At 59.6% G+C, this 57671-nt stretch carries 50 protein-coding genes and 1 pseudogene (2 of these 51 running past the window's edge); 16 read left to right on the plus strand and 35 right to left on the minus strand.

The features are described 5' to 3' along the window. The 18 genes and pseudogenes from tssM to tssA form a co-directional block, all read right to left on the minus strand. Positions 1 to 3001 carry the 5' portion of a type VI secretion system membrane subunit TssM gene (gene tssM, locus ACYZTW_RS00275; RefSeq protein ID WP_462003285.1) on the minus strand. 524 nt of this gene lie to the left of the window's left edge, so 3001 of the gene's 3525 nt are visible here — the first part of the coding sequence; its start codon is at positions 2999 to 3001; the stop codon falls past the left edge of the window. A gap of 13 nt (positions 3002 to 3014) precedes the next feature. After that, a complete protein-coding gene (gene icmH / locus ACYZTW_RS00280; protein WP_462003286.1) occupies positions 3015 to 3890 on the minus strand; it encodes a type IVB secretion system protein IcmH/DotU in 876 nt (291 codons plus the stop codon). A gap of 5 nt (positions 3891 to 3895) precedes the next feature. Beyond that, entirely contained in the window at positions 3896 to 5227 is a 1332-nt protein-coding gene (gene tssK / locus ACYZTW_RS00285) for a type VI secretion system baseplate subunit TssK (RefSeq protein WP_462003287.1), read from the minus strand. 2 nt (positions 5228 to 5229) lie between these two features. Continuing rightward, positions 5230 to 5730: a type VI secretion system lipoprotein TssJ gene (tssJ, locus tag ACYZTW_RS00290; RefSeq protein WP_462003288.1), complete on the minus strand. Its 501-nt coding sequence runs from the start codon at positions 5728 to 5730 to the stop codon at positions 5230 to 5232. A 5-nt stretch (positions 5731 to 5735) separates the two neighbouring features. After that, entirely contained in the window at positions 5736 to 6932 is a 1197-nt protein-coding gene (gene tagH, locus ACYZTW_RS00295) for a type VI secretion system-associated FHA domain protein TagH (RefSeq protein WP_462003289.1), read from the minus strand. A 17-nt stretch (positions 6933 to 6949) separates the two neighbouring features. Then, positions 6950 to 7090 carry a hypothetical protein gene (locus ACYZTW_RS00300; RefSeq protein WP_008150087.1) on the minus strand — a complete coding sequence of 47 codons (141 nt, stop codon included), beginning with the start codon at positions 7088 to 7090 and terminating at the stop codon, positions 6950 to 6952. Positions 7091 to 7396: 306 nt separating this feature from the next. Beyond that, positions 7397 to 8917: a sigma-54 interaction domain-containing protein gene (locus tag ACYZTW_RS00305; RefSeq protein ID WP_462003290.1), complete on the minus strand. Its 1521-nt coding sequence runs from the start codon at positions 8915 to 8917 to the stop codon at positions 7397 to 7399. A 10-nt stretch (positions 8918 to 8927) separates the two neighbouring features. Then, on the minus strand, positions 8928 to 11576 hold the full coding sequence (gene tssH / locus ACYZTW_RS00310; RefSeq protein ID WP_462003291.1) for a type VI secretion system ATPase TssH: 2649 nt from the start codon (positions 11574 to 11576) through the stop codon (positions 8928 to 8930). 13 nt (positions 11577 to 11589) lie between these two features. Further along, on the minus strand, positions 11590 to 12597 hold the full coding sequence (gene tssG / locus ACYZTW_RS00315; protein WP_462003292.1) for a type VI secretion system baseplate subunit TssG: 1008 nt from the start codon (positions 12595 to 12597) through the stop codon (positions 11590 to 11592). Continuing rightward, complete coding sequence (tssF, locus tag ACYZTW_RS00320; protein WP_462003293.1) at positions 12561 to 14348, minus strand: type VI secretion system baseplate subunit TssF; 1788 nt, start codon at positions 14346 to 14348, stop codon at positions 12561 to 12563. The genes tssG and tssF overlap by 37 nt, the downstream gene beginning before the upstream one ends. Before the next feature lie 66 nt (positions 14349 to 14414). After that, positions 14415 to 14798 carry a hypothetical protein gene (locus ACYZTW_RS00325; protein ID WP_197281763.1) on the minus strand — a complete coding sequence of 128 codons (384 nt, stop codon included), beginning with the start codon at positions 14796 to 14798 and terminating at the stop codon, positions 14415 to 14417. Positions 14799 to 14818: 20 nt separating this feature from the next. Then, entirely contained in the window at positions 14819 to 15202 is a 384-nt protein-coding gene (locus tag ACYZTW_RS00330; protein WP_462003294.1) for a hypothetical protein, read from the minus strand. Between the two features lie 20 nt (positions 15203 to 15222). Next, entirely contained in the window at positions 15223 to 15606 is a 384-nt protein-coding gene (locus ACYZTW_RS00335) for a hypothetical protein (RefSeq protein WP_462003295.1), read from the minus strand. A 1144-nt stretch (positions 15607 to 16750) separates the two neighbouring features. Beyond that, positions 16751 to 17044: pseudogene (locus tag ACYZTW_RS00340) on the minus strand (PAAR domain-containing protein); the annotation flags it as partial. 10 nt (positions 17045 to 17054) lie between these two features. Next, the gene (gene tssE / locus ACYZTW_RS00345; RefSeq protein ID WP_008150080.1) at positions 17055 to 17462 is read right to left on the minus strand and encodes a type VI secretion system baseplate subunit TssE; all 408 of its coding nucleotides are present in this window, start codon (positions 17460 to 17462) and stop codon (positions 17055 to 17057) included. 14 nt (positions 17463 to 17476) lie between these two features. Continuing rightward, on the minus strand, positions 17477 to 18952 hold the full coding sequence (gene tssC / locus ACYZTW_RS00350; protein ID WP_462003296.1) for a type VI secretion system contractile sheath large subunit: 1476 nt from the start codon (positions 18950 to 18952) through the stop codon (positions 17477 to 17479). Between the two features lie 28 nt (positions 18953 to 18980). After that, complete coding sequence (gene tssB / locus ACYZTW_RS00355) at positions 18981 to 19484, minus strand: type VI secretion system contractile sheath small subunit (RefSeq protein ID WP_008150078.1); 504 nt, start codon at positions 19482 to 19484, stop codon at positions 18981 to 18983. 32 nt (positions 19485 to 19516) lie between these two features. Next, on the minus strand, positions 19517 to 21073 hold the full coding sequence (gene tssA, locus ACYZTW_RS00360; RefSeq protein WP_462003297.1) for a type VI secretion system protein TssA: 1557 nt from the start codon (positions 21071 to 21073) through the stop codon (positions 19517 to 19519). 704 nt (positions 21074 to 21777) lie between these two features. On the opposite strand from tssA, the gene tssI reads away from it, so the two are divergent. The 4 genes from tssI to ACYZTW_RS00380 all read left to right on the plus strand — a co-directional run bounded on the left by tssI (position 21778) and on the right by ACYZTW_RS00380 (position 27320). Then, the gene (gene tssI / locus ACYZTW_RS00365) at positions 21778 to 25218 is read left to right on the plus strand and encodes a type VI secretion system tip protein TssI/VgrG (RefSeq protein WP_462003298.1); all 3441 of its coding nucleotides are present in this window, start codon (positions 21778 to 21780) and stop codon (positions 25216 to 25218) included. Next, positions 25211 to 25879, plus strand: coding sequence for a DUF2931 family protein (locus tag ACYZTW_RS00370; RefSeq protein ID WP_462003299.1), 669 nt, complete (start codon positions 25211 to 25213; stop codon positions 25877 to 25879). Before tssI ends, ACYZTW_RS00370 begins: the two co-directional genes overlap by 8 nt. Positions 25880 to 26264: 385 nt before the next feature. Beyond that, complete coding sequence (locus tag ACYZTW_RS00375) at positions 26265 to 26660, plus strand: DUF6124 family protein (RefSeq protein WP_462003300.1); 396 nt, start codon at positions 26265 to 26267, stop codon at positions 26658 to 26660. 324 nt (positions 26661 to 26984) lie between these two features. Continuing rightward, positions 26985 to 27320, plus strand: a complete 336-nt coding sequence (locus ACYZTW_RS00380; protein WP_462003301.1) for a DUF2388 domain-containing protein — start codon at positions 26985 to 26987, stop codon at positions 27318 to 27320. Positions 27321 to 27476: 156 nt separating this feature from the next. Here the strand turns inward: ACYZTW_RS00380 and ACYZTW_RS00385 are convergent, their stop codons facing one another. The 3 genes from ACYZTW_RS00385 to ACYZTW_RS00395 all read right to left on the minus strand — a co-directional run bounded on the left by ACYZTW_RS00385 (position 27477) and on the right by ACYZTW_RS00395 (position 29281). After that, entirely contained in the window at positions 27477 to 27752 is a 276-nt protein-coding gene (locus tag ACYZTW_RS00385; RefSeq protein ID WP_003213368.1) for an HU family DNA-binding protein, read from the minus strand. A 192-nt stretch (positions 27753 to 27944) separates the two neighbouring features. Beyond that, entirely contained in the window at positions 27945 to 29093 is a 1149-nt protein-coding gene (locus ACYZTW_RS00390) for an NAD(P)/FAD-dependent oxidoreductase (protein WP_462003302.1), read from the minus strand. Positions 29094 to 29113: 20 nt separating this feature from the next. Then, a complete protein-coding gene (locus ACYZTW_RS00395; RefSeq protein ID WP_103398534.1) occupies positions 29114 to 29281 on the minus strand; it encodes a rubredoxin in 168 nt (55 codons plus the stop codon). A 200-nt stretch (positions 29282 to 29481) separates the two neighbouring features. Between ACYZTW_RS00395 and ACYZTW_RS00400 the strand changes: the two genes are divergently transcribed. Both ACYZTW_RS00400 and ubiA read left to right on the plus strand, forming a co-directional pair. Next, positions 29482 to 30045, plus strand: a complete 564-nt coding sequence (locus ACYZTW_RS00400) for a chorismate--pyruvate lyase family protein (RefSeq protein WP_462003303.1) — start codon at positions 29482 to 29484, stop codon at positions 30043 to 30045. Next, positions 30045 to 30935 (plus strand): 4-hydroxybenzoate octaprenyltransferase, encoded by an 891-nt coding sequence (gene ubiA / locus ACYZTW_RS00405; protein WP_462003304.1) that lies wholly within the window; start codon positions 30045 to 30047, stop codon positions 30933 to 30935. The genes ACYZTW_RS00400 and ubiA overlap by 1 nt, the downstream gene beginning before the upstream one ends. Positions 30936 to 31085: 150 nt before the next feature. Here the strand turns inward: ubiA and ACYZTW_RS00410 are convergent, their stop codons facing one another. Beyond that, positions 31086 to 31478 (minus strand): COG4315 family predicted lipoprotein, encoded by a 393-nt coding sequence (locus tag ACYZTW_RS00410; RefSeq protein ID WP_462003305.1) that lies wholly within the window; start codon positions 31476 to 31478, stop codon positions 31086 to 31088. A 153-nt stretch (positions 31479 to 31631) separates the two neighbouring features. On the opposite strand from ACYZTW_RS00410, the gene phoB reads away from it, so the two are divergent. The 3 genes from phoB to ACYZTW_RS00425 all read left to right on the plus strand — a co-directional run bounded on the left by phoB (position 31632) and on the right by ACYZTW_RS00425 (position 35153). Continuing rightward, positions 31632 to 32321 (plus strand): phosphate regulon transcriptional regulator PhoB, encoded by a 690-nt coding sequence (gene phoB, locus ACYZTW_RS00415; protein ID WP_046045002.1) that lies wholly within the window; start codon positions 31632 to 31634, stop codon positions 32319 to 32321. A gap of 45 nt (positions 32322 to 32366) precedes the next feature. Then, the gene (gene phoR / locus ACYZTW_RS00420) at positions 32367 to 33689 is read left to right on the plus strand and encodes a phosphate regulon sensor histidine kinase PhoR (protein ID WP_462003306.1); all 1323 of its coding nucleotides are present in this window, start codon (positions 32367 to 32369) and stop codon (positions 33687 to 33689) included. 123 nt (positions 33690 to 33812) lie between these two features. Next, entirely contained in the window at positions 33813 to 35153 is a 1341-nt protein-coding gene (locus ACYZTW_RS00425) for a hemolysin family protein (RefSeq protein WP_462003307.1), read from the plus strand. A gap of 178 nt (positions 35154 to 35331) precedes the next feature. Here the strand turns inward: ACYZTW_RS00425 and ACYZTW_RS00430 are convergent, their stop codons facing one another. From ACYZTW_RS00430 to ACYZTW_RS00465, 8 genes are all read right to left on the minus strand, one after another. Further along, on the minus strand, positions 35332 to 36228 hold the full coding sequence (locus ACYZTW_RS00430) for a peptidoglycan DD-metalloendopeptidase family protein (RefSeq protein WP_462003308.1): 897 nt from the start codon (positions 36226 to 36228) through the stop codon (positions 35332 to 35334). 237 nt (positions 36229 to 36465) lie between these two features. After that, complete coding sequence (locus tag ACYZTW_RS00435; protein WP_129439905.1) at positions 36466 to 37416, minus strand: response regulator; 951 nt, start codon at positions 37414 to 37416, stop codon at positions 36466 to 36468. Between the two features lie 167 nt (positions 37417 to 37583). Continuing rightward, positions 37584 to 38345 carry a phosphate signaling complex protein PhoU gene (gene phoU / locus ACYZTW_RS00440; protein ID WP_095194608.1) on the minus strand — a complete coding sequence of 254 codons (762 nt, stop codon included), beginning with the start codon at positions 38343 to 38345 and terminating at the stop codon, positions 37584 to 37586. Between the two features lie 71 nt (positions 38346 to 38416). Then, entirely contained in the window at positions 38417 to 39250 is an 834-nt protein-coding gene (gene pstB / locus ACYZTW_RS00445) for a phosphate ABC transporter ATP-binding protein PstB (protein WP_033059285.1), read from the minus strand. A gap of 130 nt (positions 39251 to 39380) precedes the next feature. Beyond that, the gene (pstA, locus tag ACYZTW_RS00450; protein ID WP_462003309.1) at positions 39381 to 41051 is read right to left on the minus strand and encodes a phosphate ABC transporter permease PstA; all 1671 of its coding nucleotides are present in this window, start codon (positions 41049 to 41051) and stop codon (positions 39381 to 39383) included. Between the two features lie 15 nt (positions 41052 to 41066). Beyond that, positions 41067 to 43100 carry an ABC transporter permease subunit gene (locus tag ACYZTW_RS00455; RefSeq protein WP_462005877.1) on the minus strand — a complete coding sequence of 678 codons (2034 nt, stop codon included), beginning with the start codon at positions 43098 to 43100 and terminating at the stop codon, positions 41067 to 41069. A 473-nt stretch (positions 43101 to 43573) separates the two neighbouring features. Then, positions 43574 to 44575: a phosphate ABC transporter substrate-binding protein PstS gene (locus ACYZTW_RS00460; RefSeq protein WP_462003310.1), complete on the minus strand. Its 1002-nt coding sequence runs from the start codon at positions 44573 to 44575 to the stop codon at positions 43574 to 43576. A 243-nt stretch (positions 44576 to 44818) separates the two neighbouring features. Next, positions 44819 to 46117, minus strand: a complete 1299-nt coding sequence (locus ACYZTW_RS00465; RefSeq protein WP_462003311.1) for an MFS transporter — start codon at positions 46115 to 46117, stop codon at positions 44819 to 44821. 506 nt (positions 46118 to 46623) lie between these two features. Here ACYZTW_RS00465 and ACYZTW_RS00470 point away from each other — a divergent pair. Continuing rightward, positions 46624 to 47028, plus strand: coding sequence for an acyl-CoA thioesterase (locus tag ACYZTW_RS00470; RefSeq protein ID WP_003177184.1), 405 nt, complete (start codon positions 46624 to 46626; stop codon positions 47026 to 47028). A 72-nt stretch (positions 47029 to 47100) separates the two neighbouring features. Next, the gene (locus tag ACYZTW_RS00475) at positions 47101 to 48000 is read left to right on the plus strand and encodes a D-hexose-6-phosphate mutarotase (protein WP_462003312.1); all 900 of its coding nucleotides are present in this window, start codon (positions 47101 to 47103) and stop codon (positions 47998 to 48000) included. Between the two features lie 132 nt (positions 48001 to 48132). On the opposite strand, the gene ACYZTW_RS00480 is transcribed toward ACYZTW_RS00475, so the two are convergent. From ACYZTW_RS00480 to purE, 4 genes are all read right to left on the minus strand, one after another. After that, positions 48133 to 48669 (minus strand): DUF3299 domain-containing protein, encoded by a 537-nt coding sequence (locus ACYZTW_RS00480; protein ID WP_462003313.1) that lies wholly within the window; start codon positions 48667 to 48669, stop codon positions 48133 to 48135. A gap of 89 nt (positions 48670 to 48758) precedes the next feature. After that, complete coding sequence (locus ACYZTW_RS00485; protein WP_010465333.1) at positions 48759 to 49004, minus strand: GlsB/YeaQ/YmgE family stress response membrane protein; 246 nt, start codon at positions 49002 to 49004, stop codon at positions 48759 to 48761. A 105-nt stretch (positions 49005 to 49109) separates the two neighbouring features. Further along, positions 49110 to 50192 (minus strand): 5-(carboxyamino)imidazole ribonucleotide synthase, encoded by a 1083-nt coding sequence (locus ACYZTW_RS00490; RefSeq protein ID WP_462003314.1) that lies wholly within the window; start codon positions 50190 to 50192, stop codon positions 49110 to 49112. 11 nt (positions 50193 to 50203) lie between these two features. After that, on the minus strand, positions 50204 to 50695 hold the full coding sequence (gene purE, locus ACYZTW_RS00495; protein WP_462003315.1) for a 5-(carboxyamino)imidazole ribonucleotide mutase: 492 nt from the start codon (positions 50693 to 50695) through the stop codon (positions 50204 to 50206). Between the two features lie 59 nt (positions 50696 to 50754). On the opposite strand from purE, the gene ACYZTW_RS00500 reads away from it, so the two are divergent. Further along, positions 50755 to 51030: a hypothetical protein gene (locus tag ACYZTW_RS00500; protein WP_462003316.1), complete on the plus strand. Its 276-nt coding sequence runs from the start codon at positions 50755 to 50757 to the stop codon at positions 51028 to 51030. Between the two features lie 134 nt (positions 51031 to 51164). On the opposite strand, the gene ACYZTW_RS00505 is transcribed toward ACYZTW_RS00500, so the two are convergent. Then, positions 51165 to 52082, minus strand: coding sequence for a LysR substrate-binding domain-containing protein (locus tag ACYZTW_RS00505; protein WP_462003317.1), 918 nt, complete (start codon positions 52080 to 52082; stop codon positions 51165 to 51167). A 180-nt stretch (positions 52083 to 52262) separates the two neighbouring features. On the opposite strand from ACYZTW_RS00505, the gene aspA reads away from it, so the two are divergent. The 4 genes from aspA to ACYZTW_RS00525 form a co-directional block, all read left to right on the plus strand. Next, positions 52263 to 53687, plus strand: coding sequence for an aspartate ammonia-lyase (aspA, locus tag ACYZTW_RS00510; RefSeq protein ID WP_201184599.1), 1425 nt, complete (start codon positions 52263 to 52265; stop codon positions 53685 to 53687). Positions 53688 to 54214: 527 nt separating this feature from the next. Then, positions 54215 to 55666, plus strand: a complete 1452-nt coding sequence (locus tag ACYZTW_RS00515; RefSeq protein ID WP_462003318.1) for an alanine/glycine:cation symporter family protein — start codon at positions 54215 to 54217, stop codon at positions 55664 to 55666. 141 nt (positions 55667 to 55807) lie between these two features. Then, entirely contained in the window at positions 55808 to 56812 is a 1005-nt protein-coding gene (locus tag ACYZTW_RS00520; protein ID WP_462003319.1) for an asparaginase, read from the plus strand. A gap of 163 nt (positions 56813 to 56975) precedes the next feature. Further along, positions 56976 to 57671 carry the 5' portion of an AraC family transcriptional regulator gene (locus tag ACYZTW_RS00525; RefSeq protein ID WP_462003320.1) on the plus strand. It continues 297 nt past the right edge of the window, so the window shows 696 of its 993 coding nt (coding positions 1-696); the start codon lies at positions 56976 to 56978; the stop codon falls past the right edge of the window.

A 57671-nucleotide genomic window follows, 5' to 3' on the forward strand; every position in this document is an offset into this window, starting at 1 on the left:
TCACGAACGGACGCATGTACGTATCAAAGAAACGATCGGCGATGCCCTGGGCTTTGAAAAACTCGCGGAAGTCGCTGATCGCAACGTCGCTGGTGCTGTGAGCGCTGAACGGGTAACGCTTGTTGATCGCCTTGCCATAGAAGCTGTACAGCTCGCTCTGATAACGCTGGTTCAGGTACTGGTAGGAATCGTTCAGCACCAGACGCCAGGTGTCTTCAGCCAGTACGTTGAACCACACGCTGACCGGACGCGGCAGACGGTTTGAGGCATTGCGCAAGTTGCTCAGCGCATCACGCTGGCCGCTCATGCGGGTCTTGGCCATTTCGAACGCAGCCTGCTCCGGCGCGCTGGCACGGGCCAGGCTCGACAGTTGCAATTGCAGGTCGTTGAGCGCTTGCAGGGCTGGGGTCAAATCAGCGGCCGGGCCGTTGTTGTCATCCAGCAAACGGTGCAGCGGCTCGAAGCGACGTTGCAGGGATTTCTTCGCGGTGTCCGGCAGGTTCTTCGCCATGTCCGACGCTTTGTCCGCTGCAGCAGCGGCCAGTTTGCCGAGCTTGCCGCCCTTCTCGCCCAGTTTGTCCGCCGCCTCGGCAGCTTCATCAGCACTGTCGGCGATCACCGGGAAACGGGTGTTCTCGCGCACTTCCACCAGCAGTTGCAGCACGGGCGAGTTGGCGGACGTCAGGCCCGCCAGTTGCTCGGCACCTTCACCGGCGTCGTTGATCGGGGGTAAGGCAACCTGGCCGACCGCTTCACTCCAGAAGTTGGCGTAGTCGCGGAAGTACAGTTGCTCCAGTTCGACCATCAGGCGACGCAAGTCCATGCCACTGATGCCCGAACCTTCGCCCAGCACCCAGTTGTCACGCAGGATATCGGTGACCAGCGCAGAGCCCTGAACCGAGAAGTACTGCTGATAACCCTGTTGGGTATAGAACCCCGGGATCACGTATTCGGTGCCGACAAACAGCGCACCTTGTGGGCCCAAGTGTTGGCTGAGGCGATATTCCGGCAGGTTACGGGCCTGCTCGCGCAGCATCCGGTAAACCACGTTGGCCAACGACTCGCTACGCAACACCTGACGCGCCTGAGCCACCAGTTGATCGTTCAGTGGATAGATAAACGGCTGCTTCAGCAAACGCTCGAAGTGGGTGTTCAAACCGTTCTGCACGGCGGTGTTGCCGGCGTAACGCTGGGACCATTCAGTGGCCACCCAATCCTTGAGCCACGGGCCGTCGCGGCGATCTTTCATGTTCAACATCAGGTACGCACGCAGGCTGTTGAGCAGGCGTTCGCGGTCCTTCATGTTGGCGCGGATCTGCCCTTCCAGCAGCGTCGCGACCCGTGGCAGCAGTTGCGCTTCAAGCTCACGCTCGTAGGCCTCCTTGACCACCGGATTGACCTCTTCGCCTTGGTACAGACCGCCGCGTTCGTGGTAACTCACGTCGCCTTTTTTCGGGAAGACCTGAGTCGCCGCGTAGCTGGTGTCGAGGGGCTTGAGCACGGCCATGGAATCATCACGCGCGGTCAGGGTCGAGCGCTGTTGAGTCCAGTTTTGAGCCAGGTTCCGCAGGTTTTCCAGACGCTCGTAGTTGGCCGAGAATCCGCCCGCCCACAGCATGCCGAACAGTGCCAGCGCCGCCAATGCGCCTACGTACAACGCGCGTTGACCCCAATGGATGCGGCTGCGTTCGCGCTTGTCCAGACCGGCCAGATCGGCTTCCGGGAAGATAACGCGGCTCAGCAAATGGTGAATGAAGCGCGAACGGCCGCTGCGCAAGGTCGGCAGCACGCCGGCGTTCATGCCCAGATTGGCGCCGATGCCGGCGGTGGTCTGGTCCATCTCTTGAGTCAGGTGCGGAGCGCTGGTCAGGTAGAAACCGCGCAACTGGCTGACACGCTGGTAGCGGTTGCCGGTGAACGCCATGTCGACGAACAGGCACAGACGCTCGCCGATCTGCCCCAGTTGATGCGGGAAGTCGAGAATGCGGCCACGGCGCTGCGTGTCGCGCTCCTGGTGCATGCGCATGATCACTTGGCTGTTCAGGCGACGCAGCAACTCTTCAAACTCGGCGCGCAAGACGGCGACGTCGGTGCCGCTCTGCTCTTTGCGGAAGCTGGTGCCGAGCACCTGATCGCTTTCTTCGCGGGTCAGTTGATCGAAGAACTCGTCGAAACCCAGCAGCTTGTCAGCCTTGCTCAGGACCAGATAAATCGGCACATCAACGTGCAGTTTCTGATGCACATCTTGCAGACGCGCACGCACCTGGCGGGCCAGGGTGTCGAGGTCTTGCTCGGTGTTGCCCAGCAGCATTTCCACCGGAATGGTCACCAGCACGCCGTTCAACGGACGGTTGCGGCGACGCTTGCGCAGCAGGTCGAGCAAGGTGCTCCAGGCGCTGCCATCGACTTCGGCATCCGGCTGGGTCAGGTAACGCCCGGCGGTGTCGATCAGCACACCGTGGTCGGCGAAATACCAGTCGCAATGACGGGTGCCGAGGGTGTCGCGGGTCAGCTTGCGGTCGATCTTGTTGATCGGAAACTCAAGGCCCGAGAAGTCCAGCAGGCTGGTCTTGCCGCTGCCCTGCGGGCCGATCAACAGGTACCACGGCAAATCACTGCGCCAGCGTTCGCTGCGACCGCGATAGAGGCTCGAGGTCTTCAGGGTTTTCAACGCATCCTTGAAGCGCACGCGAAGCTCTTTCTGCTCTTCGTCGATCAACTCTTCACGGCGGATACGGTCTTGGCCGTCTTCGGTGTCTTCGATGGCTTTCTTGCGTACGCCAGCGCGCCAGCTGACGAAGACCATGGTCAGGCCCCAGATCAGGAACAGCACACTGATGGTCAGCAGGCGGGAGGTCGAACCTTCCCAGAACTTGTAGTCGTCGACCGCCAGCAGCGGCCCGACGAACCACACCAGCAGCGCGACGAACAACACCACCAGCAGGGTCCAGACCCAGGTCTTGCGCAAGAATGCGCCGACTTTCTTGAAAAACTTTTTCATCACACGTCCCTGTTTACGGCTGCGACTGCGGCTGAACCGTGGCCGGATCAAGCTGCTGATAAGGTTGCAGAACGGTTTCGCGTTGCTCGCCCAATACCCAGGCGAAGCCCGAATACATCACCACCAGGCACACCACGGTAAACAGCACCACCATCCACGCCGGCACGATGCGCACCAGGCTGCGGCGCTGATCATTCAAGCCTTCCCAATGGGGCGACAGTTCGCGAGGCACGTCGCCGCGCAACTGACGAATCTGACGATACAAGGCGTCGCGGATGCCTTCGAGTTCGAGCATGCCGCGGGCTTGCACGCGGTACTTGCCTTCGAAACCCAGCGACAGGCACAGGTACATCAGCTCCAGCATCGGCAGGTGCTTGACCGGGTTTTTTGACAGGCGATCCAGCAACTGGAAGAACTTCTCGCCGCCGAAGGTTTCGTTGTGGAAGCTGCTGAGCAGGCTCATCTGCGACCACTCGCTTTCGTTGCCCCACGGTGTGGTCACGACAGCTTCGTCGACCACGGTGCAGAGCACGTAACGCGCGGCCATCACCTGGCTGCTTTCGGCGCCGTTGTGCAGCGCCCGCACTTCAAACAGTTTCAGTCCGGCGGTCAGTCGCTCGTTGAGCGCGTACATGTCTTCGCGAGTGTCGCTGTGCTTGAGCCGCACCACTTCCGACAACAGGTCGGACGCGGCGGCTACCAGCGAATTGAGGCTGATGTTGAACGCTTCCGCCGGGCGCAAACGCGCGGCGTAGATCATCCGTTCTTCGAGCTGCTCAAAACGTGGCGGTGCAGCAAAATCTGTTAGCGGACTCTGCGCCGGGCCGTGGCCCTGGCGGTCGAGCAGGACGGTTTTATCGTCCTGGTTGTGTTCCATGTCCTTGATCATGTCGGTCAGTTCCTGATGGCCCAGAATTTCAGTTCAAGCTCGGCAAATTCGCCGGACACGTGGAACGCGAAGCCGCCGGAGCGCTCGAGTTGTGCCAGGTCTTCGGAACTGAGTTCGAGAATGAAATAGGTTTTGTTGGAGTGGAACGCTATCTGCCGCGGGGCCACCGGCAACGGTTTGACCTTGATGCCCGGCAGATGCAGGTTGACCAGTTGGCGAATGCGCTCCACCGGGCCGACCTTGAGGTGCGCCGGCAAGCGATGGCGCAGTTCTTCGGAGTCGCAGTTGGCACTGGCGGCGAGCACGAACGAGGCCGAGCCCAGCAGTTTGTGGTCGTGCAACGGCGAGACGATGATCCCGTACTGGCGCGCTTGCAGGACCAGTTCGATGGCGTGCTGTTCGAGCACCATCGACAGCACCTGACGAATCGCTTCCATCAGTTTGCGGAAACTCGCACCCTGGTCGCTGTGCTGGTAACGGCTGTCCAGACGCGGGCGTTTGCTGTCGCTGGAGAAGGTCGCCAAATCGCCGAGCATGGTCAGCAGCGTGCGGTACAACTCTTCCGGGTGAACCTGCTCCAGGCCGAGGTAGTGGCGCAGCAGCAGTTCGGTGCGGTTGATCAGTTGCAGCATCATGAAGTCGCCGACTTCCGCGCCACCGACTTTGCCGTTGGAGCGGATGCGCTCGGCGATGGTGTCGCCCCGGTGGCCGAGCATGCTGATCACTTCTTTCAAGCACGACAGCAGATAGCTGGAAGAATGCGCCTGAATGTAGGTCGGCACGAAGTCCGGGTCGAGGCTGATCACGCCGTCGGGCGTGGTGTCGAGCACTTCGCAGACCTTCAGTTTCACGTAGGCCTGGTCGCTCTGTTGCTCACCGAGCAACAATTTGAAGTCCGGGCGGCCGCAGCTGACCTGGCTGGTAGAATCGTCGCCAGCGTTGGAGTCGGCGACTTCCGCTTCGTACGCGGTGTAGCGCGCCAGCACGTCGGATTGCTCCGGACGCCGCGACTCGATGTGGTTGCCGGTGACCAGTGGCAGCGCCAGGTAGATCGGCGTATGACCGGTGTTTGGCGGCACGTCGAGCGCCAACGGTTCGGTGTTGCCGCCGAGTTCGAACAGGCTGCCGTCCGGCAGAATCCCCGAGGCCTGGCTGATCACCAGTTTGCCCATGTTGAGGAACTGCAAGTCGATGTCCAGGTTCAGGAAGCCCCAGGTGTAGCTGCCCAGCAACTGCGTGCGGGTCTTCATCTGGTGGTCGTAGTAGCGATCGTTGTGCTGGAAGTGCTGCGGGCGCAGCAACATGCCTTCCTGCCAAATCACTTTATGGGAATTCATGATCAGTCATCCGCCTTGGCGAGCGTTTCGTTGCTATTGCGAATACCGGCCTGGTCGAGGGTCAGATCAGCGTCGGTGACTTCCACCGGGGTGACTTGCACCGTGTAGCGCCATTTGGTTTCCGGCAGATCGCGGTAGGCGGCGAGGATGCCGACGTAGCGACTGCCCTCCTCCACGCTGAGTTTCATCTCTACGGTTTCACCTGGACGCAGTTCAATTTCTTCGCTGGCCACCAGGTCCGGGGCCAGGGATTCCTTGGCGCGCTCGTACAGGCTGAAGAAATCAGCGTTCTCGAACGTTACCGGATGCTTGAGCTCGAACAGACGCACAACGATCGGCGACGGACGCCCGTTGAGGTCCGGGTTCAGCTGATCGCTGGCAGTCAGCTTCAGGTTGAGTTTGGTGACGTTGGAATACGGCGACAGCGACGAGCAGCCGGCCAGCAGCACCAGGGCCGCGAGCGCCGTCAGCGTCTTGAAAAAAGCGGTCGAGCAGCGAGACATGCGCATCATCCTTGGTGGTCGGTGTGAAGGGTGGAAATCAGGCGGATCTGTTCTTCGTAAGCCTGAGCGAAATCGCGGGCCAGCAAGCGCTCGCTCCAGTCATCGTCCTGACGCAGGGCCTGGTGATAACGACCGTAAGCTCTCCAGCGACTGCCGGACGTGGCGAGCAACGGCTTGTTGTCGCGCTCGAATCGCAGGGTCAATTGCTGTGGCGAGAAGTGCTCCAGCGTGCCGCGAACGGCAGCGCGACTGGCGGTCAGCAACGCCACTTGGTGTGCCTGCAAATCGCGGAACGCACGGGAAATTGCTTGCTCGGCCGGCAACTGGCCCGGCTTGTTCGGCTGCAACAAAATGCCCAGCGCTTCGCCGGCATCGACGGCAAATTTCAGCGGGTTTTTGTGAGTGCCTTGCACGGTGGTCTGGGCCAGACGCAGTTCGTTTTTCAGTTCGCTGCGGGTGCGCAGGCTCTGCTGCAAACCGCCGACGCTTTGCTTGAGCAGGCGTGCAGCGTTCAGCGCCAGGGCTTCGCGGGCATCGTGGTCGAGGCCTTTGAGGTCCACGCCCAGTGCCGCACCGAAGTGCTCCCAGAAACCTTCACTCTGACGCTCGACCGCTTTGGGCGGTGGCGCCGGGGCTGGCTCTGCCGGGGCGTTGATCAGCTCCGGCACCATCAGGCTTTCCATGTCGATGCGCGCATAGTCGGCGCGCTGACGGGTGTCCTCGATGGTCGTGCTCGGGGAGATCAGTTCGTCGATTTCCGAGTACACACGCTCTTGCTGATCGAGGGCATTGAGCGGGTCGAGATCGAGAAACGCATCGTCCGGAATAATGCTGCCTGCCGCTTGCGGACGGCCGACTTCAACGTCGAAGGTCGCCGGGTCACGCACCAGCCGCGCACGGATCTCGAAGTCACCCAGCACGTAGACACTGCCGTGCTCGATGCGCATCGCTTCGCCCTTGCGCAGGCGTGCGCCGCTTTCGCTGTCCTGGATACCGTTGCTGCTGGTATCGGTCAGGAAAAACGTGCCTTCGCGATAGCTGATCACAGCGTGATGGTTGGACAGGTGACGCTTGCGGTCCGGGATGATCCAGTCGCAATCCTCGCCCCGACCGATCACGCCTCCGGCCTGTTTGAAGGTCTTCTGGCACAAATCCGTGGGCACGAACTGCTTGGTGTTCAGCATTTCGAAAACCAGTTCCATGGTGATACTCCTTGCGGTCACTTGCCGCGATTGACCGCCTGCGGATCACCCAATGGGCGATAGGTGTTGTCGTTGTATTTGTAATTGCCGCTACAGCCGCCGAGGCCGCATAGAACGACGAGGGTCAGCAGGACGGCTTGCCAGTGACGAACAGACATCAGAGGGTCTCCAGGGGTAGACAAAGTACAAAGCGCCGACCCGTTTGGGTGGCGCTATCGAAAGCGAATGCGGTAGATTTCAAAGCTCTAGTCAGGGACTTTGAGCCGAACTCCTGTGGCGAGGGGACTTGTCCCCGCTGGGTCGCGAAGCGGCCCCAAAACCGGCTACCCCATTTTTTCAGGCAGACCGCGTTTACTGGACTGCGACTGCTGCGCAGCCGAACGGGGATAAATCCCCTCGCCACAGGGAATGCGCTGGCCACAGGGGGCATTCCAACCTGAGAGGTCGGGTTGTAGAAATCCAGATCAACCATCGAAATCACCCAAATTGATATTCAGGCGTCCGAGGCGGTACAGCAGCGTGCGGCGTGGCAGCCCGAGTTCGCGGGCCGCGAGGGTTTGGTTGCCGTCGTTTTTGCGCAGGCAATCGAGCAACAGACTGCGTTCGACCTGTTCCAGGCGTTCGCGCAGGTTCAGGCCGCTGCTGTCTTCCGGCATGGCTTCCATGCGCAGAGAGAAATGCTCGGCCAGTAACTCACCGCCCTCGCACAGCAGCACCGCGCGCTCGACCAGGCCTTTGAGTTCACGCACGTTGCCGGGGAAGGTGTAACCGGACAGGTGATCCAGCGCCGCATCGGACCAGCGCACCGCATCGCGCTGCAAGAACGAGCACGCCTTGTCGGCGAAGTGCCGGGCCAGGTCGAGGATGTCGCCTTCGCGTTGACGCAAGGCCGGTAACTCGATCGGGAATTGCGCGAGGCGGTAGTACAAGTCCTCGCGAAACTTGCCTTCGCTGACCAGTACCGACAAATCCCGGTGAGTCGCGGCAATGATGCGCACGTCGATCTTGTGGGTGTCGTTGGAGCCCAGCGGGCGGATCTCGCCTTCCTGCAGAACCCGCAACAGCTTGGCTTGCAGGGACAACGGCATGTCGCCGATTTCATCCAGCAGCAAGGTGCCGCCGTTGGCTGCGTCGAACAGCCCGGCGCGATCACGGTCGGCGCCGGTGAACGCACCTTTGCGGTAGCCGAACAGTTCGCTTTCCAACAGGTTCTCGGGGAACGCCGCGCAGTTCTGCACGATGAACGCCTGGGAACGGCGCGGCCCGCAGTCGTGAATGGCGCGCGCGACCACTTCCTTGCCGGTGCCGGTTTCGCCACGCAGCAGCACGGTGTACGGGCTGTGCAGGACTTTGCTGATCAGCGAATAGGTCTGGCGCATGGCCGAACTCTTGCCGATCAAACCGTAACCGCTGGCGCTCGGGACGCTGACCTTCATTGGTCGTACATCACCGGTAGGCTGACGCAGACGTTGCAGCAAATGCAGTTGACCGAGGACGAAGGAGCCCAACTGCCCGAGGGAGTCGGCAAAGCCTTGCAGGTCGATGTGCCGGCGACTGGCACACAGCAGCAAGCCTTCGACAGCTTTCTGCTGATTGACCAGCGGCACGCACAACAGCGACTGCCAAGGCGTGGCTTGAGGCGGCAGGAAACCGGTTTCGTGCAGGCTGCCGCTCAGCTCGCTGAGGCACACCACGCGGCTCTGGCACAGGGCGAATTGCAGCAGTTGTTCACCGTTGTAATCCGCCGGCAGGCTCGCCGCTTCCCGAGGTTGCAGGATGCCGTTGAGGCATTCGGCGTTCATCCCCAGGCACGTGTGAGTCGCGTCCAACAGGTACAGCTGAGTCAACTCGCAACCGCTGAGTTCGGCCAACCCGCGCACGAAGTCACCCAGCAGCGCAGAACCGTCCGCCGCCCGCGACAGGCTGGCGAATTGCGCCAGCAAGGCTTCGGCATAGACCAGCGGTTGCGGCACTTGAGTGAACATCACACCCACCTCAGGCGAACTCGCAGGTCACGCTGGCGTTGCCGTCGAGCGTCGCGTGGACACGCTTGAGGCTTTCACCGGTGGCCATCGCATCGAGCAAGCGGTCGGCCACCAGCGGCAGCACGTGCAGGTCCAGCAAATGGTCGATCAGGCGCGCGCCGCTGTCGCTTTGGGTGCAGCGTTCGGCCAGGTGATCGACGAGGTCTTGCGAGTAGGTGAAATCCAGCTGACGACGGTTCAGGCGTTCGCCCAGACGACCGAGTTTGATTTCGATCAGCTCGCGAAGCACCGGGCCGCCCACCGGGTAGTAAGGCACTACGCGCATGCGCGCCAGCAGCGCTGGTTTGAAGTGTTTGCTGAGCACAGGGCGGATGGTTTCTTCGAGCACTTCGGCCGATGGCCGTGCGCCGTTTTCGCAGAGCTCGCTGATGCGGTCGCTGCCCAGGTTCGACGTCATCAGGATCAACGTGTTGCGGAAGTCGATCTCGCGCCCTTCGCCGTCGTTGGCCACGCCTTTGTCGAAGATTTGGTAGAACAGGTTGAGCACGTCCGGGTCGGCTTTCTCGACTTCATCGAGCAGCACCACCGAGTACGGCTTCTGCCGCACGGCTTCGGTGAGCATGCCACCCTCGCCATAACCGACGTAGCCCGGCGGTGCACCGATCAGGCGCGAGACGGTGTGTTTCTCCTGGAACTCGGACATGTTGATGGTGGTGATAAAACGATCACCGCCGTACAGCAAATCCGCCAGGGCCAGCGCGGTTTCGGTTTTGCCGACGCCGCTCGGGCCGACCAGCAGGAACACACCGACTGGCGCATCAGGTTTGTTCAGGCCGGCAGCGGTGGCGCGCATCGAGCGGTCCAGTGCGTGAACGGCTTGTTCCTGACCACGGATGCGAGTACGCAAGTCGGCGGCGAAGCTCGCGATCTTGGCGTTGTGCTCACGGGCCAGTTGCGCCAGCGGCACGCCGGTCCAGGCGCTGATCACTTCCGCCACCAGACGCGGGCAGACTTCGAAGCTCACCAGACGTTCTTTGACCTGAAGCTCGGTCAGCGCCTTGTGAGTTTCGTTGAGCGCGGCTTCCAGGGTTTCAACGCTTTGCGCTTCGTCCACTGGCAGCGTTTCGATCACGGTGCCTTCGGCGTCTTCTTCAACCGTGACGGTGGGCTCGACGGCGGCAGCTTCGCGCGCCTTGGCCAGTTGCTGGCGCAGGTCCAGCAGGCGCTCAGCCAGTTCTTTCTGCTCGGTCCAAAGGGTTTCCAGCGCGACCCTTTCGTCTTCGGCGTCGGCCAGTCGATCTTCCAAAGCGTCCAGCGCTTCGTGATCGATCAGCAGACCGGCCTCGGCATCACGGCGCAGGGCCTGACGCTGACGGCCACCTTCAGCCAGCTCGCCCCGCAGGCGTTCGAGGCTTTCCGGGGCGGCGGCGAGGCTGATGCGCACACGGGCGCACGCGGTGTCGAGGACGTCGACGGCTTTGTCCGGCAGCTGACGGCCCGCGAGGTAGCGAGCAGACAACTCGGCCGCCGCAACCACCGCGTCATCGCGCAGGTAGATGCCGTGGCTCTTCTCGTAAACCTGAGCCAAGCCACGAAGGATGGTCACCGCTTCGCTGACGGTCGGTTCGTGCAGTTGCACCGGTTGGAAACGACGGGCCAGGGCCGGGTCTTTTTCGAAGTACTTCTTGTACTCCGCCCACGTGGTGGCGGCGATGGTGCGCAGCTCGCCACGGGCCAGCGCTGGCTTGAGCAGGTTGGCCGCGTCGGAACCGCCGGCGTTGCCGCCCGCGCCGATCAGGGTGTGGGCTTCGTCGATGAACAGGATGATCGGTTTCGGCGAGGCTTTGACTTCGTCGATCACGCCTTTGAGGCGACGCTCGAATTCACCTTTGACGCTGGCGCCGGCCTGCAACAGGCCCATGTCCAGCGACAGCAACTCGACGCCTTTCAAGACTTGCGGCACTTCACCGGCCGCGATGCGCGAGGCCAGCCCTTCGACAATGGCAGTTTTACCGACACCGGCCTCACCGACCACGATCGGGTTGTTTTTGCGGCGACGGGCCAGGATGTCGACCATCTGACGGATCGCGCCATCGCGGCACAACACCGGGTCGAGTTTGCCGTCGCGAGCCTGTTGGGTCAGGTTGTGGGTGAAGCGCTGCAGCAGCGATTCGCCGGGCACGGCCGGTTTGCCCGTGGCCGGTTGTTCTTTCTGCGACAGGGCGAATTCTTTCAGGCGCTCGATGTTCAGTTTGGCCAACAACGACTGGTAGCGGCTGCCGGCATAGCGCATCGGGTTGCGCAACAGCGCGAGGATCAACGCGGCTTGCTCGACCTGGCTTTGGCCCAATTCAAGGTTGGCCACCAGCAACGCGTCTTGCAGCCACTGCACCAGTTCCGGAGCGAACACCGGGTTGCGCGAAGCGCTGTGCTCGACCCGCGATTGCAACGCGGCGCTCAGCTCACCGGCATCCACTTCGGCGTCTTGCAGCGCGCGTGCGAGCAGGCCTTGCGGGCGCTCCAGCAAGCCCAGCAGCAAGTCTTCGACGAGGATCTTACTGCCGCCACGGGCGACGCAGCGTTCGGCCGAACTTTCCAGGTCACGACGGGTTTCGGCGTCCAGCGCCTGGATAAGTTGTTGCAGGTCTACGTTGATCATTGGTCATCTGTCCTTAATGAATTTTGCTGCCCAGGGTCACCACGCCGTCCGCTTTTTCGCGGCCGAGCCAACTGGTCCATCCCAGGCGACAAGCGTTCTGCTCACCGATGCGCAGTTCGCGGATTTCTTCCTGGCGCAGGACCAGGCGAATGTCGTAATCGAGCGGGTCACGCAGGGTGAACCGCACCAGCGCGCAGAGCGGCTGGTAGCCGAAACCGATGGGCAGGAATTCGTGGAAGCGTTGCCAGTCGAGTTCGCGGATGTGAATGCGGAATTTGCCGCTGCGGTCGCGCACGTGTTCGCCCAGCACCAGGTCTTCGCCGAGCAGGCTGTTGGCGCGGCCCAAGCGATTGCGCTGCTCGTCGAGGATTTCGACTCGACGCTCGATGCACTGCTCGATGGTCAGTTCGGCATGCTTGAAGTAGTAACGCAGCACCGCTTCGATCAGCGCCGCCGAGTGCGCCCGCAAGCTGAGCAGGCCTAGGTACGGCAGCAGGCGTTTCCAGTTCAGCTCCTGGGCCCTGCGGATTTCTTCGCCACCGAGGCCGATCAACGCAAACAGCTGCGAAGAAAACGGGTCGAGGGCGCCGCTCTGGAAGCTTGCGCGGTAGCGGTATTTTTTCCAGATCGGCAGCATCAGCCGTTGCAGGCGATGGTGAAACAGGTCGAGGAAGTTGCGGGTCGGGTTGCCGTCTTCGCTATCGCCCAGGGCCTGCTCGCCGTAGAAAGCCGGCAGTGGCGAACCGGAACCGACCAGGCCGATCAGGTTGAAGCGCAGGCGCGCACGCATCTGCCCGTGCTCGTGGAAAAACTCCACGCGATCGACGTCGCTGCCTGGGAAACCCAGGCTCGGGTTGGCCTGGAATTCCAGCTGGTCGTACAAATCATCCTGGCTCAGGTGCGGGTGGGCCTCGCGCAGCCGGTCAACCACCAGCAGCACAGCCTGAAACAGCGAGTACTCGCGTATTCCTCGGGTCAGTCCGCTTAAAGCAGCGGCTGAAGGCCCATACGTGGTGTCCATTGGTACACCTCTCCCTGTGTGCTTTTTACCCGCAGCTCGTGGTACGAATTGAGACTGGCGTAGAGCGCGAAAAACTCGTTAAGAACCGAAGCGAAAACGAACAGGTCGCCCTCGCCGATATACCCTTCCGGGTCGATGGTCAGCTCAGTGCGCAACCCGCGTACCGGCAACCCTCGGTGCAAGCGGTCGACGTGTTGGTGTTTGATCGACTTGAGCCCGCCCAGCAGACGCTTGCTGACTTTTTCAGCGTGTTGGTCGTAGTAGCGCGGCAGGTCGTAGGTTTCGAGAATCACCTTCAACGCATTGACGTCGGCCAGCGACAGATAGTTAAGCGACATGTTGCTGATCAGCTTCCAGAGGAAGTCGCGGTTCAGCGGCGGCGCATAACTGGGCGTGGCCGGGGTGATGTTGCGGAAACTCAGGAACTCTGGCGTCTCTTCGCAGGCTTGGCTGATGTCGCCGAGCTTGAGTTTTTTGGGCAGGTTCTGGTTGGTGCACATCAGCTCGATCGACAGGGTTTCGTGGGCTTCGGTGTGGCGGATGCCGAAGCTCAGGTAGGTGTCGAGGCCGTTGTGCAACGAAGACGAACGCTGGCGGATGCTGTAATGCGGACGGCTGTTGGGCACGTCGAAACTCGGGTCATGCTCGAAGGATTCGAACGGCACGTATTCCTGGTAACCGAGGCCGCCAGGCTTCCAGCCGGTGACGGTTTCCACCGAGAACACGCCGCAGTTTTGCAGATCGAATTCGGCGGGCAGCAGCAGGTATTCGTCTTGCTTGCCGTCGAGACGGATCGGCAGTGCGTCGTGCTTGAACAGGTTGACGATGGGCGTGCAGTAGAGCTTCACGTTGTCCAGCGTCGGACGCATGCGCAGGATGCCGCTCTTGCGAATATCGAAGCGCAATTCCAGGCCGCGCACCTGCTTGAGCGTGTCTTCCGGCAGGGCCTTGAGCAGGTCCAGACCGTTGATGTCGACGAACAGGAATTTGTCCTGAAAGGCGAAATATTCCTGCAGGTAGCGGTAGCCACGGAAGGTGTTCAGCGGATACGGGATCAACGCCTCTTCTTCGGCAAACCCGACCGGCTGCACGCGGTCACCCGGCATCTTGAACGCCATCGGCGTGCCGTTGACGCCATTTATGGGTTTGCCGGCGCCGTCCAGCGGGATCAGCTCGATGCCTTCCAGGTTGCGCAGCAGGCTCAGATAGAGCATCTGGCTGATGTAGCGCTCACCGGCAAAGTGCAAACGCAGACGACTCAGCTCCAGCTCACCGAGGTGACCGTCAGCGCTCATCTCCAGACGCAGGCTCAACAGCGAACCGTCGCCCTTCACCGAGTAATTCAGCGCGGCCAGATCCAGTGGCAAGACTTCCGTCGGGTAGCAGGTGCGAAAGCGGCAACGCACGTCATCGATCGGCACGCTCTCCACCGGCGTATCGCGCTCGACCATCAACGCAGGACCCGAACGCTTCAACGGATCGAACTGCAAAATGCTGAACGCCGGCAGCGGCCGCATGTAGTTGGGCCACAACAGGTGCATCAGCGAGTGGCTGAGCTCCGGCAGTTCGTCGTCGAGCTTCTGGCGCAGGCGACCGGTCAAGAAAGCGAAGCCCTCGAGCAACCGCTCCACGTCCGGATCCCGACCAGCCTGGCCCAGGAAAGGCGCCAACGCCGGGCTACGCTCGGCGAATCGACGACCTAACTGGCGAAGTGCGGTGAGTTCGCTTTGGTAGTAGTGGTTAAAGGACACGGGGGGTTACCTGTTTGTCGTTTTTGCAAAATTTTTCAGAGCCGGAACATCCAACAACTGCGTGCGTCATGGGCAAAAAGAACGGTCATCGACAGTCCATGAACGCACGGCTTTTTCTTCGACCTTCTCAACCCGCGCCAAAGCCGTGCGCAGCGCTTGCCCATCAATGGTTTTGACGGCGCTGGCGCTTTTAATCGACAGGCTGTACTGGTCGCTTATCTGGCCCGACACGTCCTTGCCCGCCGACGTGTAGTTGGCGATGGAACGGCGCTCGTCCGGGTTCAGCCTGAAGCTGCGGGGCTGATCGTCGTAGTTGGAGTCATGGGCCAGGGACAGCTCCAGCGGGACTCCGCAGGTGTTGAGCAGGTACACATCGTTGCGGTAGACCTGCTGCGCAGCGCAGGCCGTCAATGACACGAAGAAGGCAAAAAGACCGGTCCACTTAAACATCGAATTCATCCTTGAAGGCTTCATGGGCAGAACGATGCATCGTTGATCGTCCAGGAGCTGATATCGCCTTGTCTCACCGGTGTTTTGCCTTCAAGGGCCGCTCTTAATGCCTGCGCATGAATGACCTTCGAGCCACTAGCGGTGTTGATCAGCAGTTCGTAATCATCGGCAATGCGCACCACCGAGTCTTTGTCATACGAGATATAGCTGCCGATGATTTGTCGGGCGCCGACCGGCGCGACATAGTCGCCAACAACCGGCCCCCAATTCGAAAAGTGCGAAACCTTCAGCGTCAGCGCACTGGCACAGCTGTTCTGCAGATAAATTTCGTCACGGTAGAGCTGCTGCGAGGTGCAAGCCGTCAGCGGGAACAGCAGCACGGCGCAACCGATGTACTTAATCATCGAAGTCATCCTTGGCAGCTTCATGGGCACACCGACGTATCGTTGATCGTCCACTCACGCTGAGTGCCGTCGCTGATCTTCTCCACGCCGCTCAGGCGCTGTTTCAGCTGGGCGCCATCAATCACTTTGCTTCCAACGGTATCGGTGATTTTCAGCGAATAGTTGGCCGGGATTTGCTCGATCACGTCTTCGCCATAAGAGGCAAAGTTCGCTACCAGCGCCCGGGAGCCCGCTGCCGACTTCACATTGCGCAACTGCGTATGCAAGTTGGAGCCGTTGGATATCTTCATTTCCAAAGCTTGGCCGCAGCGGTTTTCGACATAAACATGGTTGTTGTAAACCTGTTGTGTCGCGCAGCTGGTCAGGGAAACGAAAAGCAGGCTGAAGGCGGCGAACTTAATCATCGAATTCGACCCTGGCCAGCCACAGAAGGCTTTTCACATCTTGTTCGGCAGCGGCAACGCGGCTGAAGAAGTCAATGGAGCGATAACCGCTGTAGTAGTTCATGACATCGATTTCACCGGACGTCGGCTCAGGATGATCGGGCTTGATGCTTTGCCCCAGCGTCGAAGAATCCTTGTGGGTCCAGGAATACATCGGGATCACGCCACCGCCATACTCGTTCAGGATGAAATGCCCAAACTCATGGGCGGCGGTGTATTTGAAGTCGTCGTTAGCGGTGCTCGTGGCAGAGGCGATACCGCTCAGTCCGCTGTTTACAGCGGCCGCGTAGTACATGCCCATGTTGTGATGAATCTTGCGAAACAGCGCCAGACTGGTAGAGCGACCACCTTCTTTCGACAAATTGTCGACGAGAGGAAAGTTGCCGGCCGAAGGCTGGGCATTAACGTCAGCCTTCACCTTGACCTTGTAAACGCCCTTGCTAGTTGTGATACCGCTTGAAATGCCCTGCCCTCGACTGCCATCGCGCGACCAGTAACGCTCGATACCTTCTTTGGCAAAGCCTTCCAAGGTTGCATATGGCGTATGCGGTGCTCCCGTTACGGAACCTGTCGAACCGCCATCGGAAAACTTGGGCCGCAACACAACTTCAACCGTCTTCGCATTCCGATCAACCCGAACATCAACCCACTTCACTTCTTGCGCCGAGCACTCAAGCGTCAAATCGGTGACCTGTTGTTCGCCGCCCTGAGTCGCGGTCAGACGCACTTTAAGGTTCGGGTTTTTCAGCACACGGGTATCGAGAATGCCGGCGGTGTCGTAGCCGTCCCACTGCCATGAGTGCTCACCAGTCGGCAGGAACACTGCGGTATTGGGTTCGGCGTAGATCAGTTTTTCACCGTCCAGCACTTCCAGCTTCACGGTGTCGGCAGCGGCCTTGCGGTTGTCGATGACGAAATCGATCAGCTCACGGTTTTTCGATGCGCCGGTTTTCAGTTCAGCGAAATCCGGAACCTCCAGCGGCGTCAGAACCGAATTGCCGCCAGACTTCAGCTTCAGCCGGTAATCGAGTTTCTTTTCATCGGCACGGGCCTCTGGAATCAATGCCGCGACCACAGCCCCAAGGGCGCTCGCGACAATCCCGGAGAACGGCGCCGGCGAATGCGAATTCCCGATAATCACCGTCCCGGAACCCGCCGTAACCTTGTTGCCATGACTCCCCACCGAACCCACGGTGGCCGCCGGTTTTCCGTTAATCAAAACCGTCGTCGCAAGATCACCAACCATCGCACCACCACACGCCGAGGCATCGCCTTGGCGGGCGGCCGCGAGGCCGTCGAAGAAGACGTCGCCGGAACCGGCGGCGATCGGGTTGGTGCCGTGGCCGGGGAGCGGGCAAGCGGTGGGGTCGGTGACGCGGGCTGCGGGTTTACCGGACATCGGAGTCTCCTTAGTTGACCTTGACCTGACCGCTGCCATCCAGGCGCGCGGCGAAACTGACCTGACGCTTGAAACCATCAACTTCCAGCAAGCCTTCAATGCTGAAGGACAGGCGAAGCTGATCGTGGTCACGCGGCAGGGAGATGACACGCACATTGCTCAGGCGTGGCTCGTAGGCTTCGATGAAATTTTCGATGGCCAGACGGGCCTGACTCAGGGAGTCGTGCAGGCTCAGACGCATGTCATTGAGATCGGGTAGCCCGTAATCGGACAGCGTTTGCACGCTGCCCGCACGGGTGCTGAGCATCTTGGCCAGATGGGCAGCCACGGACGCCATGGCGGAGACCTCGCGGCTCCAGCCGACGCGTTTGTCCGCGTCGCCACCCAGGCGTTCGAAAAGGCTGCCGTATCCAGTCATGAGTTAGGCTCCGCTTACTCTTTGTCCAGCTTGCCAACCAGCGACAGGGTGAAATCGGCACCCATGTACTTGAAGTGCGGGCGCACGTTCAGGCTGACGCGGTACCAGCCAGGCTCGCCTTCGACATCGCTGACGATGATCTGGGCAGCGCGCAGTGGACGACGGCCACGCACTTCGGCGCTTGGGTTTTCCTGGTCGGCCACGTACTGGCGGATCCACTTGTTCAGTTCCAGCTCGAGGTCGGTACGTTCTTTCCACGAACCGAGTTGCTCGCGCTGCAGCACTTTCAAGTAGTGAGCCAGACGGTTGACGATCATCATGTACGGCAGTTGGGTGCCGAGCTTGTAGTTCAGCTCTGCTGCCTTGCCTTCTGCGCTGATGCCGAAGAACTTCGGCTTCTGCACCGAGCTGGCGGAGAAGAACGCCGCGTTGTCGGAGCCTTTGCGCATGGTCAGGGAGATGAAGCCTTCCTCGGCCAGTTCGTATTCACGACGGTCGCTAACCAGAACCTCGGTAGGAATCTTGGTTTCGATTTCGCCCATGCTTTCGAAATGGTGCAACGGCAGGTCTTCAACCGCGCCACCGCTCTGCGGGCCGATGATGTTCGGGCACCAGCGGAATTTGGCGAAGCTGTCGGTCAGCTTGGTGCCGAACGCGTAGGCGGTGTTGCCCCACAGGTAGTGCTCGTGGCTGTTGGCGACGGTTTCTTTGTACACGAACGATTTGACCGGGTTTTCTTCCGGGTCGTACGGGTTACGCAGCAGGAAACGCGGCACGGTCAGGCCAACGTAACGGGAGTCTTCCGACTGGCGGAAGCTCTGCCATTTGGCGAATTGCGGGCCTTCGAAGTGATCTTTCAGATCCTTCAGGTCCGGCAGACCGGTGAAGCTTTCCAGGCCGAAGAATTTCGGGCCGGCCGCCGCGATGAACGGCGCGTGCGACATGCAGGCAACGCTGGACACGTACTGCATCAGTTTCACGTCCGGCGAGCTTGGGGACATGAAGTAGTTGGCGATGATCGCGCCCACAGGCTGACCACCGAACTGGCCGTATTCAGCGGTGTAGATGTGCTTGTACAGGCCAGCCTGCATCACTTCCGGCGAATCTTCGAAATCGTCCAGCAGGTCTTCTTTGGAGACGTTGAGGATTTCGATCTTGATGTTTTCGCGGAAATTGGTGCGGTCGACCAGCAACTGCAGACCACGCCACGACGATTCCAGGGACTGGAAGTCAGGGTGGTGCAGGATTTCGTCCATCTGGCGGCTGAGCTTGGCATCGATCTCGGCGATCATGCGGTCAACCATGGCTTTCTTGACCGGCTCACCGCTGTTTTGCGGCTTGAGCAGCTCTTCGATGAAGGCCGACACACCGCGCTTGGCGATGTCGTAGGCTTCGTCGTCCGGCGTCAGGCGGGTTTCGGCGATGATGCTGTCGAGAATGCTGTATTCGCCGTTCTCGTTGCTCTTTTGCTGTGCTGCGCTAGTGCTCATTGTGTTGGCTTCCTTGGCTGATGGAGACTCAGGCGTCCTGGGCTGCGGCGTTCAGGCCCAGCTCACCCAGTACGCGACCGCGGGATTCGTCGTCGGCGAGAACGCCTTCGATGGCTTTGCGGAACGCAGGCGCGTTACCCAGCGGGCCTTTGAGGGCCACCAGCGCGTCGCGCAGTTCCATCAGTTTTTTCAACTCAGGCACTTGCTCGACCAGGCTGGCCGGGTTGAAGTCCTTCATCGAGTTGACGCGCAGTTGTACGCCCAACTCTTCAGTGCTGCCCTCTTCCTGAAGGCGGTTCGGCACGTTCAACGTCAGGGTCAGCTCTTGCTTGGCCAGCACTTCGTCGAAGGTCATCTTGTCGATGCTGATCGGCTTGCGATCTTCGACTTTGCGTTCGTCCTTGCGGTGGGTGTAGTCACCGATTGCCAGTAGTTTCAACGGCAGTTCAATCTCTTCCTGTGCACCACCGGTGGCAGGTTTGAAAGTGACGTTGATGCGTTCCTTGGGGGCTACCGAGCCTTCTTTGGCCATGGCTTTTCTCCTTGCGGTTGTGGCCCTGGGGCCTATTCGAGTACCACTTCGAGATCGAGGTGGCACAGCCTGCGATAAATCTCTTCCTTGCGTTCACGTACGGCATGGTTCTGCGGTAACAACTCGCAGCAGCTATGCAGTAAATGCAGCACTTCCAGCGCAAGATCGGGCTCCCAGGCGTGCAGGCCTGAGTCCTGTAATGTTTGGTCGAGGGTTTCGAGTTGGGTCCTGGCCAGTTCGTATTTCTTGGCCATGAAACACAGCCGCGCGAGGGCGAACTGCCAGAAGAACCGGACGCGTCCGCCGTGGGCGCTTTGCAGGCCCTGCTTGAGAATCTGCACGGCAGCCTTGAGGCCGTCCTTGCGCAGGATCGGCAGAACTTCTTCCAAGGCCAGCTCCCAGGCCGGCTGGGTGTCGGCGACTTCGACCTTGCGCGGCGCACTGGCGCTTTGCAGGTGCGGCATGACGTGGGCGCTGACCCAGGCGCGGGTGGCCGGATCGGCAAACGGGGCGCCGTCATGGAAACGCAATTCGATGATGCCGGGCAGGCGCTGAATCAAAAGCGCGAAGTGGATTTCCACTTCGCGCATAGCCATCTCGGCGTTGAGCCCCTGGAGGCACTCCCAGACCATTCGCTGGCCATCGAACCAGAACGGCGCCTTCGCCAGGCTCGCCTCCAGTTCCACCAGCAGATCGGCGTATTTGGCCTGGTCGTAACGGTCCTGGTAGGACTTGAGCTTGTCGGCTGGCAAGCCGCGCAGAACAGTGATTTGCTCGGCGTTGCGCTCGGGCACCGCGTCGATGGGCAGCCACAACAGTGTGCGATTGAGGCGCAAGGCGCGCAGGTCGGTGGCTTTCTGCTTGAGCCACCAGGCACACAGCGGACGGGCGTTTTCTTGCTGGGCGCGCAGGGCCTTGTGGGCTTCTTTCTCGTTGTCGATCGGCGCGCCGGGAGTGAACAGCTGCGTGGCGGCTTGTTTGACCTGGGCCACCGCCGCGCCGACCACACCGGGTTCCGGCTGGTTGTCAGCGGCACGCTGGACCATGTTTTTTAAACGGCGTGAGATCGGCAGCAACAACGGCGCATCGTCGCCCAGGTGTTCGGTGCAGGCAGCATCGAGGCCTTCCAGATGTTCCACCAGACGGCGGAACAGCGGCAGCTGCTCTTTGATCGCGACGTTTTCGTTGAGCACCTGCTCAAGACGCGGTACCAACCAACTGATGGCAGCGGAGCGGGTGCGGGCCTTGTTCGGGTGGACTTCGGCCCAGTGGCTTTCGCACAGGTAGTGCAGCAAACCGAGGCCAGCGAGCAGTCCTTGAAAGGATTCGCGCTGGTACAGAGCCCAGGTCAGCCAGGCGCCGACCCGCAAGTCCTTGGACTGGGTGCGCAGGAGGTTTTCGCTGTTTTCGCGGATTTTCAGCCAGTCGATCTGACCGCTTTCGTGCATGGATGAAGCTTTCGCCAGCTCGCTTTCCAATGCCTCATATTCGCTCGAAAAGCGAACATCCTCGCCCGCGAAATTCTCTTTGGAAACAGAGGCTTTTGCGAGTTCAAGATAATGAGCCGAAAGTTTGCTTGAGTAGGACATCCATGGCCTTTATTTAGGATTACGGTCATACGCCTAATGGAGTTTCCGGGGCGCGGGACAGTATCAAAGAGCTGCGATGAGTCTCATCCAATTGAGTTCGTGCTCTTTCAAGTGCGCGCATCGTAATCACAATGATGGCCACTAGCAAGCATCCGATTAAACAACAAGACGAAGTGTTGTTTATTGCCTGTAGGAGATGTCCCTATATGTGCAAGGGGATTCCCCGATGCCGCATTAATAATCACCACTTCACCTGATAGCCCTGAAACCATTGACGCAGAGCGGTCCGTCAAATCCGACAGGGATAGTGAGCCTCACTCCCCGTGACAGGTGCGCAGCATGCCAATAATTAGCAAGGATGAATGTAGGAAACCTCCGAATTGTTTCCGAAATTTTAAAAAAAACGGGATCGGACAATTGATACGTTAAAAAGTGCCATCAATTTGATGGCACTTTCAATTTGAATAAATGCTCAAGTTCGGTAACACACCGTGTTGTTGCCTGAACTTCGCTGACACTGACGCAATATTCTGACATACGGAAACATCTCACCGAGTTTCCGGCCCAGTCTTACATCCAGCTTTTTCTTGCCTTGTTAGCGTGCAGAGCATCATCGCGTGCTCAGGCCAAGGTATGGCTGCGCGCCGCGATCTTCACTTCCCTCCGCTCAAGGACGAGCGACTACGAAGCAAAAGGATAAGCGCATGTTCGCACCGGCTAATGCCGCTCAATTCACCCTTGTGATCCCGACGGTTCGCAACGACTTCAAAGTACTGGCCTTCAAAGGCACTGAAACCATCAGCGCCTTGTACTCAATTCACGTAGAACTGGTCAGCGAGTACCCCGATTTCGATCTGGAGAGCCTGCTCAACCAACCTGCATTTCTGCAATTCGGCATTAAAGGCGAAGGCATTCATGGCCATATCGCAGGGGTGTCCGTGGGCGATGTCGGTAAGCGCCTGACCCGCTATCGCGTGAACCTGGTGCCGGCGCTGCACTACTTGCAGTTCAGCCACGACCAGCGGATTTTTCAAGGCCAGACGGTGCCACAAATCATCGCTCAGGTACTCAAGGAGCATGGCATCCAGGCCGATGCTTTTATCTTCCACGTCAGAACGAGTCCCGAGCGCGAATACTGCACCCAATACAGGGAAAGTGATTTTCTGTTCGTCCAGCGGCTCTGCGCCGAGGACGGCATTACGTGGCATCACCAGCATTCGCGGGAAGGCCATGTGCTGGTGTTCACCGATGACCAGACCTTCTTCCCCAAACTGGGCGAAACCCCTTATCAGCAAGACTCCGGCATGGTGGCTGAGCATCCGGTCGTCAGCCAGTTATCCATGTGTTTCAGCACCCGCCCCAGCATGGTCACCCGCCGCGACTACGACCTGAAACACCCCAGCTTGTTGCGGGAAAGTCGCTTTTCCGCCGAGTTCAGCCCCGAGCTGGAAGACTATCGCTACCCACTGTTCTTCGAGAACGAAAAGCGCGGTAATCAGCTCGCCCGGCAGGCACTGGAACGGCACCGCGCCGATTACCAATTGGCGGAGGGCGAAAGCGATCAACCATCTCTGCGCAGCGGCCACTTTTTCAGCCTGACGGATCACCCACGCGAAACCTACAACGACCTATGGCTGTTACTCGGCGTCACCCACTCCGGAAAACAGCCTCAGGTGCTTGAAGAGTCGGTCACCAGCGCTACCGAACCTGAGGACGGTTTCACCCAGGGCTACCGCAACAGCTTCAGCGCGATTCCATGGGATGTGTCTTATCGACCACCGATGCCTGCACAACGACTGACACTGGTCTGCCAGACCGCCCGAGTCACCGGGCCTGTTGGTGAAGAGATCTACTGCGATGAATATGGTCGCGTCAAAGTCGAATTTCATTGGGACCGCGCTGAGCGCAACAGCGAAAAAAGCAGTTGCTGGCTGCGGGTTTCATCCAGCTGGGCGGGGGACAATTTCGGCGCGGTGACCATTCCGCGTATCGGCATGGAAGTCCTCGTCACCTGCCTCGAAGGCAATCCCGATAATCCGGTGATAACCGGTTGCCTGATCAACAAGGTCACGCCGGCGCCTTACCCCTTGCCCGAGAACAAAACCAGAACCGTGCTGCGCAGCCACAGTTCTCCGCATAACGGTGGCTACAACGAACTGTCGATCGAGGATCGCGCCGGGCAGGAGTTGATCTACCTGCGTGCCCAGCGGGATATGGAGCAGAAGGTCGAGAACGACAGCCGATTGGACGTGGGTAACGAGCGTCGGGAAACCATCAAGGGCAACAGCATCGCGGTGCTCGGCGCTGAAGAACATCGCACGGTTACGGCTGATCGCAAGGTTCAGCTCAAGGCCAGCGACTATCTACAGATTGCCGGGAGCAGCCATACGCGAATTGGTGAAGCGCTGGTGGTTGAGGCTGGCGAGCATGTGCATATCAAAGCTGGCGCCAGTCTGGTGCTGGACGCGGGCGCCAGCATTACGTTGAAGGCGGGTGGTCACCATATCGTGATCGATGGTGATGGGGTGTTCAGCAGCAGCGAGATTGAGGACGACGGTTCACCGGTGGAAGGTCTGGCTGCGCATGCGTTGTTGCCAGGGACAGTGGCGGGGTTGTTGGCGTCCGTTGCGCCTGCGCCATTGGAAGACGAAGTGTCGGATGAGCTGGAGGAAGAGGAGGAAGAAGTCGAAGAAGAAGGAATTACTTTGCGGATTGGCATGTTCTTCGATGGCACGGGAAACAACAAAGCCAACAGCGAAACAGTAGCGGCGTGCTATGCCCCGGACGTCAACCTGGCAGAGGTTGCCGAGGAAATACAAAAGCATTGTGCAGCTTACGGGTACGACGGCAACGGGAGCTCGCCGGACAATAGTTATGGGAATGATGTGAGCAACATTGTGCGGCTTTACAAACTCTATGAAGACCGAGTGGACGAAACGCTGTTGCCAGAAGCAACGAAGACATCGATCGCCATTTATGTTGAGGGCATCGGGACCACGAGCGGTGGTGAAGACTCACGTTACTCCCAAGCAACGGGGACTGGCGAAACAGGTGTGGCGGCCCGAGTCGAACAGAGTCCAGCGCTTATCATGGAACAGATACGCCGACTGGAGGAAAAGAACCCAGGGATGAAAATTGATCGGATTGAATTCGATATTTTCGGCTTCAGCCGAGGTGCGGCAGCCGCGCGACATTTTGCAAATGAAGTGCTCAAGGGCGAGCAAAACATTCTTGCGGAGTCACTGCCGGCCGGTTCTCCGGTCTTGTCCAGTAACTTCAACTGGCGTCTCAAAACTGATGTCACCATCAAGTTCATTGGCCTGTTCGATACTGTCGCATCCATCGCCAACCCGTGGGTACTCGACTTCACTGGTGCCAACAGCAGAAACCCCTTCGCTAATCTTAAACTCCCGGATGACTGCGCCAATAAGGTTGTGCACCTAGTCGCTCGCGACGAAGTCCGTGAAAATTTCGCCCTTAATAGCCTCGGTGATACAGACCTGGTTTTGCCCGGCGTGCACTCGGACCTCGGCGGCGGTTATTTGCCAATTGCCAAGGAAAAACTCCTGTTGGGTAAGCCCTCTACAAGCACCGTGAGCGAGAGCATGGATGCAACCCGAAGTGCCGCTTACCTTTCCGCCGAAAAAGAGGTATTCGCCTGGTATGAAAAAGGCGTAATCGACTTCGACGGTCCGGGCAACAAAATCAAAGTGGAGCATTGGGAAAGGCCGCTGCCCTTACCAAGAAGGAAAGATACGACCAATACCGATCCACAGAAGAAGGTTTTTGCAGCTGCATTCATTGAACGCCCGGTGCGCGGCGAACTGTCGCTGGTCTATTTACGAATCATGCGCGAGCTTGCAATCCGACACGATGTACCGTTCGACATCATTGACGCCAACGACCCGAAACTAGCCCTGCCTGCAGATCTGGTGCTCATCCACAAAAAGCTGCAAGCCTATGCTCTTGGCGACACAAAAACCGAAGGATTGACGGTTGAAGAAAGAGCACTGTTACGCAGTCGCTATATCCACATCTCAGCTCACTGGAACGCAGCCAAAGATTTCAACAGCAGCGACACAAACATTGTTTTTATCAACAGGCCAGCCAAACACAGCAAACGAGTGGTTCATCCCAATGAATAATTCAGTCTGCCTTTTCACCAAAAGCGCGGGCTTATTGTTTGGTTTGCTCTTTACTGGCAGCTCGCAGAGCTTCGCTCAATCGGATAAGGGCTTACCGTGGTTTTTGGGGTTTTCAGCACCTGCTTACATGGAAGTCTGGATTGAAACCGCAGACGTGGTGGATATAAAGGAGCGAGTATTCCGAGGTGCGGGAGGTGGTATCGCCTCTGTGCCAAAACCTCCGAATAATCGGGGTATTGCCAGAGGATGGGTCAGCAGTAACGGTGGCGGGAAAGGGCGCCATGTCACAGGTGCTGATCTACCACGGTTGATCTACGTACGTTGGCAATCGCTGGTGGAGCCACAAACTTACGAGGCTTACATCGTCATCCCCGAATCAGCTCGGGAGATCATGCGCAAACCCGAAAAAGCCTTTTGCAGGGCTGATGGCAAGTGGATTACCGACTACCGCGATGACATTGGCATTGGTCTAGCGCCGGGCGGTATTGCCAAGGTCTGGTTGGGCGGACCTTGCTTGAAGGCAGTCGAGATTGCACGAGTCGAAGGAACCATTAACCCAAGAGGTCCCTATGAAGGAAAATCCGGTGGCAAGCATCGACCCTTGTCTGAGACATCTGAGGCTTACATAAAGAAGTTCGGAATTCCCTATGGAAGCTGGTAAGGAATGCCAACATTTACGATGGTTAAACACCGCTCGCCAGAGCTTGTTTAAAACGCCTCAAGGTTACTTCCTGCAAGCTACAACACCTTGCGTCGTTGCCTACAGCTACGCCAGAATCCGCCGGCTTGTGCGCCTTGGGGTCGGTCGGTAACTTGGTTCCTGTCACTGCCCATCAGTGATCGGGTTTAGTCGCCCGCTGGTAATTGAAGATGCACAAGCATCCGTCAGACAGGTATTCGTACCTGAATTTGATGGTGGCTGTGCGTAGGGCACCTTCGGGTGCGCCGGCTTCTTCAATTCCCCGGTCCGACTAACCTGCGTACAGCTGCCACCCCTTCGTTTAGTCGGCGAAGTGTTGTCAGCATCATTCAAGGAATTGAAGATCATGTTCAAGGTCACACCCAACCCACCCGACACCGATCCGGTCTCTCCCTACGAAAGCCCCGATTCAAACAAACTCAACGAAGCCGCCGAGCGCGCCCTCGACCATCACTTCCCGCCAGCCGACCCCAAACCACCAAAACGCAACGGCCAACTCTTCAGCGTCTGCCCGGGCATCAACCCTGAAACCCTTCTCGCCAATGCCTCGGAAGATTTGCTGTCCATCAGCGCCATCGCCGCCAACCTCGCCGACGATGTGGACGGTTCCCGTCGTTCCGTAGCCCTGGCGCTCAGCCGAATGGCCGACGGGGTGCATTTGTTGGTGGAGCGAGCGTTGGATCATTTGGATGAACCCGAGATGGCGGCGATTTTCGCCAAGCAACAAAGCAAAGGCGGCTAACTCGCCAAGTGGCAAGCAACCCCGATTGGTGTGTTCCTCTCCATCGGGGTTTTTCTCGTCACGGTGCCCAGCACACAGCTGGGAACACTAAAACCACCACAGTTACCTTCCCTGTTTCCGGAACACATGTAGGACGCGTCCGGTTTGGTCTCGTTGGTCTTGAAGTACCTCTCTGCCTCGTTACTTTGCACAGGCACACTCAATGTTGAGTGGGTGCGGCACATCGTTCATGGAAGCGCGCCAATAAACAGGGGGTTCAATCAGATCATGGCTACTCGACACAATAAAAAATGGACCGTGGCATTTGGGTGCTATTGGGTCGCCATGTTTACACTCGTAGCTAGCGCCTCTGTTCGGGCTGAATTTTGCCGCTATGGTCGCTGCGAAATCGGCCCCCTTGATTACTCGGCAACAACTGGATACGGGTTGTTCTTCACAACGGTCGGGCCGTTTGTTTCGACGTCGAACGCCACCAAGGATGGCCTCTCCAAACACTACGTCCAGGCGGTACAGGACGATGCCGCTGCTTATATCTCTACCGACGGCGATCTTGATGGACCCATGCTTGAATCTGCATGGCGCGCGCACTTGGAGCAGCACGCTGATCTTCAGCCAAGCAAGAAAGAGTTTGCCCACATGGTATTAGCTACCTATGGTTGAACAGCCGAACGCAGGCTTCGCCAGCTGCTACACGGATCGCGTCTTGGCTTGACTAATCGGCATTACCCTCGTCAGGCATAAAAAAATGGGCACCCAACCAAGTTGGCATGCCCATTCTTTATTCCGCTCTCCCGCAATGCGGGCCGGGAATACTGATTACGGATTAACGCTGTCTTTCAACGACTTGCCTGGCTTGAATGCCACGGTGTTGCTGGCCTTGATTTTGACGGGCTCACCGGTTTGCGGGTTTTTGCCGGTGCGGGCACCGCGATGGCGTTGCAGGAAGGTACCGAAGCCCACCAGCGTGACGCTGTCCTTGCGGTGCAGAGCGCCGGTGATTTCTTCGAGAACGGCGTTGAGAACGCGGTTGGCCTGCTCTTTGGTGAGGTCTGCTTTTTCAGCAATTGCAGCGGCGAGTTCTGGTTTACGCATTAGTGAAGCCCCTTTGACGGTTTTTTGTTGTTATGTCCGTGCTGTTCTCGTTGGAACAGCGCCCAAAGCGCCGCAGGTGCTCTACTCTGCGGCAGACGGGAGTGAGGATGGCACGCAGCGAAGAGCCGCGCCAGTCTCGGCGCGACCTTTGTAAGGGCAAAAGAGGGGTGATTCCGACAGAACGACCGGTATTTACGCCAGCAGTGCCGGAAGCTCTTTGTTCAGGGCCAGTTTTTCCATCACCGCCGCGCCTGTCAGGGCATAACCCAGCAGTTTGCCGCTGGCATCGCGGCACAATACCTTGATGTCCGCGCCCTGCCCTTCGACCGTCCAGACGCCCTCCAAACCCCGTGGCGGCGGTGAAACCACCAATGGACAGACCGGGGTTTTCACGGTGATGGGCATCGGGCCATAACTCACCACCGTCGGGTTGCCGGCGAGGGTCTGGGCCAGCGCTCTCGCACAACTCATCAAGGGCATGACGTACAACAGATTCAGCCCATCGACTTCGGCGCAGTCGCCCAAGGCATAGATATTGGCGTGGGAGGTTTTCAGGTGACGATCGACCACCACGCCGCGATTGACCTGCACACCGGCCGCAGCCGCCAGGTCGATGCGCGGACGCAGACCAATAGCCGAAACAACCACGTCGCAAGGAATCACCTGACCGTCAGAGAGATGCGCTTCCAGGCCGTCAGCCACGCGCTGCAAGCGGTTGAGCACCGGCCCGAGGTGGAAGCGTGCGCCGAGGCTTTCCAGTCCGGCCTGGACCGCAGCGGCTGCCGCCGGGTGCAGCAGCGTCGGCATCACCTGCTCGCACGGTGCAACCAGTTGCACCTCGTAGCCGCCGACGATCAGGTCGTTGGCGAACTCACAACCAATCAGGCCGGCACCCAGTAACAACACCCGGCGTTTGCCGGCCGCCGCTGCGCGAAAGCGTGCGTAATCTTCCAGATCGTTGATCGGGAAAACGGCGTCCGCTGCGTCGCCTTCGATCGGCACTCGCACGGTTTCCGCGCCCCAGGCGAGGATCAGGTCACGGTAAAACACCGCTTCCTCACCGATCCACAAGCGCTTGTGGCCAGGGTCAATGCCGCTGATGCGCGTGTGTGTACGCACTTCGGCCTTCAATTGCTCGGCCATGGTGCCGGGTTCGGCCATGCTCAGGCCGTCGGCGTCCTTGTTTTTGCCGAAACCGGTGGAGAGCATCGGCTTGGAATAGGAGCGTCCGTCATCTGCAGTAATCAGCAGCAGCGGGGTTTCGCCATCGAGTTTGCGAAACTCCCGGGCCAGGTTGTAGCCAGCCAGCCCGGTGCCGACGATCACGACAGGTGCGTTCATTCCTTACTCCTCTAAATGTCTTAGTTGATTTCGATCATTTCAAAATCCATCTTGCCTACGCCACAGTCCGGGCACAGCCAGTCTGCCGGCACGTCCTGCCACAGCGTGCCCGGCGCAATGCCGTCGTCCGGCCAGCCGTCGGCTTCGTTATAGATCAGGCCGCAGACCACACATTGCCACTTTTTCATTCACGTACATCCTCAGGATTCAGGCTTTTGCCGGCGCGAACGGTCGATGGTTGGAGCGCTGCCGTCCGGCTCAGCGCGTTTTGTACTGATCGGGCCCGGCAGATGCAAGCCTGTTCGACGCAATGGCCGGCCGGATCAATCAAAATCGCAGGCTGACATGGTAAGCTCGCCGCCTCATTTGCTGCCAATAATGACTCACTGTGCCGCACTCAAAATCCCCCGCCGCGCCCCCGCTTTGGCTCCCTCGAAGCCAACTGACGCCCCTCCCCGACACGTCTACGCTCGACTGGCTGTTCGACGAAGGCTCTTTGACCCGACGGCTGATCCGTTTGTCGAATGATGGCTTCAGCGTCACGCCACTCTTCGAAGGCTGGCAGCCCTTGCGCACGGACGAATGTGCTGCGCTGGAGCTGGCTGAAGGCAGCGAAGGCTGGGTTCGCGAGGTGTATCTGCGCGGCCACGGCGAAGCCTGGGTGTTTGCGCGCAGCGTGGCGGCGCGCAGTGCGTTGCAGGGCGACGGTTTACACATGGACGAATTGGGCAGCCGCTCCCTGGGCGAATTGCTGTTTTGCGATCAGGCGTTCCAACGGCGCGCCATTGAGGTTTGTCACTATCCTCAGGAGTGGCTGCCGATGGAGTCCCGAGCACCTGAACTGTGGGGCCGCCGCTCGCGTTTCGACCGCGGTGCCTTGAGCGTGCTGGTAGCCGAAATTTTCTTGCCGACCCTGTGGAACGCTACCCGCGCCCATCCGGAGAACTGCTGATGTACCAGAGCCTGCTCAAGTCCCTGAATCACTTGAATCCACGGGCCTGGGATTTCATTCAGCTGACCCGCATGGACAAACCGATCGGCATTTATCTGCTGCTGTGGCCGACGCTGTGGGCGCTGTGGATTGCCGGCAAGGGTTCGCCTTCCTTGGCCAACATCGTGATTTTCGTCCTGGGCGTGGTGCTGACCCGCGCCGGCGGCTGCGTGATCAATGACTGGGCGGACCGCAAGGTCGACGGCCACGTGAAACGCACCGAACAGCGACCTTTGGTGAGCGGCAAGATCAGTTCCAAAGAAGCGCTGGCTTTCTTCGCGCTGCTGATGGGCGTGAGTTTCCTGTTGGTGCTGTGCACCAATGCGGCCACGGTCTGGCTGTCGTTCGGCGGTTTGGCACTGGCCTTCACTTACCCGTTCATGAAGCGCTACACCTATTACCCGCAAGTGGTGCTGGGCGCGGCGTTCTCCTGGGGGATGCCGATGGCGTTCACTGCCGAAACCGGTGAACTCCCAGCGGCGGCGTGGTTGCTGTGGATCGCCAACCTGCTGTGGACGGTGGGCTACGACACCTACTACGCCATGACTGATCGCGACGACGACCTGAGGATCGGCGTGAAATCCACGGCGATTCTGTTTGGCGATGCGGACCGGGTGATCATCCTGACCCTGCAAGGGTTGGCGTTGGGTTGCCTGCTGCTGGCCGGGTCGAAATTCGAGCTCGGTGGCTGGTTCTACCTCGGGTTACTGGCGGCGGCGGGGTGTTTTGCGTGGGAGTTCTGGTACACCCGTGGCAAGGACCGGATGCGTTGCTTCAAGGCGTTTTTGCACAACCACTGGGCCGGGTTGGCGATTTTTGTCGGGATCGTGCTGGATTATGCATTGCGTTGATGAGCACGCTTCTATGTAGCAGCTGCCGCAGGCTGCGTCCGGCTGCGCAGCAGTCGTAACGTCTGTTCACGCGGTGTATCAGATGAACCGCGAACGCAGATTTTACGACTGCTGCGCAGCCGAACGCAGGCTTCGCCAGCTGCTACAGGTTTACTTCTTCGGTCCGGAATTGGTGATGATGTGCCAGACATCTTTCATGCCGTCACCTTTCATTTCTCCAGGCTTTTCGTCCTTCACAAAGGTGTACAGCGGCATGCCGTCGTAAGCGTATTGCATCTTGCCGTCATCACGCTTAATGACACTCCATTTGCCTTCGGCCTTAGCACCCGCCGGAGCCATCATTGGCGGCCAGTTTTTGGCACACTCACCGTTACACATTGACTTACCGCCAGTATCCTTGTCGTACATGTACACCGTCATGCCCTTATGATCGACCATCACATCGCCTTTCATCATTGCAGGCTCAGCCGCGAAGGCCATTGATGGCAAACCCATGACCGCAGTCAGCATCAAAGCTTTGAAGGATTGCGAGTATTGCTTCATGGAAACCTTCCTTTTGTGGTTGTCAGGATTCGGAATTAGAGCTTAGTTCAGGATCACAACAATCGCCGGGCGACTAAAATACTGTCACACGACTGCAATAATTCCGTTATCTAATGCGGCGCAAGACAGTTAAATGACAAGAGGATTAAAGGCATGGTTGGCAGGAGCATTCTGATCGTCGACGACGAAGCGCCCATTCGCGAAATGATCGCCGTTGCGTTGGAAATGGCCGGCTATGACTGCATGGAGGCTGAGAACTCGCAACAGGCCCACGCCATCATCGTCGACCGCAAGCCGGACCTGATCCTGCTCGACTGGATGCTGCCCGGCACCTCCGGCATCGAGCTGGCCCGACGCCTCAAGCGCGATGAGCTGACCGGGGACATCCCGATCATCATGCTCACCGCCAAGGGCGAAGAGGACAACAAGATCCAGGGGCTGGAAGTCGGCGCCGATGACTACATCACCAAGCCTTTTTCCCCACGCGAGCTGGTTGCGCGCCTGAAGGCCGTGCTGCGCCGTGCCGGCCCTACCGATGGCGAGACACCGATCGAAGTCGGCGGCCTGCTGTTGGACCCGATCAGCCACCGTGTGACCATCGACGGCAAACCCGCCGAGATGGGCCCGACCGAATACCGCTTGCTGCAATTTTTCATGACCCACCAGGAACGTGCCTACACCCGTGGCCAGTTGCTGGATCAGGTCTGGGGCGGCAACGTTTATGTCGAAGAGCGCACCGTCGACGTGCACATCCGCCGCCTGCGCAAAGCCCTCGGCGATGCCTACGAAAATCTGGTACAAACCGTGCGCGGCACCGGCTACCGGTTTTCTACCAAGGCCTGACCCGGACCTTTCCCGCCCGACAAGCTGACAAGGACGCGCGTTCAAGTGAACCAAAACTGGCATGGCACCCTGATTCGCCACATGCTGCTGCTGGTCACCGCCTGCCTGGTGATCGGCCTGATTACCGGCTACTACGGCTGGAGCCTCGCCGCGGGCCTGGGCCTTTACCTGGCCTGGACGCTCAAGCAATTGCTGCGTTTGCACGAATGGCTACGCCTGCAAAAACCCGATGAGGCGCCGCCCGACGGCTATGGTTTGTGGGGCGAAGTGTTCGACAGCATCTACCACCTGCAACGCCGTGACCAACGGGTGCGCGGGCGTCTGCAAGCGGTGATCGACCGGGTCCAGGAATCGACTGCCGCGCTGAAAGATGCAGTGATCATGCTCGACAGCGACGGCAACCTCGAATGGTGGAACCGCGCCGCCGAAACCTTGCTCGGCCTCAAAACCCCGCAAGACAGCGGCCAACCCGTAACCAACCTGGTACGCCATCCGCGCTTCAAGGAATACTTCGAGCAGGACAGCTACGCCGAGCCGCTGGAAATCCCGTCACCGATCAATGATCGTCTGCGCATTCAGCTGTACATCACCCGCTACGGCAACAACGAACATTTGATGCTGGTGCGCGACGTGACGCGTATCCATCAACTGGAACAGATGCGCAAAGACTTCATCGCCAACGTCTCCCATGAACTGCGCACGCCGTTGACGGTGATCTGCGGTTATCTGGAAACCCTGCTCGACAACGTCGAGGACGTGAACCCGCGCTGGTCCCGTGCCCTGCAACAGATGCAGCAGCAAGGCGGACGCATGCAGACGTTGCTCAACGACTTGCTGCTGTTGGCCAAACTGGAAGCCACCGATTACCCGTCGGACAACCAGCCAGTGGCCATCGACGGCTTGCTGCAATCGATCAAGAGCGACGCTCAGCAGTTGTCTGCTCAGCGCAATCAGAAGATCACGCTGGAAGCCGACCCGACGATTCTGCTCAAGGGCAGCGAAGCCGAGTTGCGCAGCGCGTTTTCCAATCTGGTGTTCAACGCGGTGAAATACACCCCGGCCGAAGGCAATATCCGTATTCGCTGGTGGGGGGATGAGCAAGGCGCACACCTGAGCGTGCAGGATTCCGGGATCGGCATCGACAGCAAACACCTGCCGCGCCTGACCGAACGCTTCTACCGCGTCGATTCCAGCCGCAACTCCAACACCGGCGGCACGGGGCTGGGACTTGCGATCGTCAAACACGTGCTGCTGCGTCACCGCGCGCGGATGGAAATCAGCAGTGTGCCGGGCCACGGCAGCACGTTTACCTGCCATTTTGCGCCGGCTCAGGTCACGAAATCCCGGGTCATCAGCACTACCGACTGATACCGACCAGCACTCGCCACTAGGCAATCACCGAGTCAGCCGCTACATTGGCTGACTTGTGCCTGCCCTTCAGGCACCGCATTTCCCCCTTTTTTGAATACACGGAACCCGCAAAACTCCATCATGGACCCATCCCCTGGCTTGACCCTCGCGACACTCTTCGCCGATTTCGGCATGATTCTTTTTGCTCTGATCCTGGTTTTGCTCAACGGTTTTTTCGTTGCGGCGGAATTTGCCATGGTCAAATTGCGCTCGACCCGGGTCGAAGCCATCGCTGAAAAAAACGGCTGGCGCGGACACATCCTGCGCACCGTTCACAGTCAGCTCGATGCCTACCTGTCGGCGTGCCAATTGGGTATCACCCTCGCCTCTCTCGGCCTTGGCTGGGTCGGTGAGCCGGCGTTTGCACACATCCTCGAGCCTCTGCTTGAGGCCGTCGGCGTGCAGTCGGCCGAAGTGGTCAAAGGCGTATCGTTCTTCGCCGCGTTCTTCGTCATCTCGTACCTGCATATCGTGGTCGGTGAGCTGGCCCCGAAATCCTGGGCCATCCGCAAACCCGAACTGCTGTCGCTCTGGACCGCCGTGCCGCTGTACCTGTTTTACTGGGCCATGTACCCGGCCATTTACCTGCTCAACGCCAGCGCCAACACGATCCTGCGGATCGCCGGCCAAGGTGAACCCGGCCCTCATCACGAGCACCATTACAGCCGTGAAGAACTGAAACTGATCCTGCACTCCAGCCGTGGCCAGGACCCGAGCGACCAAGGCATGCGCGTTTTGGCCTCAGCGGTGGAGATGGGCGAGCTGGAAGTGGTCGACTGGGCCAATTCCCGGGAAGACCTGGTGACGCTGGAGTTCAACGCGCCGCTGAAGGAAATCCTGGCGATGTTCCGTCGCCACAAGTTCAGCCGTTATCCGGTGTACGACAGCGATCGTCAGGAGTTCGTCGGCCTGCTGCACATCAAGGATCTGCTGCTGGAGCTAGCGGCTCTGGACCACATTCCCGAGTCGTTCAACCTCGCCGAACTGACCCGGCCGCTGGAGCGGGTTTCGCGCCATATGCCGCTGTCGCAGTTGCTGGAACAGTTCCGCAAAGGCGGCTCACACTTCGCCCTGGTCGAAGAAGCCGATGGCAACATCATCGGCTACCTGACCATGGAAGACGTGCTGGAAGTGTTGGTCGGCGACATTCAGGACGAACACCGCAAGGCTGAGCGCGGGATCCTCGCGTACCAGCCGGGCAAGCTGCTGGTGCGCGGCGACACACCACTGTTCAAGGTCGAGCGCCTGCTGGGCATCGATCTGGACCACATCGAAGCCGAAACCCTCGCCGGGCTGGTCTACGAAACCCTGAAACGGGTGCCGGAAGAGGAAGAAGTGCTGGAAGTCGAAGGTTTGCGGATCATCATCAAGAAGATGAAAGGGCCGAAGATCATTTTGGCCAAGGTGTTGATGCTCGATTGATCCGGGCCTGTAGGGCTTTTGTGGCGAGGGGATTTATCTGTGGTGAGGGGATTTATCCCCGTTGGGTCGCGAAGCGACCCCGCTTTAACTAGAAGCATTGGGACGGCTTCGCCGTCCAACGGGGATAAATCCCCTCGCCACAGATAAGTCCTATCACCACAATAGATTCCTACCAACTTCACTGTTTGCCCAACGCAAAGTTGGGCAACGCGCCTACCGGTTGATTGAACTGGTACGGAATCGACACCAGCCCCAACCCGGTATTGCGTTGCACCACGAAATGCAGGTGCGGCCCGCTGCTGTTGCCGGTATTACCCGACAGCGCCAACGCACTGCCCACCGACACCCGTTGCCCCTCGCGAACGCACACCGAACCCTGCTTGAGGTGCAGGTACACGCCCATCGTCCCGTCATCGTGCAGCACCCGTACGAAATTACCCGACGGATCGGTGCCGCGCCCGGTCTGGGCATTCTCGGTTTTCACCACTACACCGCCTCGCGCCGCGATGATCGGCGTGCCTTCGGGCATGGCGATGTCCATGGCATAGCGGTTCTTGGGACCGAAGTGGCTGTATTGACCGTTGGCGCCCTGACTCAGCCGAAACGGTCCGCCGCGCCACGGCAACGGGTATCGATAGGCCATGGCGGACCCTGAGGGGTCGCCCAGGGAGTATTCAAATTTTGGGGTATACGCGAGTGGACTTTCGGGCTGCGTGGCCGTGAGCAGCGCCAGACGAATACTGCTGCGTGCCGGCATCACCCGTCGGATCGGTCGGCTCGGCGCACCACTGACGTTCTTCAGCCCGCCGAAACTCAACTCGATTTCTACCGGCGCATACAGGTCATTGCGCACGTAAACGCTGTCCACGCCCTTTTTCTTCGTGATCACGAGGTACACCTGACGCTCAAGATTCTCGACCATGCGATCACGAAAAACGAACACCTTGGAGCCCGTCGTGGGACGGTCGCTGTAGGAGACCACGCCATTGGCGTCGGTGGACTTGTAGATCGTCATGGCCATGGCCGAAACAGAGGTCATGAACAGACCACAGAAAAACAGCAGGCGCGCGAGCATGGGCAAGATTCTGTCGAGTAAGGCCTGGGAAAGAGCCTAGCAGCTGCAATGGACCCGGGTAGTCGGCAGATGTTTCAAAATGGGCCGTTCAGCGGATGTGTGGTGAGTTCGATGGCCCCTTCGCGAGCAAGTCGGATCGCCGCACCGCCGCTCCCACATTGGAATGCATTTCAAATGTGGGAGCGACGGTGCGGCGATCCGACCTGCTCGCGAAGGCGGCCTGTCAGGCGACGAAGATTATGCGCCGGGTACGAAATGCTTCTGCGCCGTACCACGTGCTATCAATCGGGAGATGTAGTCGAGCTTCTGCGCGTCCTGATCAACGAAGCGGAAGGTCAGTTGCAGCCAGTCGCTGTCGGGCTTTGGTTCGTGGGCGACGATGGCGTGCAGGTAGCCGTTCAGGCGGGCGGTTTCGGCGTTATCGCCCTGCTCCAGGTCGAGCACGGCGCTGTCGAGCACCTGCGGCAGGGTGTCGGTGCGTTTCACCACCAGCAGCGCTTCCTTGAGACTCAAGGCCTTGATCACACATTGCTGAATGCCGTTCGGCAGACGCAGTTGGCCCTGGCCACGACCGCCCGTTGGCGCTGCGGAGGACGCTGGTGGCTTGATCGGAGGGCTGTTGAGCAGACCGCGAGACGGAGCAGCCGCCGGCGCCGGCGCGGCGGCGACAGGTTTGGCGAACGGGTTGACCGGCGCCGCGGCGGGTGCGACCACAGCAGCCTTGCCGCCGGTCAATGCGCTCAAGGAATCGTTGCCGAACGCCGAGTTCATTTTGGTCGGCGCGCTGTTCATCAAGGTATCGAGCTTGCCGACCTTGTTCAGGGCCTGCTTGACCTTGGTCAGCAGCTGCTCGTTGGTGAATGGCTTGCTGACGTAGCCGGAAACCCCGGCCTGGATCGCCTGGACGACGTTCTCTTTATCGCCACGGCTGGTCACCATCACGAACGGCATGGTCTTGAGGTTGTCCTGCTCGCGGCACCAGGTCAGCAGCTCCAGACCGGACATTTCCGGCATTTCCCAGTCGCACAGGACCAGGTCGAACGCTTCCCGTGCCAGCAAGGCCTGAGCCTTCTTGCCGTTGACCGCGTCTTCGATCCGGATCCCCGGAAAATAGTTGCGCAAGCACTTCTTCACCAGGTCACGAATGAACGACGCGTCGTCCACGACCAACACACTGACCTTACTCATCCATCACCCCTTTAAAAAATCCCGGCAAGCATACCGCTTTGCTGATGGCACATTGCCAAAAACCTTCAGTCACGCCGGGACTTTTCGTTCGCGGGTGCTGCTTTCGAATTCATCGACCACAAACAAAAACGCCCGGCCAAAAGGCCGGGCGCTTTTCTCAGGCAATCTTACTTATCGTCAGCTTTGCCCGGAACATTAGCGGTTTCGCCACTTGTGCCTTCAACTTCTTCTTTCATGCGCTTGAGGCCCAGATGCCGCACGTCGGTGCCGCGCACCAGGTAAATCACCAGCTCCGAGATATTGCGCGCGTGGTCGCCGATCCGTTCCAGCGAACGCAGCACCCAAATGATGCTTAAGACCCTCGAGATAGAGCGCGGGTCTTCCATCATGTAGGTGGCGAGCTCGCGCAATGCGGTTTTGTATTCGCGGTCGATGATCTTGTCGTACTGGGCCACCGACAACGCGAGGTCGGCGTCGAAGCGGGCAAAGGCGTCCAGCGCATCGCGAACCATGTTGCGGACCTGGTCGCCGATGTGGCGAACCTCGACGTAACCCCGTGGGGCTTCGCCTTCTTCGCACAACTGGATGGCACGACGGGCGATCTTGGTCGCTTCGTCACCGATGCGCTCCAGATCGATCACCGACTTGGAGATGCTGATGATCAGACGCAAGTCCGACGCTGCCGGCTGACGACGGGCCAGAATGCGCAGGCACTCTTCGTCGATGTTGCGTTCCATCTGGTTGATCTGGTCGTCGATCTCACGAACCTGCTGGGCCAGGCCGGAGTCGGCCTCAATCAGCGCGGTCACCGCGTCGTTGACCTGTTTTTCCACCAGTCCGCCCATGGCCAGGAGGTGGCTGCGCACTTCCTCCAGCTCAGCGTTGAACTGCTGGGAGATGTGATGGGTAAGGCCTTCTTTACTAATCATGTTGGCGTCCTTGGAGCGTCCGGTAAGGTGCGGTGGGCCGCAGCGTCAGTTCAGTGAGCAACCACAGCTTCCTAGCCGTAACGACCAGTAATGTAGTCTTCGGTCTGCTTCTTCGCCGGATTGGTGAACAGGGTGTCGGTGTCGCCGAATTCCACCAGTTTGCCCATGTACATGAACGCCGTGTAGTCGGAAACCCGCGCGGCCTGTTGCATGTTGTGGGTCACGATGACGATGGTGAATTTCGATTTCAGTTCGTAGATCAGCTCTTCAACTTTCAGCGTCGAGATCGGGTCGAGTGCCGAGCACGGCTCATCGAGCAGCAGCACTTCCGGTTCCACGGCGATGGTGCGCGCGATGACCAGACGTTGCTGCTGACCACCGGACAGGCCGAGTGCCGACTCGTGAAGACGGTCTTTGACTTCGTCCCACAGTGCCGCGCCTTTCAACGCCCACTCGACGGCTTCGTCGAGGATGCGCTTCTTGTTGATGCCCTGGATGCGCAGGCCGTAAACCACGTTCTCGTAGATGGTTTTCGGGAACGGGTTCGGCTTCTGGAACACCATGCCGACGCGACGACGCAGCTCGGCCACGTCTTCGCCCTTACGGTAGATGTTGTTGCCGTACAGGTTGATCTCGCCTTCGACACGGCAGCCATCCACCAGGTCGTTCATGCGATTGAAGGTGCGCAGCAGCGTGGACTTGCCGCAGCCAGACGGGCCGATGAAGGCGGTCACGCGCTGTTTCGGGATGTTCATGCTGACGTCGTACAGCGCTTGTTTGTCGCCGTAGAACAGGCTCAGGCCCGGCACTTCAATCGCGACGGTTTCCTGTTCAAGGCTCAAGCTCTGTTTGTCGCGGCCCAGGGCGGACATGTTGATGCCGTGGGTATGTGCTTCGTGCTGCATGGGAGGCTCCCTGTGCTAACAAATTCGGTTCGGTTGTGTGGGAGCGAGCCTGCTCGCGAAGGGGCCATCACTGGCGCCAAAAGCTTCGCGAGCAGGCTCGCTCCCACATGGAAATCAGTGCTGCATGAAATCAGCTATCCAGCGCTTTGTATTTTTCGCGCAGATGGTTACGGATGTAGACGGCCGACAGGTTCAACGTGGCGATCACCAGCACCAGCAGCAGCGCCGTGGCGTACACCAGCGGTCGCGCGGCCTCGACGTTCGGGCTCTGGAAGCCGACGTCATAGATGTGGAAGCCCAAGTGCATGATCTTCTGATCCAGGTGAAGGTAAGGGTAGTTACCGTCCACCGGCAGCGACGGTGCCAGTTTCACCACACCCACCAGCATCAGCGGCGCCACTTCACCGGCGGCGCGAGCCACGGCGAGGATCATGCCGGTCATCATCGCCGGGCTGGCCATCGGCAGTACGATCTTCCACAAGGTTTCAGCCTTGGTTGCGCCGAGGGCCAACGAGCCTTCACGCACGGTGCGAGGAATCCGCGCCAGGCCTTCTTCCGTGGCCACGATCACCACCGGTACCGCCAGCAGCGCCAGGGTCAGGGACGCCCAGAGCAGACCCGGCGTACCAAAGGTCGGCGCCGGCAGCGCTTCAGGGAAGAACAACCGGTCGACCGAACCGCCCAGCACATAGACGAAGAAACCCAGACCAAACACGCCGTAAACGATGGCCGGAACGCCCGCCAGGTTGTTCACGGCGATGCGGATCAAGCGCGTCATGGCGTTCTGTTTCGCATACTCACGCAGGTAAACCGCTGCCAACACGCCGAACGGGGTCACGATCATCGCCATGATCAACGTCATCATCACGGTGCCGAAAATCGCCGGGAAGATCCCGCCTTCGGTGTTCGCTTCACGCGGGTCGTCGCTTAGGAATTCCCAGACCTTGCTGAAGTAGAAGCCGATCTTGGTGAAGGTGCTCATGCCGTTCGGCTGATAGGCGTGAACCACTTTGCCGATGCCGATTTCGATCTCTTTGCCGTTCGCATCGCGGGCCGTCAGGCTGTCGCGGTTGAACTGGGCGTGCAGGTCGTTCAGGCGGGCTTCGATGTCCTGATAACGCGCGTTCAGTTCGGCGCGCTCGGACTCCATGTCCGCTTGCGCGGTAGCGTCCATCGTGCCGGCCAGTTCCAGCTTGCGACCGTGCAGACGCACGCGCTCCAGCCCTGCGTTGATCGCGCCAATGTCGGTTTTTTCCAGGCTCTTGAGCTGCGCGGCGAGTTTGTTGACGCGTTCCACACGTGCCTGCAACTCAGGCCATGCGGCTTCGCCTTCAGCGATGACCTTGCCGTCCTGTTTGACGTTGACCAGGTAGCCGTAAAAGTTGCCCCACTCACGACGCTCGATGGTCATCAGCTCGGGCGGGGTCTTCTGGTTAGACAGCCACTCGCCAACGATCCAGGTGAAGTCGTTGCCGTTCAGGTCTCGGTTGCCGACCTTGATCAGCTCGCGGGTCATGAACTCCGGGCCCTGATCGGGCACCGGCAGGCCAGCGCTTTTCAGGCGCTCGCGCGGTACTTCTTCTTTTTGCACCACTTCGCCGATGACGAGGTGGTTGGCCTGGCCCGGCACGTCGTAACTGGCGTGCACCAGGTCGGCCGGCCAGAAATGGCCCAGACCGCGCACGGCAATCACCGCGAGCAGGCCAATGGTCATGATGACCGCGATGGACACCGCGCCACCGCTGATCCAGACGCCGGGGGCGCCGCTCTTGAACCATCCTTTCAGGGAGTTCTGTTTCACAGACTTCTACCTTTCTTAAAGCGACGAGTATTTCTTGCGCAGACGCTGACGAATCAGTTCCGCGAGGGTGTTCATGACGAAGGTGAACAACAGCAGCACCAGCGCCGAGAGGAACAGCACGCGGTAGTGGCTGCCGCCGACTTCCGATTCGGGCATTTCCACCGCGACGTTGGCTGCCAGCGTACGCAGGCCTTCGAACAGGTTCATTTCCATGACCGGGGTGTTACCGGTGGCCATCAGCACGATCATGGTTTCACCGACCGCACGGCCCATGCCGATCATCAGCGCCGAGAAGATGCCCGGGCTGGCGGTGAGGATCACCACACGAGTCATGGTCTGCCACGGCGTGGCACCGAGGGCCAGGGAACCGAGGGTCAAACCGCGAGGCACACTGAACACGGCGTCTTCGGCGATGGAGTAGATGTTCGGGATCACCGCGAAGCCCATGGCCAGACCGACCACCAGTGCGTTGCGCTGGTCATAGGTGATGCCGAGGTCGTGGGAGATCCACATGCGCATGTCGCCGCCGAAGAACCAGGTTTCCATGTACGGGCTCATGTACAGCGAGAGCCAGCCCACGAACAGGATCACCGGAATCAGGATCGCGCTTTCCCAACCGTCCGGCACTTTCAGGCGGATGGACTCAGGCAGACGGCTGAAGACGAAACCGGCCACCAGAATGCCGATAGGCAAAAGCATCAGCAGGCTGAAGATGCCCGGCAAATGTCCTTCCACATACGGTGCGAGGAACAGACCCGCGAAGAAACCGAGGATCACCGTCGGCATCGCTTCCATCAGCTCGATCACCGGTTTGACCTTGCGGCGCATGCCCGGGGCCATGAAGTACGCGGTGTAGATGGCGGCGGCAACGGCCAGTGGCGCGGCCAGCAACATGGCGTAGAACGCGGCTTTCAAGGTACCGAAGGTCAGCGGAGACAGGCTCAGCTTGGGTTCGAAGTCGGTGTTGGCGGCGGTCGATTGCCAGACGTATTTAGGCTCGTCGTAGTTCTCGTACCAGACCTTGCTCCACAGCGCGCTCCACGACACTTCCGGGTGCGGGTTGTCGAGCAGCAGCGGTTGAATCTTGCCGCCGGCTTCCACGATCACGCGGTTGGCCCGTGGCGACAGGCCGAAGATGCCTTGGCCGTCGACAACTTGATCCACCAGCAAAGTGCGGTGAGCCGTGCTGTGGAACACGCCGAGCTTGCCGGAAGCATCGAGGGCGATGAAGCCTTTGCGACGTTCTTCAGCGGTGATTTCAACGATCGGCGCAGTGCCCATCTGGAAGTTACGAATCTGCTTCAGACGCAGTTCGCCATCGTGGTCGCGGGCCATGAACCACTGGGCCAGACCGCCTTTGGAATCGCCGAGGATCAGCGAGATGCCGCCCACCAGTTGAGTACTGGCAGTGATCTGCGCTTCGCCATCATCCAGCAGTTTGTAGCGACCGTTGAGGCTCTTGTCGCGCAGGCTGAACACGTCGGCCTGGGCACGACCGTTAATCACGTACAGCCACTGCTGACGCGGGTCGACGAAGATATTTTTCACCGGTTCAGTCATCTGCGGCAGATCGATGCGCTTCTGCTCATTGGTGACTTCGCCGGTCATCATGTTTTCTTCGCTGGTCAGCGACAACACATTGAGTTGCGAACCGGTGGAACCGACCAGCATCAGGGTTGTGTCGGTGGCGTTGAGGCTGACGTGTTCCAGGGCTCCGCCCGCCTCGTTCAGAGCAATCGGCGTTTCGCCGTACGGGTATTCGATGGCCGGCGAGATGGTTTTCTTGCCGTCCGGGTAGCCGACTTTATAGGTGTGACGGAAAACCAGTGCCTGGCCGTTAGACAAGCCCACCGCCACCAGCGGATGACCGGGTTGGTCTTCACCGATGGAAGTCACTGTGGCACCGGCCGGGATCGGCAGATCGACGCGTTTGAGTTCAGCGCCACTGTCGATATCAAAGAACAACGCCTGGCCCTTATCGGAAACCCGCATGGCGACCTGGTTCTGTTCTTCCAGGGAGATCATCAACGGCTTGCCGGCGTCTTGCATCCAGGCGGGCGTGATGGCGTCCTTGGCGGTCAGGTCGGCGCCTTGAAACAGGGGCGCGACAACGTAGGCGAGGAAGAAAAAGATCAGCGTGATCGCGCCGAGAACGGCGAGGCCGCCAACGAGGACGTACCAGCGGGTCAGGCGATCTTTCAGCGCGCGAATGCGGCGCTTGCGTTGCAGCTCAGGCGTATTGAAGTCAATTCGCTTGGGGGGATTTGTAGTCATGGTGGAATTGGCCAGATCATTCATTCGCACACCCTAGCGATCCTGTATGACAGAAAGATGACAATGCAGTGACGCAACAAATCCGCCGCCAGCGGGAACTGGCAGCGGACCGAAAATTTGGGGAGGCCGGGTCACCTGCTTGGTAACCCTGGCCCTTGTAGGAGCAAGGCTTGCCCGCGATGGTAGCGCCACGGTTTCAAAGGTGAAACGCGGCGCCCCCATCGCGAGCAAGCTCGGCTCCTACGGTTTTACTTTTTTGCGACTTCAGCGCCGCCTTCCGCCAGACCCAGGTCAGCCAGTGCTTTTGCAGCAACCTTGGCTGGCAGTGGGATGTAACCGTCTTTCACCACAACTTCCTGACCCTGTTTGGACAGAACCAGTTTCACGAACTCGGCTTCCAGCGGGGCCAAAGGCTTGTTCGGGGCTTTGTTGACGTAAACGTAGAGGAAACGCGACAGCGGGTACTTACCGTTCAGGGCGTTTTCTTCGGTGTCTTCGATGAAGTCAGTGCTGCCTTTCTTGGCCAGGGCCACAGTCTTCACGCTGGCGGTCTTGTAGCCAATGCCCGAGTAACCGATGCCGTTCAGCGAGGAGCTGATCGACTGCACGACCGAAGCCGAGCCTGGTTGTTCGTTGACGTTTGGCTTGTAGTCGCCTTTGCACAGGGCTTCTTCTTTGAAGTAGCCATAAGTGCCGGATACCGAGTTACGACCAAACAGCTGAACCGGCTTGTTGGCCAGGTCGCCGGTCACGCCCAGGTCGCCCCAGGTTTTGACTTCGGTTTTAGCGCCGCACAGACGAGTCGAGGAGAAGATCGCGTCGACTTGTTCCATGGTCAGGTGCTGGATCGGGTTGTCTTTGTGGACGAAGACAGCCAGGGCGTCCACGGCAACCGGGATTGCGGTTGGCTTGTAGCCGTACTTCTGCTCGAAGGCCGCCAGTTCGGTGTCCTTCATCTTGCGGCTCATCGGGCCCAGGTTAGAGGTGCCTTCAGTCAGCGCAGGTGGCGCAGTGGCGGAGCCAGCGGCCTGAATCTGGATGTTTACGTTCGGGTATTCTTTTTTGTAGTTCTCAGCCCACAGGGTCATTAGGTTGGCCAGGGTATCGGAGCCGACGCTGGACAGGTTGCCCGACACACCAGTGGTTTTGGTGTAGCTCGGGATAGCAGGGTCAACAGCGGCAACCGCGTTGGCAGTCGCAACGCCAGCAGCGACAAAAGTCATTGCCGCCATCAAACGCTTCAGTTTCATGCCTTACTCCTAGCAGATAGGTGTGTTAAGTCGGGGCCAAGTATCAGCAGGCCGTGTGAACACTCTATGGCTGAAATATGACAATTGGATGAAAGGCCAGCATTCGATCTTTTGCAGGATGATTCTCATCGCCCCCCTTCGCGAGCAGGCTCGCTCCCACAGGGGATCTGCGGTAAACACAGAACCAATGTGGGAGCGAGCCTGCTCGCGAAGAGGCCAGTGCAGTCGATGAAAGAAGTCCGCCTAGCGACCTTTCTTCCAGAGGTACGCACCCACCAGAATCCCGACACCGCAAATGATCGCCACGTAATAGGCAGGCCCCAGCGGGCTTTCCTTCAGCAGCAGCGTAACGACCATCGGCGTCAGGCCGCCGAAGATCGCGTAGGCCAGGTTGTAGGAGAACGACAGCCCGCTGAAGCGCACCACCGCCGGGAAGGCTTTGACCATCACATACGGCACTGCGCCGATGGTGCCGACCAGGAAGCCGGTCAAGGCGTACATCGGGAACAGCCAGTCAGGGTGGTTGAACAGGCTGTGGTAGAAGGTCCACGAACTGATCAGCAGCAGAGCACTGCCGAACACGAAGATACGACCCGCACCGAAGCGGTCAGCCAGTGCACCGGAGGCGACGCAGCCCAAGCTCAGAAACACGATCGCCAGGCTGTTGGCCTGCAACGCGGTGGTTGGCGAGAAGTGGTAGACGGTCTGCAGCACAGTCGGGGTCATCAGGATGACGACGATGATGCCGGCGGACAGCAGCCAGGTCAGCAGCATGGAAATCAGGATCGCCCCGCGATGGTCACGCAACACGGCGCGCAGCGGCACTTCTTCAGCCAGGGCCTTGCGCAGTTGCAGCTCGGCGAACACCGGAGTCTCGTGCAGCCAGCGGCGCAGGTAAACCGAGAACAGGCCGAACACGCCACCCAGCAGGAAAGGAATCCGCCAGGCGTAATCCGAGACTTCGACCGGGGTGTAAATGCTGTTGATCGCGGTGGCGACCAGCGAGCCCAGCAGGATGCCAGCCGTCAGACCGCTGGTCAGGGTGCCGCAGGCATAACCAATATGACGCTGCGGCACGTGTTCGGAAACGAATACCCACGCGCCCGGTACTTCACCGCCAATCGCGGCGCCTTGAATCACCCGCATCAGCAGCAACAGGATGGGTGCCCACATGCCGATCTGCTCGTAGGTCGGCAGCAAACCCATGATCAGGGTCGGCACCGCCATCATGAAAATGCTCAGAGTGAACATCTTCTTGCGTCCCAGCAGGTCGCCGAAGTGCGCCATGACAATGCCGCCCAGTGGCCGCGCCAGATAGCCGGCGGCAAAGATCCCGAAGGTCTGCATCAAGCGCAGCCACTCGGGCATGTCGGCCGGGAAGAACAGCTTGCCGACCACCGTGGCGAAGAACACGAAGATGATGAAGTCGTAAAACTCCAGCGCGCCGCCCAAGGCAGACAGCGATAACGTCTTGTAGTCGTTGCGAGTCAGCGGACGTGCGGACTGGGTTGGTTGCGCGATGCTCGAGGGCGCTGTGGTCATGGCAAGGCTTCTCTTATAGTCGGATCTGCAACCCCAACAACGCTGGCTGAGGCTTGGGCAGGTCCGGCACGATAACAAATTGTTCGAAAAAGCACATAGAGGTGCGTAATTGACGGTCGAATTGAGAACCGGACGGTCGTCTCGGAGTCTACCGATCGATATACTCGCAATCCTGCACCTGTTTGTAAGGGGTTGCTGTGCGAAAACGTCGTTGGCACCCGTCAGCCGATTTCGCAGAGTTTCCCTTTAGGCGCCTTACGAAAAACGTGACGAACGTAGTATGTTCGGGGCTGAATCGTTTTTCCAAGGCTCCAGTGCGCAAAGTCGCCGAGCGAAGGTCAGGCAAGGCAAAAACAGGCGAGGACGCGGAGTTTACTGCTGTAAATGAGCGTCCGAGCCTGTTTTTAACGCAGCATGACCGAGCGCAGGCACTTTGCGTGCGGAGCCGTAAGACGGCTATTCACCTGAAGTACTTATGAGAGTCACGGGTCAGAGGCACCCCCGGCATGATAGAGCTCGAACAAGAAGATCCAATCCCGCAAGGCGACCTTGCCCTGCAAATTACCGCGCTTCCCCGTGAAACCAACGGCTTTGGCGATATTTTCGGCGGTTGGCTGGTGTCGCAGATGGATTTGGCCGGCACCGCAATGGCCAGCAAAGTCGCGGGTGGTCGCGTGGCCACGGTGGCGATCGATCGCATGGCTTTTCTGGTTCCGGTAGCGGTGGGCGCTCAGCTCTCCTTCTATACCCAGGCGCTGGAAATCGGCCGTAGCTCGATTCAGATGATGGTCGAAGTCTGGAGTGACGATCCGCTGTCCAGCGAATGGCGTAAAGTGACTGAAGCCGTGTTTGTGTTCGTCGCCATCGACGGCAGCGGTCGCACCCGTTCGGTTCCGCCCAGGGCTCGTTAAACCAGGAAGCGTTAAACCCGGCGACCGTTTTGCGGTCCATAGCAGTCATTGTTCCTGATCGAGAGTTGCCCCATGAGCACGCCCAACGTTGAAGCCGTGAAACTGGATGAACTGAACTGCTGGCGCATCCGCCACGGTCAGGCCGAACTGCTGGTTGCCCAGCAGGGCGCGCACATCCTCAGTTATCAAGTGGCCGGGGAACCGCCGCTGATCTGGCTCAACGACGAGGCGGTGTTCAAGACCGGCAAGAGCATCCGCGCCGGTGTTCCGGTGTGCTGGCCGTGGTTCGGCAACTTGCCGCGCAACCCGCAGAGCGTTCAGGCGATGCGCGTCAGCAAAGAAGCGCCGACCGCCCACGGGCTGGTAAGGGCGATGGACTGGGAACTGGGCGGCATTGAAACCGAGGGCGAAAGCCTGAAGGTGGAGTTTGTTCTGCCTTACCCCGAAGGCGGCTTGCCAGGCTGGCCGCATCAGGTGGATTTGAAGCTGAGCATTCGTCTGGATGAGCAACTCCACATCAGCCTGACCAGCCATAACCAGGGCGCTGACAAAGTCACCATCAGCCAGGCGCTGCACAGTTATTTCGCGGTCAGCGATGTGCGTAATGTGCAGGTCGAAGGGCTGGATGGCTTGAGTTACATCGAAACCCTGGACGACTGGAAAACCGTCACTCAGACCGGCGATCTGCGTTTTGCCGGCGAGACCGATCGTATCTATCTCAATACCCCGGCGACGCTGAGCATTGTCGATCCGGCCTGGGAACGGCGCATTGAGCTGACCAGCACCGGCTCACGCTCGGCGGTGATCTGGAATCCGTGGATTGATCGCGCTGCGGCGTTCAGTGACATGGCTGACGATGGCTGGCAGCGCATGCTGTGCATTGAAACGGCGAATGTGATGGATGATGTAGTGACGCTGGCGCCGGGTGCGAGCCATACCCTGGGCGTCAGTATCGGCAGCAAACCTCTCTAACACCACAAAACCAATGTGGGAGCGAGCCTGCTCGCGAAGAGGCCATAACATCCAACATCAATGTTGACTGTTACACCGCTTTCGCGAGCAGGCTCGCTCCCACAGTTGATCTTTGCCAGGCGCTCTTACGCTTTACAAATCTGACTCTTTGACCACTCGCACCTTCGCCGCATCCAGCGCATACGCCGCGTCAGCCAGGTCGTTGTTGACCTTCTCGATCTTCAGCGTGCCGGTCACCCACAGCGGCGTGTAGATGTCATTCAGCTTCAAACCTTTCGGATAACGCACCAACACCAATTGATTAGGTGGTGGCGGCGGCACGTGGATGCAGGCGCCCGGATACGGCACGAGGAAGAACAGCGTGCTGCGGCCCTGGGCGTCGGATTCCAGCGGCACCGGATAACCACCGATGCGGATGTTCTTGTCGTTCATCGACGGCACGGTTTTGGTCGAATACATCACCGCCGGCAAGCCCTTGCTCTGCTTCATGCCACCTTTTTGGGTAAAGGTGCCATTGGATTCGGGGGAGTTGTGGTCGATTTCGGGCATGGCCTCGAGGGCTTTCTGGTCCGACTTGGGCATCAATTCGAGCCAGTCGGTTTCCGGCAGTTCGCCGGCATGGGCGAGGCCCGAGCCCAATAAAAGGAAAGTCAGTAAAAGACGGCGCATGGAGGTGCTCGGTAAAGGAGAGGTCGGTGCAACGCCGAGCATTCTAGCCCTCCCCGCGCGTTTGGCAGAGAGGGCTTTGTCGCTTTGAATCAGTTCTTTCTGATCAAGCCGTAGATCACCAGCAACACCACCGCGCCGACCAGCGCACCGATGAAGCCTGCACCTTCGCCCGCGTGATAGATGCCCAGAGCCTGGCCGCCATAAGTAGCCGCCAGCGAACCGCCGATACCGAGCAGGATGGTCATGATCCAGCCCATGCTGTCATCGCCCGGTTTCAGGAACCGAGCCAGCAGGCCGACGATCAAGCCGATAAAGATGGTTCCAATAATTCCCATGGCATTTCCCTCTGATTAAGTGCTACGTCCAAGCCTAGTCAGACTTTGGCATCCTGCCATCAGAGAACGGCGGCCCCTGAATGGTTCCGCCGCTGCCACATGAAACTATTCGGCGATGAGCGCTTCGACCTTGAGGATCTGCTGCTCCAGCGTGGCCTTGTCGGCGCAGCGCAGATTGGCGTGACCCACCTTGCGACCGACCTTGAATGCCTTGCCATAGTGATGCAGATGGCAATCGGCAATGGCCAGGACTTTCTCGGTCTCCGGCACTTTACCGATGAAGTTGAGCATCGCGCTCTCGCCGACCTTGGCCGTCGAACCCAGCGGCAGACCGGCAACGGCCCGCAGGTGGTTTTCGAATTGGCTGCACTCGGCGCCTTCAGTGGTCCAGTGACCGGAGTTGTGGACCCGTGGGGCGATTTCGTTAGCCTTGAGGCCACCGTCGACTTCAAAGAACTCGAACGCCATCACGCCGACGTAATTCAGCTGCTGGAGCACACGGCTGGAATAATCTTCCGCCAAGCCTTGCAGTGGGTGGTCGGTGCTGGCCACGGACAGTTTGAGGATGCCGCTGTCGTGGGTGTTGTGAACCAGCGGATAGAACTTCGTTTCGCCATCGCGAGCGCGCACAGCGATCAGCGAGACTTCGCCGGTGAACGGCACGAAGCCTTCCAGCAGACAGGCCACGCTGCCCAGTTCGGCGAACGTGCCGAGCACGTCTTCAGGCTTGCGCAGGACCTTCTGGCCCTTGCCGTCGTAACCCAGGGTGCGGGTTTTCAGCACGGCCGGCAGACCGATGGAAGCCACGGCAGCGTCCAGATCGGCTTGCGATTGAATGTCGGCGAACGCCGGGGTGGGAATCCCCAGGTCCTTGAACATGCTCTTCTCGAACCAGCGATCGCGAGCGATGCGCAAGGCTTCGGCGCTCGGATAGACCGGGACGAATTGCGACAGGAAAGCGACAGTTTCGGCCGGGACGCTTTCGAACTCGAAAGTCACCAGATCGACTTCATCGGCCAGCTGACGCAGGTGATCCTGATCGCCGTAATCGGCCCGCAGGTGCTCGCCCAATGCGGCTGCGCAAGCATCCGGCGCGGGGTCCAGGAAAGCGAAGTTCATGCCCAGCGGAGTGCCCGCCAGCGCCAACATGCGACCCAACTGGCCGCCACCGATTACACCGATCTTCATCGTCAACAACCTCAGGCGATGCGTGGGTCTGGATTTTCCAGGACGCTGTCTGTCTGCTCAGCACGGAATTTTTTCAGCACCGTGTGGAACTGCGGATGCTTGGCGCCGAGGATGCTCGCCGAGAGCAGCGCTGCGTTGATCGCGCCAGCCTTGCCGATGGCCAGGGTGGCGACCGGAATGCCCGCGGGCATCTGCACGATAGACAGCAGCGAATCGACGCCCGAGAGCATCGACGACTGCACCGGCACGCCCAGCACCGGCAGGTGGGTTTTGGCCGCACACATGCCTGGCAAGTGAGCCGCGCCGCCGGCACCGGCGATGATCACCTCGATGCCACGCGCCTCAGCCTCTTCGGCGTACTGGAAGAGCAGGTCCGGGGTGCGGTGGGCAGAGACCACTTTCACCTCGTAAGGAATGCCGAGCTTTTCCAGCATATCGGCGGTGTGGCTAAGGGTGGACCAATCGGACTTGGAGCCCATGATCACGCCAACCAGTGCACTCATCGTCGTGCCTCTTCTCTCTGGGCGCCCGCAGGCGCGTCAAAAAACAACAAGCCACGCTAATGCGTGGCTTGATTGTACGAATTAGTTTCGGGTTAAAACTGCCTGCGCTCAATCATGCTGCGTTAAAAACAATCTCGAAATGCTCATTGGCTAAAGCCAACTCCGCTTTCTCGCTCGTTTTTGCCTTGCCTGATCTTCGCCCGGCGAGTTTTACCCTCGAAACTTGGCCGGACGAACCGGCCGAAGGCCGCGCAGTATACCTCAATGAAGCAGATAAACAGCCCCCGATACGACCATCTGTCATTCGGCGCAAAGTGCCGTATTTATTGACTTGAAGGTCAACGGAATACACCACAAATCCCCTGCGGGAGCGAGCCTGCTCGCGAAAGCGGTGCGTCATGCAACATTAATATCGACTGATGCACCGCATTCGCGAGCAGGCTCGCTCCCACAGGGTTGTTCATTGTGTTCAGGATCCGGTTGTGCCTTGGGCGGCGCCACCTTCCAGCTTGCGCCACAGCAATCGCACGTTCGCCTTGCGTACCAGCGCGCAGCGGTACAAACGAATCTCCAGCGGCACATGCCATTGCGGGCCGCCGCAGACCACCAGTTCACCACGAGCCAGTTCGGCGCGCACGCTGAGCTGCGGCACCCAGGCAATGCCCAATCCTTCCAGCGCCATGCTTTTCAGGCTGTCGGCCATGGCGGTCTCATAGATGGTGGTGAACCGCAGCGCACGCTGGCGCAGCAGCATGTTCACCGAACGCCCGAGAAATGCACCGGCGCTGTAAGCGAGCAGCGGCACACTGCCTTCGCCTTCCAGATCGAACAATGGCTTGCCGTCGGCGTCCGCCGCGCAGACCGGGAGCATTTCGGTGTCGCCGAGGTGCAGCGACGGAAAGATTTCCGGGTCCATCTGCATCGCGGCATCCGGGTCGTAAAATGCGAGCATCAGATCGCAACCGCCTTCGCGCAGGGCATGCACCGCATCCCCGACGTTGGTTGCCACCAAGCGCGTCGCAATGTTCAGGCCTTCATTACGCAATTGCGCGATCCAGCGCGGGAAAAACCCCAACGCCAGGGAGTGAGCGGCGGCGACCTGCATCACCTCGCCCTGCCCGCCTTCCAGGTGATGAAGGTGACGCAACACTTCACCGAGCTGCTCGACTACCGTCCGCGCGGTGACCAGAAACAGCTGCCCCGCCGCTGTCAGCTCGATTGGTGTGCGCGAGCGATTGACCAGGGTCAGCCCCAGCGCGGCTTCAAGGCTGCGGATCCGTCGACTGAACGCCGGCTGAGTCACGAAGCGTCGTTCGGCAGCCTGGGAGAAGCTGCGGGTGGCGGCCAGAGCACTAAAGTCCTCAAGCCATTTACTTTCAAGGTTCATCACGTCCTCCCGGACACGCACCAATTTAGGTCACACGCTCGCCGCAGACACGGCGTCACACGGGCATTATGCCGAATGTGCATAGGCTAGTGTTTAACAGCATTGGCCCAAAATTCTCCACAAGCCTAGCATTTGCAGTGTTCCGGCACAGACCGGGTCCATATCGAGATGATTTCTATCATGTCCTCCGCTGCATCTTTCCGCACAGAAAAAGACCTGCTTGGCGTACTCGAAGTACCTGCTCAAGCGTATTACGGCATCCAGACCCTGCGAGCGGTGAACAACTTCCGTCTCTCCGGCGTTCCGATTTCGCATTACCCGAAGCTGGTTGTCGGCCTGGCGATGGTCAAACAGGCCGCCGCTGACGCCAACCGCGAGCTGGGTCATCTGAGCGAAGCCAAGCACGCTGCCATCAGCGAAGCCTGTGCACGTTTGATCCGCGGCGATTTCCACGAAGAGTTCGTGGTGGACATGATTCAAGGCGGCGCTGGCACTTCAACCAACATGAATGCCAACGAAGTCATCGCCAATATCGCGCTGGAGGCCATGGGTCACCAGAAGGGCGAATACCAATACCTGCACCCGAACAACGACGTGAACATGGCGCAGTCGACCAACGACGCCTACCCGACCGCGATCCGTCTGGGTCTGCTGCTGGGTCACGACGCGCTGCTGGCCAGCCTCGACAGCCTGATCCAGGCTTTCGCCGCCAAGGGCCAGGAATTCAGCCACGTATTGAAGATGGGCCGTACCCAGCTGCAAGACGCCGTGCCGATGACCCTCGGCCAGGAATTCCGCGCTTTCGCCACGACCCTGAGCGAAGACCTGGCGCGCCTGAAAACGCTGGCACCTGAACTGCTGACCGAAGTGAACCTGGGCGGCACCGCGATCGGTACAGGCATCAACGCCGACCCGCGTTACCAGCACCTGGCCGTTCAGCGTCTGGCGCTGATCAGCGGTCAACCGCTGGTTCCGGCTGCCGACCTGATCGAAGCCACCTCCGACATGGGCGCCTTCGTGCTGTTCTCCGGCATGCTCAAGCGCACCGCGGTCAAGCTGTCGAAGATCTGCAACGACCTGCGCTTGCTGTCCAGTGGCCCACGCACCGGCATCAACGAAATCAACCTGCCGGCGCGTCAGCCAGGCAGCTCGATCATGCCCGGCAAGGTCAACCCGGTTATCCCGGAAGCCGTGAACCAGGTGGCGTTCCAGATCATCGGCAACGACTTGGCCCTGACCATCGCGGCCGAAGGCGGCCAGTTGCAACTGAACGTGATGGAGCCGCTGATCGCGTTCAAGATCTTCGACTCGATCCGCCTGCTGCAACGCGCCATGGACATGCTGCGCGAGCACTGCATCGTCGGCATCACCGCCAACGAAGAGCGTTGCCGTGAACTGGTCGAACACTCGATCGGCCTGGTCACCGCGCTGAACCCGTACATCGGCTATGAAAACGCCACCCGTATCGCCCGCATCGCCCTTGAAAGCGGCCGCGGCGTGCTGGAACTGGTGCGCGAAGAAGGCTTGCTCGACGACGAAATGCTCGCCGACATCCTGCGCCCGGAAAACATGATTGCTCCGCGTCTGGTGCCTCTGAAGGCTTAACCGAACGCAACGCCGGCGCTTGCTCTTTTAACGAAGAGCACCAAGGGCCACGCTCACCAGGTCGAGGGACTAGACACCTCTCACCTTTTGAGGGCTTGGGGATTTATTCCCCAAGCCCTTTTTTTTAACTCGTTTAGCAACAACACCGACCCTGTGGGAGCGAGCCTGCTCGCGATAAACGATAACGCGGTCTACCTGAAAAACCGCGGTGCCTGCATCGCGAGCAGGCTCGCTCCCACAAGAGCCCGACGCCATCAACGCCGGGTGTTTCAAAGCTTCGTTACATCGCTTGCACCACAACCGTGCAGACGGACGGCACGCTCATAGGTATAGTGCCGCCCCTCATCGCGTGAGCGGTCGTCGGTAACGAGGCCCAAACCCATGCGAAACCCGAACTAATAACAAACCCGCAATATGAAATCGGGACGAACCTTCGCCTCACCTGTTGTGCCACGCACAAGCCGGTGTAACGCGATGTTTCTGACCCTCCAGCATTTGCCTATACAAAAAACAGCGAGGAATAATCCATGCTCGAAGTCATCAACGACTTCCTCTCAGGGAAAGTACTGATCGTGCTCATTGTCGGGCTCGGTAGCTACTTCACGATCCGCTCGCGTTTCGTTCAATTGCGTCACTTCTTCCACATGTTCGCGGTGTTCCGCGACAGCCTCAAAAGCAGCGCCGGCCAACTCAGTTCGTTCCAGGCCCTGATGCTCAGCCTCGCCGGCCGCGTCGGTGCGGGTAACATCGCCGGTGTCGGTATCGCCGTGACCCTGGGTGGTCCAGGCGCGGTGTTCTGGATGTGGGTGACCGCGCTGGTCGGCATGTCCAGCAGCTTCTTCGAATGCTCCCTCGGCCAGCTCTACAAGCGCTGCGACTCCGACGGCACGTACCGTGGCGGCCCGTCCTATTACATCCAGCACGGCCTGCAAAAACGCTGGCTGGGCATGATCATGGCGTTCCTGTTGCTGGTGACCTTCGGCTTTGCTTTCAACGGTCTGCAATCCCACGCCGTGACCCACTCGCTGAACAACGCTTTCGGCCTCGACACCACCTGGACCGGCCTGGCCCTGGCGGTGTTGCTGGGCATGGTGTTCATCGGCGGGATCAAGCGGATCGCCAAGGTCGCTGACCTGTTGGTGCCGGTGAAAACTCTGGTGTACATCGGTGTGACCATTTACGTGATCGTGCTGCAATTCGACCACGTTCCGGCGATGCTGATGACCATCGTCAAAAGCGCCTTCGGTCTCGACCAGGCCTTCGGCGGTCTGATCGGCAGCGCCATCGTCATGGGCGTGAAGCGCGGCGTATTCGCCAACGAAGCAGGCCTGGGCAGTGCACCAAACGTGGCGGCGGTCGCGTCGGTCGAGCACCCGGTGGCACAGGGTGTGGTTCAGGCGTTCAGCGTATTCCTCGACACCTTCGTGATCTGCACCTGCACCGCGCTGCTGATCCTGCTCTCGGGCTTCTACACCCCGGGCTTCGAAGGCGACGGCATTGCGCTGACCCAGAACTCGCTCGCAGCCGTAGTCGGTGACTGGGGTCGGAGTTTCATCTCCGTGGCCCTGTCGTTGTTCGTATTCACCTCGATCCTCTACAACTACTACCTGGGCGAGAGCAACCTGCGCTTCCTGATCGGTGAAAACCGCAAGGCGCTGATTGGCTATCGCGCGTTGGTATTGGTGTTGATTTTCTGGGGCGCTATCGAGAACCTGGGCACGGTGTTCGCCTTCGCTGACATCACCATGACCCTGCTCGCGTTCGTGAACCTGATCGCGCTGTTCCTGCTGTTCAAAGTCGGCATGCGCATCCTGCGTGACTACGATGACCAGCGCGCGGCCGGCATCAAGACGCCCGTGTTCGATTCGAGCAAATTCCCGGATCTGGACCTCGACTTGAAAGCCTGGCCAGCCAACCCGCCAGCTGCCGCCCCTAAGGCCGAAGCTGAACCGCAAGGCGTACCCGCAGCGCAACGCTGATCGGTTAAAGTGCGGAATCCCATGTGGGAGCGAGCCTGCTCGCGAAAGCGATGTATCAGTCGACATCAATGTTGAATGATCAACCGCATTCGCGAGCAGGCTCGCTCCCACACAGGAAATCATCGTTCTCGGAGAGTCTCCATGAATTCCTCGACCTACCCTGCCGCCCAGCACGTCATGGTGCTCTACACCGGTGGCACCATCGGTATGCAAGCCAGTGCTCACGGCCTGGCCCCGGCGTCCGGTTTCGAAGCGCGGATGCGCGAGTATCTGCACAGCCAACCTGAACTCGTTGTGCCGCAGTGGCGCTTTCGCGAGATGTCGCCGCTGATCGACAGCGCCAACATGAGCCCGGCTTACTGGCAGCAACTGCATGAAGCGGTGGTCGACGCTGTCGATGCCCAAGGCTGCGACAGCGTGCTGATCCTGCACGGCACCGACACCCTTGCCTACAGCGCTGCGGCCATGAGTTTTCAATTGCTCGGCCTGCATGCCCGCGTGGTGTTCACCGGCTCGATGCTGCCGGCCGGCGTAGCCGACAGCGATGCCTGGGAAAATCTCAGTGGCGCGCTGGTTGCCCTCAGCCATGGCCTGGCGCCGGGTGTGCATCTCTACTTTCACGGAGAACTGCTGGACCCGACCCGCTGCGCGAAGGTTCGTAGTTTCGGTCGGCATCCGTTCAAGCGACTGGAGCGTCAGGGTGGCGGTGCGAAGGCGTCTTCAATCCCGGCACCACTGACCTACAACCAGCCCAAGCAATTGGTGAAAGTCGCTGTGCTGCCGCTGTTCCCCGGCATCGGCGCCGAGATACTGGATGGGCTGCTCGACAGTGGCATTCAGGGCTTGGTGCTGGAGTGCTACGGCAGCGGCACCGGGCCGAGCGACAACCCGGAGTTCCTCGCCAGCCTGGAACGGGCGCGGGACAAGAGTGTTGTGGTGGTCGCGGTTACGCAATGCCATGAAGGTGGCGTCGAGCTGGACGTGTACGAGGCAGGCAGTCGCTTACGCGGTGTCGGCGTACTTTCGGGTGGCGGCATGACCCGTGAAGCGGCGTTCGGCAAGTTGCACGGATTGCTCGGCGCCGGACTGGACACCGCTGAAGTGCGGCGCCTTGTAGAACTCGACCTCTGCGGTGAACTGAGCTGACACAACACCAATCCCTGTGGGAGCGAGCCTGCTCGCGAAGACGGTGGCACATCCAGCATCGGTGTGACAGCCACACCGCTTTCGCGAGCAGGCTCGCTCCCACAGGATCTTCATTGGGCATACAACTTGCTGTCCTCCAGCCATCCCAAGGCTGGAACCTCCCATGCTCCACTCCCACCTCACCACCCTCAACGCCGTCTCGCTGGTGCTCAACACCTTCAAGGCCGAAGGCCTGTCGAGCGAAGCACTACTCGCCGGAAGCGGCATCAGCGCGGCGGATCTGAGCCGGGCGGACACGCGCATCACCACCAACCAGGAAATGCTGGTGTGTGCCAATGCCGTCGCGTTACGCCACGATATCGGCCTGGAACTGGGCCGGCGAATGCATGTTTCGTCCTACGGCATGCTCGGGTACGCTTTACTCACCAGCGCCACTTTAGGTGACGCCTTGCGGCTGGCGCTGCACTATCCGGCGCTATTAGGAACACTGTTCGAGTTGAGCCTGGAAGAGGATAACGAGCGCATCTGGCTCACCGCTGGCGACTATCGGGAAAACCCTGCGCTGGCGCCATTCAATGTCGAGTTTTGCCTGGTTTCGATGAAGGTCACTTGCGAAGACCTGCTCGGCCAACCGTTGCCGCTGCTTGGCGCCCGCTTCGAATACCCGGCACCGGACTATCAGGCACGCTACACCGAACGTTTCGATTGCCCCTTGCAGTTCGACGCGGCGTCCAACGCCTTTGCCTTCGACAAAGCCTGGCTGGAGCACCCCCTGCCTCTGGCCGACGCCATCACCCATCAGGCCATGGCCGAACGCTGCCGCAAACAAAACACCGAGTTCACCGGACGCCAGGCTTGG

The organism is Pseudomonas sp. LB3P25 (assembly GCF_054897985.1).

Bases quoted from the DNA above. Each gene is read 5' to 3' on its own strand.
- icmH (WP_462003286.1), bottom strand. From the start codon at position 3,890: ATGATCAAGGACATGGAACACAACCAGGACGATAAAACCGTCCTGCTC.
- tssK (WP_462003287.1), bottom strand. From the start codon at position 5,227: ATGAATTCCCATAAAGTGATTTGGCAGGAAGGCATGTTGCTGCGCCCG.
- tssJ (WP_462003288.1), bottom strand. From the start codon at position 5,730: ATGTCTCGCTGCTCGACCGCTTTTTTCAAGACGCTGACGGCGCTCGCG.
- tagH (WP_462003289.1), bottom strand. From the start codon at position 6,932: ATGGAACTGGTTTTCGAAATGCTGAACACCAAGCAGTTCGTGCCCACG.
- ACYZTW_RS00300 (WP_008150087.1), bottom strand. From the start codon at position 7,090: ATGTCTGTTCGTCACTGGCAAGCCGTCCTGCTGACCCTCGTCGTTCTA.
- ACYZTW_RS00305 (WP_462003290.1), bottom strand. From the start codon at position 8,917: ATGTTCACTCAAGTGCCGCAACCGCTGGTCTATGCCGAAGCCTTGCTG.
- tssH (WP_462003291.1), bottom strand. From the start codon at position 11,576: ATGATCAACGTAGACCTGCAACAACTTATCCAGGCGCTGGACGCCGAA.
- tssG (WP_462003292.1), bottom strand. From the start codon at position 12,597: ATGGACACCACGTATGGGCCTTCAGCCGCTGCTTTAAGCGGACTGACC.
- ACYZTW_RS00325 (WP_197281763.1), bottom strand. From the start codon at position 14,798: ATGTTTAAGTGGACCGGTCTTTTTGCCTTCTTCGTGTCATTGACGGCC.
- ACYZTW_RS00330 (WP_462003294.1), bottom strand. From the start codon at position 15,202: ATGATTAAGTACATCGGTTGCGCCGTGCTGCTGTTCCCGCTGACGGCT.
- ACYZTW_RS00335 (WP_462003295.1), bottom strand. From the start codon at position 15,606: ATGATTAAGTTCGCCGCCTTCAGCCTGCTTTTCGTTTCCCTGACCAGC.
- tssE (WP_008150080.1), bottom strand. From the start codon at position 17,462: ATGACTGGATACGGCAGCCTTTTCGAACGCCTGGGTGGCGACGCGGAC.
- tssC (WP_462003296.1), bottom strand. From the start codon at position 18,952: ATGAGCACTAGCGCAGCACAGCAAAAGAGCAACGAGAACGGCGAATAC.
- tssB (WP_008150078.1), bottom strand. From the start codon at position 19,484: ATGGCCAAAGAAGGCTCGGTAGCCCCCAAGGAACGCATCAACGTCACT.
- tssA (WP_462003297.1), bottom strand. From the start codon at position 21,073: ATGTCCTACTCAAGCAAACTTTCGGCTCATTATCTTGAACTCGCAAAA.
- tssI (WP_462003298.1), top strand. From the start codon at position 21,778: ATGTTCGCACCGGCTAATGCCGCTCAATTCACCCTTGTGATCCCGACG.
- ACYZTW_RS00370 (WP_462003299.1), top strand. From the start codon at position 25,211: ATGAATAATTCAGTCTGCCTTTTCACCAAAAGCGCGGGCTTATTGTTT.
- ACYZTW_RS00375 (WP_462003300.1), top strand. From the start codon at position 26,265: ATGTTCAAGGTCACACCCAACCCACCCGACACCGATCCGGTCTCTCCC.
- ACYZTW_RS00380 (WP_462003301.1), top strand. From the start codon at position 26,985: ATGTTTACACTCGTAGCTAGCGCCTCTGTTCGGGCTGAATTTTGCCGC.
- ACYZTW_RS00385 (WP_003213368.1), bottom strand. From the start codon at position 27,752: ATGCGTAAACCAGAACTCGCCGCTGCAATTGCTGAAAAAGCAGACCTC.
- ACYZTW_RS00390 (WP_462003302.1), bottom strand. From the start codon at position 29,093: ATGAACGCACCTGTCGTGATCGTCGGCACCGGGCTGGCTGGCTACAAC.
- ACYZTW_RS00395 (WP_103398534.1), bottom strand. From the start codon at position 29,281: ATGAAAAAGTGGCAATGTGTGGTCTGCGGCCTGATCTATAACGAAGCC.
- ubiA (WP_462003304.1), top strand. From the start codon at position 30,045: ATGTACCAGAGCCTGCTCAAGTCCCTGAATCACTTGAATCCACGGGCC.
- ACYZTW_RS00410 (WP_462003305.1), bottom strand. From the start codon at position 31,478: ATGAAGCAATACTCGCAATCCTTCAAAGCTTTGATGCTGACTGCGGTC.
- phoB (WP_046045002.1), top strand. From the start codon at position 31,632: ATGGTTGGCAGGAGCATTCTGATCGTCGACGACGAAGCGCCCATTCGC.
- ACYZTW_RS00425 (WP_462003307.1), top strand. From the start codon at position 33,813: ATGGACCCATCCCCTGGCTTGACCCTCGCGACACTCTTCGCCGATTTC.
- ACYZTW_RS00430 (WP_462003308.1), bottom strand. From the start codon at position 36,228: ATGCTCGCGCGCCTGCTGTTTTTCTGTGGTCTGTTCATGACCTCTGTT.
- ACYZTW_RS00435 (WP_129439905.1), bottom strand. From the start codon at position 37,416: ATGAGTAAGGTCAGTGTGTTGGTCGTGGACGACGCGTCGTTCATTCGT.
- phoU (WP_095194608.1), bottom strand. From the start codon at position 38,345: ATGATTAGTAAAGAAGGCCTTACCCATCACATCTCCCAGCAGTTCAAC.
- pstB (WP_033059285.1), bottom strand. From the start codon at position 39,250: ATGCAGCACGAAGCACATACCCACGGCATCAACATGTCCGCCCTGGGC.
- ACYZTW_RS00455 (WP_462005877.1), bottom strand. From the start codon at position 43,100: ATGCAAGACGCCGGCAAGCCGTTGATGATCTCCCTGGAAGAACAGAAC.
- ACYZTW_RS00460 (WP_462003310.1), bottom strand. From the start codon at position 44,575: ATGAAACTGAAGCGTTTGATGGCGGCAATGACTTTTGTCGCTGCTGGC.
- ACYZTW_RS00465 (WP_462003311.1), bottom strand. From the start codon at position 46,117: ATGACCACAGCGCCCTCGAGCATCGCGCAACCAACCCAGTCCGCACGT.
- ACYZTW_RS00470 (WP_003177184.1), top strand. From the start codon at position 46,624: ATGATAGAGCTCGAACAAGAAGATCCAATCCCGCAAGGCGACCTTGCC.
- ACYZTW_RS00475 (WP_462003312.1), top strand. From the start codon at position 47,101: ATGAGCACGCCCAACGTTGAAGCCGTGAAACTGGATGAACTGAACTGC.
- ACYZTW_RS00480 (WP_462003313.1), bottom strand. From the start codon at position 48,669: ATGCGCCGTCTTTTACTGACTTTCCTTTTATTGGGCTCGGGCCTCGCC.
- ACYZTW_RS00485 (WP_010465333.1), bottom strand. From the start codon at position 49,004: ATGGGAATTATTGGAACCATCTTTATCGGCTTGATCGTCGGCCTGCTG.
- ACYZTW_RS00490 (WP_462003314.1), bottom strand. From the start codon at position 50,192: ATGAAGATCGGTGTAATCGGTGGCGGCCAGTTGGGTCGCATGTTGGCG.
- purE (WP_462003315.1), bottom strand. From the start codon at position 50,695: ATGAGTGCACTGGTTGGCGTGATCATGGGCTCCAAGTCCGATTGGTCC.
- ACYZTW_RS00500 (WP_462003316.1), top strand. From the start codon at position 50,755: ATGCGTGGCTTGATTGTACGAATTAGTTTCGGGTTAAAACTGCCTGCG.
- ACYZTW_RS00505 (WP_462003317.1), bottom strand. From the start codon at position 52,082: ATGAACCTTGAAAGTAAATGGCTTGAGGACTTTAGTGCTCTGGCCGCC.
- aspA (WP_201184599.1), top strand. From the start codon at position 52,263: ATGTCCTCCGCTGCATCTTTCCGCACAGAAAAAGACCTGCTTGGCGTA.
- ACYZTW_RS00515 (WP_462003318.1), top strand. From the start codon at position 54,215: ATGCTCGAAGTCATCAACGACTTCCTCTCAGGGAAAGTACTGATCGTG.
- ACYZTW_RS00520 (WP_462003319.1), top strand. From the start codon at position 55,808: ATGAATTCCTCGACCTACCCTGCCGCCCAGCACGTCATGGTGCTCTAC.